Annotated in this window: 43 protein-coding genes and 3 pseudogenes (1 of these 46 running past the window's edge); 27 read left to right on the top strand and 19 right to left on the bottom strand. The window is 56.0% G+C overall.

The features are described from left to right. From mgtA to R6X40_RS25930, 3 genes are all read right to left on the bottom strand, one after another. Nucleotides 1-1,270 carry the 5' portion of a magnesium-translocating P-type ATPase gene (gene mgtA / locus R6X40_RS25940; protein ID WP_318417421.1) on the bottom strand. It extends 1,325 nt beyond the left edge of the window, so 1,270 of the gene's 2,595 nt are visible here — the first part of the coding sequence; it begins with the start codon at nucleotides 1,268-1,270; its stop codon lies off the left edge, out of view. Nucleotides 1,271-1,304: 34 nt separating this feature from the next. Beyond that, entirely contained in the window at nucleotides 1,305-3,671 is a 2,367-nt protein-coding gene (locus tag R6X40_RS25935) for a phosphoketolase family protein (protein ID WP_318417419.1), read from the bottom strand. A 114-nt stretch (nucleotides 3,672-3,785) separates the two neighbouring features. Next, complete coding sequence (locus R6X40_RS25930) at nucleotides 3,786-4,226, bottom strand: pyridoxamine 5'-phosphate oxidase family protein (protein ID WP_318417417.1); 441 nt, start codon at nucleotides 4,224-4,226, stop codon at nucleotides 3,786-3,788. Between the two features lie 734 nt (nucleotides 4,227-4,960). On the opposite strand from R6X40_RS25930, the gene R6X40_RS25925 reads away from it, so the two are divergent. From R6X40_RS25925 to R6X40_RS25900, 6 genes are all read left to right on the top strand, one after another. Continuing rightward, nucleotides 4,961-5,371 (top strand): DnaJ domain-containing protein, encoded by a 411-nt coding sequence (locus R6X40_RS25925; protein ID WP_318417415.1) that lies wholly within the window; start codon nucleotides 4,961-4,963, stop codon nucleotides 5,369-5,371. Next, complete coding sequence (locus tag R6X40_RS25920) at nucleotides 5,286-5,867, top strand: J domain-containing protein (protein WP_318417414.1); 582 nt, start codon at nucleotides 5,286-5,288, stop codon at nucleotides 5,865-5,867. Before R6X40_RS25925 ends, R6X40_RS25920 begins: the two co-directional genes overlap by 86 nt. Continuing rightward, on the top strand, nucleotides 5,864-6,148 hold the full coding sequence (locus R6X40_RS25915; protein WP_318417412.1) for a chaperone modulator CbpM: 285 nt from the start codon (nucleotides 5,864-5,866) through the stop codon (nucleotides 6,146-6,148). Before R6X40_RS25920 ends, R6X40_RS25915 begins: the two co-directional genes overlap by 4 nt. 644 nt (nucleotides 6,149-6,792) lie before the next feature. Next, nucleotides 6,793-7,440, top strand: coding sequence for a BON domain-containing protein (locus R6X40_RS25910; protein ID WP_318417410.1), 648 nt, complete (start codon nucleotides 6,793-6,795; stop codon nucleotides 7,438-7,440). A gap of 152 nt (nucleotides 7,441-7,592) precedes the next feature. After that, complete coding sequence (locus R6X40_RS25905; protein WP_318417408.1) at nucleotides 7,593-9,218, top strand: oleate hydratase; 1,626 nt, start codon at nucleotides 7,593-7,595, stop codon at nucleotides 9,216-9,218. A 70-nt stretch (nucleotides 9,219-9,288) separates the two neighbouring features. Beyond that, nucleotides 9,289-10,254, top strand: a complete 966-nt coding sequence (locus R6X40_RS25900; RefSeq protein WP_318417407.1) for an ABC transporter transmembrane domain-containing protein — start codon at nucleotides 9,289-9,291, stop codon at nucleotides 10,252-10,254. 12 nt (nucleotides 10,255-10,266) lie between these two features. Here the strand turns inward: R6X40_RS25900 and R6X40_RS25895 are convergent, their stop codons facing one another. Continuing rightward, on the bottom strand, nucleotides 10,267-10,635 hold the full coding sequence (locus R6X40_RS25895) for a response regulator (RefSeq protein ID WP_318417405.1): 369 nt from the start codon (nucleotides 10,633-10,635) through the stop codon (nucleotides 10,267-10,269). Nucleotides 10,636-11,467: 832 nt separating this feature from the next. Here R6X40_RS25895 and R6X40_RS25890 point away from each other — a divergent pair. Continuing rightward, complete coding sequence (locus R6X40_RS25890; protein ID WP_318417403.1) at nucleotides 11,468-15,883, top strand: chemotaxis protein CheB; 4,416 nt, start codon at nucleotides 11,468-11,470, stop codon at nucleotides 15,881-15,883. Nucleotides 15,884-15,982: 99 nt separating this feature from the next. Here the strand turns inward: R6X40_RS25890 and R6X40_RS25885 are convergent, their stop codons facing one another. The 3 genes from R6X40_RS25885 to adhP all read right to left on the bottom strand — a co-directional run bounded on the left by R6X40_RS25885 (nucleotide 15,983) and on the right by adhP (nucleotide 19,589). Continuing rightward, a complete protein-coding gene (locus R6X40_RS25885; RefSeq protein ID WP_318417401.1) occupies nucleotides 15,983-16,495 on the bottom strand; it encodes a nucleotide exchange factor GrpE in 513 nt (170 codons plus the stop codon). A gap of 32 nt (nucleotides 16,496-16,527) precedes the next feature. Next, the gene (gene dnaK / locus R6X40_RS25880; RefSeq protein ID WP_318417400.1) at nucleotides 16,528-18,417 is read right to left on the bottom strand and encodes a molecular chaperone DnaK; all 1,890 of its coding nucleotides are present in this window, start codon (nucleotides 18,415-18,417) and stop codon (nucleotides 16,528-16,530) included. Between the two features lie 137 nt (nucleotides 18,418-18,554). Continuing rightward, complete coding sequence (gene adhP / locus R6X40_RS25875) at nucleotides 18,555-19,589, bottom strand: alcohol dehydrogenase AdhP (RefSeq protein ID WP_318417398.1); 1,035 nt, start codon at nucleotides 19,587-19,589, stop codon at nucleotides 18,555-18,557. A 424-nt stretch (nucleotides 19,590-20,013) separates the two neighbouring features. On the opposite strand from adhP, the gene arcD reads away from it, so the two are divergent. The 5 genes from arcD (at nucleotide 20,014) to R6X40_RS25850 (ending at nucleotide 27,482) form a co-directional block, all read left to right on the top strand. Continuing rightward, nucleotides 20,014-21,480 carry an arginine-ornithine antiporter gene (gene arcD / locus R6X40_RS25870; RefSeq protein WP_318417396.1) on the top strand — a complete coding sequence of 489 codons (1,467 nt, stop codon included), beginning with the start codon at nucleotides 20,014-20,016 and terminating at the stop codon, nucleotides 21,478-21,480. A gap of 14 nt (nucleotides 21,481-21,494) precedes the next feature. Further along, nucleotides 21,495-22,718: an arginine deiminase gene (locus R6X40_RS25865; protein WP_318417394.1), complete on the top strand. Its 1,224-nt coding sequence runs from the start codon at nucleotides 21,495-21,497 to the stop codon at nucleotides 22,716-22,718. A gap of 18 nt (nucleotides 22,719-22,736) precedes the next feature. Then, complete coding sequence (gene argF / locus R6X40_RS25860) at nucleotides 22,737-23,738, top strand: ornithine carbamoyltransferase (RefSeq protein ID WP_318417393.1); 1,002 nt, start codon at nucleotides 22,737-22,739, stop codon at nucleotides 23,736-23,738. Between the two features lie 4 nt (nucleotides 23,739-23,742). Then, complete coding sequence (gene arcC / locus R6X40_RS25855) at nucleotides 23,743-24,678, top strand: carbamate kinase (protein ID WP_318417391.1); 936 nt, start codon at nucleotides 23,743-23,745, stop codon at nucleotides 24,676-24,678. Between the two features lie 86 nt (nucleotides 24,679-24,764). After that, nucleotides 24,765-27,482, top strand: coding sequence for a cation-translocating P-type ATPase (locus R6X40_RS25850; protein ID WP_318417389.1), 2,718 nt, complete (start codon nucleotides 24,765-24,767; stop codon nucleotides 27,480-27,482). Nucleotides 27,483-27,653: 171 nt separating this feature from the next. Here the strand turns inward: R6X40_RS25850 and R6X40_RS25845 are convergent, their stop codons facing one another. Then, nucleotides 27,654-28,760, bottom strand: a complete 1,107-nt coding sequence (locus R6X40_RS25845; RefSeq protein WP_318417387.1) for a PAS domain S-box protein — start codon at nucleotides 28,758-28,760, stop codon at nucleotides 27,654-27,656. Nucleotides 28,761-29,032: 272 nt separating this feature from the next. Next, nucleotides 29,033-29,854, bottom strand: coding sequence for a universal stress protein (locus tag R6X40_RS25840; protein ID WP_318417385.1), 822 nt, complete (start codon nucleotides 29,852-29,854; stop codon nucleotides 29,033-29,035). A 668-nt stretch (nucleotides 29,855-30,522) separates the two neighbouring features. On the opposite strand from R6X40_RS25840, the gene R6X40_RS25835 reads away from it, so the two are divergent. Together R6X40_RS25835 and R6X40_RS25830 are read left to right on the top strand one after the other, a co-directional pair. Continuing rightward, nucleotides 30,523-31,833, top strand: coding sequence for a diguanylate cyclase (locus R6X40_RS25835; protein WP_318417383.1), 1,311 nt, complete (start codon nucleotides 30,523-30,525; stop codon nucleotides 31,831-31,833). A 149-nt stretch (nucleotides 31,834-31,982) separates the two neighbouring features. Further along, nucleotides 31,983-32,318, top strand: a complete 336-nt coding sequence (locus tag R6X40_RS25830; RefSeq protein ID WP_318417381.1) for a cytochrome c — start codon at nucleotides 31,983-31,985, stop codon at nucleotides 32,316-32,318. A 100-nt stretch (nucleotides 32,319-32,418) separates the two neighbouring features. Here the strand turns inward: R6X40_RS25830 and R6X40_RS25825 are convergent, their stop codons facing one another. Continuing rightward, nucleotides 32,419-32,976: a GNAT family N-acetyltransferase gene (locus R6X40_RS25825; RefSeq protein ID WP_318417379.1), complete on the bottom strand. Its 558-nt coding sequence runs from the start codon at nucleotides 32,974-32,976 to the stop codon at nucleotides 32,419-32,421. Nucleotides 32,977-33,370: 394 nt separating this feature from the next. Then, on the bottom strand, nucleotides 33,371-33,775 hold the full coding sequence (locus R6X40_RS25820; protein ID WP_318417378.1) for an OsmC family protein: 405 nt from the start codon (nucleotides 33,773-33,775) through the stop codon (nucleotides 33,371-33,373). Between the two features lie 895 nt (nucleotides 33,776-34,670). Between R6X40_RS25820 and cydD the strand changes: the two genes are divergently transcribed. The 10 genes from cydD to R6X40_RS25770 all read left to right on the top strand — a co-directional run bounded on the left by cydD (nucleotide 34,671) and on the right by R6X40_RS25770 (nucleotide 44,723). Further along, nucleotides 34,671-36,452 carry a thiol reductant ABC exporter subunit CydD gene (gene cydD / locus R6X40_RS25815; RefSeq protein WP_412178467.1) on the top strand — a complete coding sequence of 594 codons (1,782 nt, stop codon included), beginning with the start codon at nucleotides 34,671-34,673 and terminating at the stop codon, nucleotides 36,450-36,452. Further along, nucleotides 36,449-38,140: an amino acid ABC transporter ATP-binding/permease protein gene (locus tag R6X40_RS25810; protein WP_318417374.1), complete on the top strand. Its 1,692-nt coding sequence runs from the start codon at nucleotides 36,449-36,451 to the stop codon at nucleotides 38,138-38,140. The genes cydD and R6X40_RS25810 overlap by 4 nt, the downstream gene beginning before the upstream one ends. Nucleotides 38,141-38,212: 72 nt before the next feature. Next, the gene (locus tag R6X40_RS25805) at nucleotides 38,213-39,787 is read left to right on the top strand and encodes a cytochrome ubiquinol oxidase subunit I (RefSeq protein WP_318417372.1); all 1,575 of its coding nucleotides are present in this window, start codon (nucleotides 38,213-38,215) and stop codon (nucleotides 39,785-39,787) included. Nucleotides 39,788-39,793: 6 nt separating this feature from the next. Further along, entirely contained in the window at nucleotides 39,794-40,951 is a 1,158-nt protein-coding gene (cydB, locus tag R6X40_RS25800; RefSeq protein WP_318417371.1) for a cytochrome d ubiquinol oxidase subunit II, read from the top strand. A 68-nt stretch (nucleotides 40,952-41,019) separates the two neighbouring features. Continuing rightward, nucleotides 41,020-41,139 (top strand): cytochrome bd-I oxidase subunit CydX, encoded by a 120-nt coding sequence (gene cydX, locus R6X40_RS25795; RefSeq protein ID WP_318417369.1) that lies wholly within the window; start codon nucleotides 41,020-41,022, stop codon nucleotides 41,137-41,139. A gap of 330 nt (nucleotides 41,140-41,469) precedes the next feature. Then, nucleotides 41,470-42,765, top strand: coding sequence for a bifunctional sulfur transferase/dioxygenase Blh (gene blh / locus R6X40_RS25790; RefSeq protein ID WP_318417367.1), 1,296 nt, complete (start codon nucleotides 41,470-41,472; stop codon nucleotides 42,763-42,765). Further along, on the top strand, nucleotides 42,759-43,109 hold the full coding sequence (gene bigR / locus R6X40_RS25785; protein ID WP_412178461.1) for a sulfite-sensing transcriptional repressor BigR: 351 nt from the start codon (nucleotides 42,759-42,761) through the stop codon (nucleotides 43,107-43,109). The genes blh and bigR overlap by 7 nt, the downstream gene beginning before the upstream one ends. Beyond that, a complete protein-coding gene (locus R6X40_RS25780) occupies nucleotides 43,106-43,516 on the top strand; it encodes a YeeE/YedE family protein (RefSeq protein WP_318417365.1) in 411 nt (136 codons plus the stop codon). The genes bigR and R6X40_RS25780 overlap by 4 nt, the downstream gene beginning before the upstream one ends. Next, nucleotides 43,513-43,944 carry a YeeE/YedE family protein gene (locus R6X40_RS25775; RefSeq protein ID WP_318417364.1) on the top strand — a complete coding sequence of 144 codons (432 nt, stop codon included), beginning with the start codon at nucleotides 43,513-43,515 and terminating at the stop codon, nucleotides 43,942-43,944. Before R6X40_RS25780 ends, R6X40_RS25775 begins: the two co-directional genes overlap by 4 nt. After that, on the top strand, nucleotides 43,941-44,723 hold the full coding sequence (locus tag R6X40_RS25770; protein WP_318417362.1) for a sulfite exporter TauE/SafE family protein: 783 nt from the start codon (nucleotides 43,941-43,943) through the stop codon (nucleotides 44,721-44,723). The genes R6X40_RS25775 and R6X40_RS25770 overlap by 4 nt, the downstream gene beginning before the upstream one ends. A gap of 45 nt (nucleotides 44,724-44,768) precedes the next feature. Here the strand turns inward: R6X40_RS25770 and R6X40_RS25765 are convergent, their stop codons facing one another. The 3 genes and pseudogenes from R6X40_RS25765 to R6X40_RS25755 all read right to left on the bottom strand — a co-directional run. Further along, complete coding sequence (locus tag R6X40_RS25765) at nucleotides 44,769-45,836, bottom strand: AI-2E family transporter (protein WP_318417643.1); 1,068 nt, start codon at nucleotides 45,834-45,836, stop codon at nucleotides 44,769-44,771. Between the two features lie 563 nt (nucleotides 45,837-46,399). Further along, nucleotides 46,400-47,983, bottom strand: a complete 1,584-nt coding sequence (locus R6X40_RS25760) for an EAL domain-containing protein (RefSeq protein WP_318417361.1) — start codon at nucleotides 47,981-47,983, stop codon at nucleotides 46,400-46,402. A 115-nt stretch (nucleotides 47,984-48,098) separates the two neighbouring features. Next, nucleotides 48,099-48,239: pseudogene (locus tag R6X40_RS25755) on the bottom strand (metal-sensing transcriptional repressor); the annotation flags it as partial. Between the two features lies 1 nt (nucleotide 48,240). On the opposite strand from R6X40_RS25755, the pseudogene R6X40_RS25750 reads away from it, so the two are divergent. After that, nucleotides 48,241-48,492, top strand: a pseudogene (locus R6X40_RS25750) (cytochrome c); the annotation flags it as partial. Between the two features lie 498 nt (nucleotides 48,493-48,990). On the opposite strand, the gene R6X40_RS25745 reads toward R6X40_RS25750, so the two are convergent. Further along, entirely contained in the window at nucleotides 48,991-50,022 is a 1,032-nt protein-coding gene (locus R6X40_RS25745) for an IS110 family transposase (RefSeq protein WP_318417359.1), read from the bottom strand. A 120-nt stretch (nucleotides 50,023-50,142) separates the two neighbouring features. Then, a complete protein-coding gene (locus tag R6X40_RS25740) occupies nucleotides 50,143-50,379 on the bottom strand; it encodes a hypothetical protein (protein WP_318417356.1) in 237 nt (78 codons plus the stop codon). Nucleotides 50,380-50,502: 123 nt separating this feature from the next. Between R6X40_RS25740 and R6X40_RS25735 the strand changes: the two genes are divergently transcribed. Beyond that, a complete protein-coding gene (locus R6X40_RS25735) occupies nucleotides 50,503-51,768 on the top strand; it encodes a DUF2254 domain-containing protein (RefSeq protein WP_318417354.1) in 1,266 nt (421 codons plus the stop codon). A gap of 48 nt (nucleotides 51,769-51,816) precedes the next feature. Here R6X40_RS25735 and R6X40_RS25730 read toward each other — a convergent pair whose 3' ends face one another. The 3 genes from R6X40_RS25730 to R6X40_RS25715 form a co-directional block, all read right to left on the bottom strand. Beyond that, nucleotides 51,817-53,094, bottom strand: coding sequence for a sodium:proton antiporter (locus R6X40_RS25730; protein ID WP_318417641.1), 1,278 nt, complete (start codon nucleotides 53,092-53,094; stop codon nucleotides 51,817-51,819). 268 nt (nucleotides 53,095-53,362) lie between these two features. Beyond that, nucleotides 53,363-55,261, bottom strand: a complete 1,899-nt coding sequence (locus R6X40_RS25720; protein WP_412178466.1) for a potassium transporter Kup — start codon at nucleotides 55,259-55,261, stop codon at nucleotides 53,363-53,365. Nucleotides 55,262-56,533: 1,272 nt separating this feature from the next. Beyond that, complete coding sequence (locus tag R6X40_RS25715; RefSeq protein WP_318417350.1) at nucleotides 56,534-56,758, bottom strand: hypothetical protein; 225 nt, start codon at nucleotides 56,756-56,758, stop codon at nucleotides 56,534-56,536. 265 nt (nucleotides 56,759-57,023) lie between these two features. On the opposite strand from R6X40_RS25715, the pseudogene R6X40_RS25710 reads away from it, so the two are divergent. Continuing rightward, nucleotides 57,024-57,417: pseudogene (locus tag R6X40_RS25710) on the top strand (transposase domain-containing protein); the annotation flags it as partial. Nucleotides 57,418-57,671: the final 254 nt, after the last annotated feature.

Here is a 57,671-nt window from a genome sequence, read left to right as displayed (position 1 = left end):
CAATTAGCAACCGGCCTTCGGGTCCATCGACGAGGACCGAACCGGAGCGCCGCGAGAAATCGAACGTATGGCGTCCGAGGAGTAACCATCCCGAAGCAGCTTCAGGCGTTCCCTCCATCAGCGCAGTGTCCAGCGACCCACGGTCACCACCCAGAAAAGCGCCGATGGCTGCAAGTCTTCCCGCGCGTGGATCGTCGCTGCCGCCGGGATCGAGGCTTTTGGCGAGCTTGATTTCAGCCGAGGTGAGCGTGCCGGTTTTGTCGGTACACAGAACCGACATCGCGCCCAGATCATGGATCGAGGCCAGTCGCTTGACGATAACCTTTCGCGACGCCATCCGCATGGCTCCGCGCGAAAGCGTCACTGTCGTGATCATGGGAAGCAGTTCGGGCGTGAGGCCCACCGCCAGTGCGACGGAAAACAGCAAGGAACCCAGAAGGGGTTCACCCAACAGAATCCTGGCGGTCAGGACAAGAACCACAAGCACGAGCGTCAGCCGCGCGACGACCAGCCCATATTGCCGCAGATCCCGCTGGAATGGAGACGGTGTTACATCCTGGGCAAGGCTCGCCGCAGCTTTTCCGAAGATGGTATTGGCTCCGGTTCCGACGACAAGTGCAATTGCCTCACCTGTTTGCGCAACGGAGCCTCTAAAGAGAGCGTTTGATGCCTCTCCCGCAGTGGTGCCGCTGACCGGCCCCAATCGCTTTTCGACAGGATACGGCTCCCCCGTCAGCGCAGCCTCGTTGGCGGTAAACGCTGCGGCTTCGATGATCAACCCGTCGCCGGGAATGATATCACCGGCACGCACCCGCACGATATCGCCAGGAACCACCTGTTCGACATCGACCTGTTCGAAAGCGCCGTTCCGTTTGACTTCCGCTTTCAGGGCGACCGATTTTCGAAGAACATCGGCAGCCTTTGCGGCGTGCCCCTCCTGAAAAGTGTCCAAACCGATCGAAACCGAAAGGATTGCGACGATGATCAGCCCGCCGATGATGTCTCCGGTCGCTATGGAGACTATGCCTGCTGCAAGAAGCATGAGGGAAAGCGGCTCCAGCAAACGCCGCAAGATATCCCGGAGTAGGCTGTCTGATTTGGCTTGAACGTCACTGTTTGCGCCGTATTGCGCCAGACGCCGCTTGGCCACAGCGGTCGTCAGGCCGTCCTTGTTGCATTGCAGGGACTGGAGAAGCTCAGGCTCAGGAAAGGTCCAAAATGGCAGTCGGGGAGATATTCCAGCAGCCGGCGCTACGACGGTTTCGACCATTGGTTTGTCCTTAGGATGGGGGCATTTCTGCCCGTCAAGCGCTCCAGCGCCAGTCGAGCACTTCCGGCATGTCCTCGCCATGCTCGCCGATATGGAGCTTGTGCCGTTCCATCGTCGCCCAGTACCGCGCTTGCTCATGCACGACCCGGTCGTGCAGGCGCGGAATGCGCTCGATCGCGTCGAGGGCGAGCTGATAGCGGTCGAGGTTGTTCAGCACCGTCATGTCGAACGGCGTGGTGGTGGTGCCCTCTTCCTTGTACCCCCGAACATGAATGTTGCGGTGATTGTTTCGCCGGTATGTCAGCTTGTGGATCAGCGCGGGATATCCGTGGAAGGCGAAGATGATCGGCTTGTCCGCCGTGAACAGCGCATCGAACTCGTGATCCTCGAGACCGTGCGGATGCTCCGTCTGCGGTTGCAGCACCATCAGATCCACCACGTTGACTACCCGGATGCGGATATCAGGGATGTAAGCGCGCAGCAGCGTCACGGCGGCCAGCGTTTCGAGGGTAGGCACATCGCCGGCGCAGGCCATGACAACGTCGGGCTCCTTGTCATCAGGGTTTCCCGCCCACTCCCAGATCCCCGCTCCCGTTGTACAGTGACGGACGGCGGCGTCGATATCCAGCCATTGCCATTCCGGTTGCTTGCCGGCAACGATTACATTGATATAGCCGCGACTACGCAGGCAATGGTCCGCGACGGTCAGCAGGCAATTCGCATCCGGCGGCAGATAGATGCGGGCGACACCGGCTTTCTTGTTGGCAATGTGATCGATGAAGCCCGGATCCTGGTGAGAAAATCCATTGTGGTCTTGCCGCCACACATGCGAGGTCAGCAGATAGTTCAGGGATGCGATCGGGCGACGCCACGGGATGTCCTTACAGACTTTCAACCACTTCGCGTGCTGGTTCACCATGGAATCGATGATGTGGATGAAAGCCTCGTAGCAGGAAAACAGCCCATGTCGGCCAGTCAGGAGATAACCTTCCAGCCATCCCTGGCAGAGATGTTCGCTGAGAACGTCCATGACGCGACCATCGGGACTGAGATCGATATCGACCTCCTCGATCGTTCCCATCCATTCCTTGCCCGCGATCTCGTAGACGGCGTCCAGCCGGTTGGATGCCGTTTCGTCAGGTCCGAAAATCCGGAAATTCTGCTTGGACAGGTTGAGCTTCATGATGTCGCGCAGGAAAGATCCAAGAACCCGCGTGGCTTCGGCCTCGACCGTTCCCGGCCCCGGCATCGCGACAGCATAGTCATGGAACGATGGCATCGACAAAGGCTGCATGAGTTCGCCACCATTGGCATGGGGGTTCGATCCCATGCGACGATGTCCGGTCGGGGCGAGCGACGACAGGTCCTCGAGGAGCTTCCCACGCTCGTCGAAGAGTTCTTCTGGACGGTAGCTTTTCATCCAGTCTTCGAGCTGTTTTAGATGTTCGGGCTTCTTGAAATTGGCAATCGGGACCTGATGCGCTCGCCACGTTCCCTCGACCGGATTGCCATCGACAAACTTCGGTCCCGTCCAACCCTTCGGCGTACGAAATACGATCATCGGCCAGCGCGGGCGCTCGATATTCATAGGGTCGGTTTGCTGGCGCGCAGCACTCTGGATTGCTTTGATCTTCTCAAGAGCCAGATCAAGCGTTGCCGCAAGGCTCTGGTGGACCAGATCCGGATCACTGCCCTCAACGAAGTGCGGTTCATATCCATAGCCTTCGAACAATGCCGTCAGTTCCGGCCGGCTGATGCGCGCCAAAATAGTGGGGTTCGCGATCTTGAAGCCGTTCAGATGAAGGATCGGGAGAACCGCGCCGTCGCGGGCCGGGTTGAGAAATTTGTTGGAGTGCCAGCTCGTGGCAAGCGCTCCGGTCTCTGCTTCGCCATCGCCGACGACGCAGCTGACGATCAGGTCCGGATTGTCGAAGGCCGCGCCATAGGCATGGGCTAACGAATAACCGAGTTCTCCGCCCTCATGGATGGAGCCGGGTGTTTCCGGTGAGACATGGCTAGGTATGCCATAGGGCCAGGAGAACTGCCGAAACAACCGGTGCAGGCCGTTCACACTCTGCTCGATTGCCGGGTAGCGTTCGGTATAGGAGCCTTCCAGATAGGTCTGCGCCACGACACCGGGACCGCCGTGACCAGGCCCCATGACGTATATCATGTTCAAATCATTCTCGACGATCAACCTGTTAAGGTGCACGTAGAGAAAATTGAGACCAGGCGTCGTGCCCCAATGCCCAAGCAGGCGGGACTTGACGTGATCCATCGTCAATGGGCGATCCAGCATCGGATTGTCTTTGAGATATATCTGCCCCACTGAGAGATAGTTCGCGGCGCGCCAGTAGGCATTCATCCGGCGAAGGAGGTCGGGGGATAGTGTTTCGGACATTCTTGGTCTCCGGGCGTAATGGCGCCTGTGAGACGCTTAAAAATGATCGGCGCGATTCTGTTTCGCTACACGGCGACAGACAAATAGGTCTGCAGCTTCAAAAGGCTGGGGCGTTCAGAAAGTTTGCCTGCCGCTGATCTGATCCACGACAATGCCGAAAAAGATGGGAGTAGCGACTGCTTGGGCGCTCTCGTCCGGCCGCAGATAGCCGGGTTCCCACCAAAGTTCTCGTTCCTGCAGCAGGTCCCACGCGTGAATGCGCTCGGTGTGGTGTTCCGGAGTATCCGGCAATTCCCGGAACTGGCCTTGCACAACCACACTCTTCCAAAGCCTATGATCGGAGCGTTCTTCCACTTGAATGCAGGCATGTGGGTTTGATCTCAGCCAGTCAATTTTTTGACCAGGCATCGAGAACGCATAAAGCTTCTCGATGCCGTAGGCGTAGTGGATAGGTACGATATAGGGAACGCCATCCCTGGAGCAGGCAAGATGCCCGACATGGCCCTTGGAAAGGCAATCCATGCATTCGTGGTCGGTCATTTCCCTGACGGGCATCGGTTGACTCCATGAAAGTGGTAGGAACAAAGGGGGGCAAGAGCTCTGCTCCTGGTTGTCGTCGGCAGGGCGCCTAGCGAAATATTTCTGAGCTCTGCATCTTAGCGCCCATAGTAAAACGTCCCGGCTGAGACGAGTAGGATCGGAAAATACCTATCGCGATCGCCACCGCTGTTCTGCTTGTACGTCGCATGGTCAAAAGCAAGCTCGGTGACAGCATACTCGCACCGGACTTTGAGTAGTTCCCGATCCTTTCGGGAAATCAGGCTGCGGCCTAGACCGTTCATCAACACCTATTTGCTGCCTACCCCGATGTGGCCTTATGCGGCAGCCAACTCAAGGAAACCCTTGATGAAGGTTTACGTCTAATCAGGTCCAAAAATGGCTCTTGAAGATCGGCCCATGCCGACGATTACAGATACGACGCACGCGATCGTTAAAGTCACAAGAACCACGATCTGCGGCACGAATCTGCGGCAATGCCAAGGTCGATATTTGAATGCCCTTGCAGTTACTGTCGACACAGAACACCGCGTCGGAGCAAGGCGCGTACCGTCGGATGTGGAGGGGAAGAGGGCGAGCCTGGTTGATAGCTGCCGAGCCTCTACAGTAAGACGCACAACTAAAATTCTGAGAAGCTGCGGCGTGCATGGACCCTGGCTCTTTATTTCAACGGGCGTCGGGCGGAGAGCGTTTAGCACGGCGTCCCGCGCTAACGCATCCCTGGAGACAGCATGAAAAATCCCTATGAAGTCCTGGGCGTAGCGCCCTCAGCCTCCGAAGACGAAATCCGCAAGGCATTTCGCGGATTGGCGAAGACCTGTCATCCGGATTTGAACCCGGGAAACAGACAGGCCGAAGAGCGTTTCAAAGAACTGTCACTCGCAAATGAAATCGTTTCCGATCCTGAAAAGCGCAAGCGGTTCGATGCCGGCGAAATTGACGCTTCGGGTGGCGAACGCCCCCGTCAGCAATATTACAAGAACTATGCCGGCGATCGTAGCAAAGCCGGCCATCCTTACGAGAACGCGTCAGGTTTTTCCGACTTTCCAGGAGCCGATGACATATTTGCCGATTTGTTCGGGCAGGGCACGCGTCAATCGCGTCGCACGTGGGAGCGATCTCAATTACAAGCTGACGATTGACTTTCTGGAGGCGGTGAACGGCGGAAAGAAACGCATTTCGCTACCTGACGGTGGCTCCCTCAATCTGACGATTCCGCCTGGCATGGAGGCCGGGAAGGTTTTGCGCCTGCGTGGCAAGGGCGCTCCAGCAGCGGGGACGGGGGTCACCGGCGATGCGCTTGTCGAGATCTCCGTGAGCACGCATCCCTATTTCGTCCGGCAGGGAAACGATATCCACATGACAATGCCGGTCACAATTTCAGAAGCTGCTTTAGGCGCGCGCATTAAAGTGCCGACGCCGTCCGGAAGCGTGTTGATGACGGTACCAAAGGGATCAAACGGCGGAACCGTGGTGCGTCTGAAGGGCAAGGGCGTTCCCAGTAAAGGCAACCCTGGGGATGAATTGATCTCTTTTCAGGTGATGCTGCCAACCACGGCCGATCCACAACTCGACTCCTTCCTTGCCGGCTGGACGCCAGGAACAGACTACAATCCGCGCAAGGACATGAACCTATGATCATCAACCGGCTGGAATTTATTCAACGCGTGCACATTGATCAAACGACGCTCGACGTGTGGCTTGGAGAGCAGTGGTTGCTCCCCAACAGAAGCTTGCCAGATTTGGAATTTTCGGAAATCGATCTAGCCCGGGCATCTTTCATTCTCGATCTGCAGCGAGACCTGGGCGTCAACGATGAAGGTGTCGGGATCATCCTTGATCTCGTCGATCAGATGCATGGGCTGCGTAAGGTTTTAAGCGCGGTTCTGCATTCCAGAGGTGAAAATGGTGCCTACTGAAGGATCTCATTGGCGTTCGTGACCTGGTATCTGCTCTGATTGCCACCTTTCGATGCATAGGTAAAATCCGACGCTTACGCCGCCAGCCCGCAAAGAATAGTGTGCTCTGACATGGAAATGGAAGCAGTTGCCAACGTAGCGCAAGCCGGCTTTCCCGGGTCGATCTGCCTGTTCCATGTCCGATAGAAGAGCACAATGGATACGCCTGGTACAGTGATTGCTGACTTTCCCGATCATGGCGCCGCAGAAACGGCCATCAAAAACTTAACGGTTGCTGCTACGAGACAAAGATTGATCCGCGTCTTCCGATGTTCATGTTGCCGCGATGGCATAAACGCCTCCTGAAAGCGGTTTACATCGGATGGCCACCTGATTGATAGAAACGGGTGACTGCGGCGCCGTTTGCCACGGCCATCATCGCCGACCTTAGCAGGTTCTTCGGCCAATCGTCTAAAGCGCACCATCTCCATCTGGGTACTTTCCGATGCTACCGGCCGGAGATTCTGGCTTCTATCGTTAGGAGGTCAACGGGACAGTATCGACGGCGCATGACGCCCCGCCTGCAGTGCCCTTGACCAGGGATGGTCAATCAACAACCGCGCAAGCAGTTCAGTGAATGCCATTTCTACATGTTGGAGAACACCATGCAGAACGACAATCAATTGCAGAAGGCCGTTACCGAGGAACTTTCCTGGGAGCCGAGCATCAAGGCTGCGCATATCGGCGTCACGGCGAAAAACGGTGTCGTTACGCTGAGCGGCCACGTCGATTCCTATATGGAAAAGCAAGCCGCAGAAAAGGCTGCCCGTCGCGTCAAGGGCGTAAAGGCGGTGGCCGAGGAGATCGAAGTGAAGCTCGCCTTCGATGCAAAGCGCACGGACGACGAAATCGCGGCGGCCGCGTTGAACCGTCTGGAATGGGACGTCGAAGTGCCCAATGACATTATTCGCATCAAGGTTGAAAAGGGCTGGGTCACATTGACCGGAGAAGTCGAATGGCACTTCCAACAGGTGGCTGCGGAACGCGATGTGCGTGCACTCCTAGGGGTCGTCGGTGTTTCCAACCAAACGAGCATCAAGCCGCGGGTCAACGAGAAGAACATCAGCGAAAACATCAGGCACGCGTTGCATCGGTCGTGGTTCGACGCCAAGACGATCAACGTGACGGCCAAGGGTGGCGAAGTTCACCTGACCGGTACTGCCGATTCTTGGTATGATCGCCAGCTCGCAGGATCCACCGCTTGGGCTGCTCCGGGCGCCACTGGCGTTCAGAATGACATCACCATCAACTAACAGAACAAATGCGGCCTCCCTCTAAGGGGGGCCGCACTCGCTTTCCCTCTCTTCCACTCCCCGCGCTCGTTCTGCTGCCTTCGCAGTTGTCTGATCTGCCGGGTGTGGGACCGTCGAGAGTTATCGCACGCGCCGGCACAAAGGAACTTCTCATGACCCAGTCCACCAACGTCCCGGCTTCAGATCCGTGCGCTGCTGCAATGCCCGGACACAGACCATCAAGGATGGCCTATCTGGTGGGCGGAGGCATTGCATCGCTTGCATCAGCAGTCTTTCTAATCCGTGATGGCGATCTGCTCGGCCATAATATCACAATTTTGGAAGAGCTCGACACGCTTGGCGGGAGCCTTGATGGTTCCGGTTCGCCCGACACGGGCTACGTCTTGCGCGGCGGGCGAATGCTTGAGAGCAAATATCTTTGCACATTCGATCTTTTCTCCTCGATCCCGGCGTTAGGCGGCGATGTGAGTGTCACAGAGGAAATCTTTGCCTGGAACAAGGCGATGAAGACCTCGTCCAAATCCCGGATTTTCAGGGATGGGCATCGGCTGACAGCGCCGGCGTTCGGCCTCAGTGAAAAACATATCCTCACGATCGAGCGCCTTGCGCTTGAGCCGGAGAGGCTGCTGGGGCGAAGCACGATTGCCGACGAGTTCGATGCGGATTTCTTCAAAACTGACTTCTGGTTCATGTGGTGCACGACTTTCGCCTTTCAGCCATGGCACAGTGCCGTGGAGTTCAAGCGCTATCTCGTTCGGTTTGCGCACATGGTGTCAGGCTTCCAACGCCTAGAAGGCATCATGCGCACACCGTTGAACCAGTATGATTCCATGGTCCGGCCACTGGTAAAGTGGCTTGAGCAGCGCGGTGTCAACTTTCAGGAGAAAACCCGGGTCACCGATTTGGATTTCGATGAGAAGAGCGTAAAACGCATTGTCTATGAATGCGACGGCGCGGCCGGAGAAATCGCGGTCCTGCCAAACGATCTCGTCATCGTCACAATGGGATCCATGACCGAAGGCTCCAGCCTTGGCGGCATGGACACAGCCCCGGTGCTGAACACCAAAGTTCATGGTGGGGCCTGGACGCTGTGGGAGAAGCTCGCGATCGATCGACCGGAATTCGGTCATCCCGGAGTGTTTTGCGATCACATCGAAGACTCGAAATGGGTTTCCTTCACAACGACACTGCAAGATCATGCGTTTCTCAATTTTGTTCGCGACCTCACGGGCAACGTTCCCGGAGAGGGTGGCCTGATCACCTTTTCGGATTCCGCCTGGCTCGCATCCATCGTCATCCCATCCCAGCCTCACTTCATCGGCCAGCCGAAGGATGTCAGCGTGTTCTGGGGCTATGGTCTTAAGGTAGACACGCCAGGCGATTTCGTGCGGAAACCAATGTCGGCTTGCACGGGACGCGAGATCATGGCCGAGATTATCGGGCATCTCCGGCTCAGCTCACACGGCGCCAGCCTGTTGAACGACGCAATCTGCATTCCGTGCATGATGCCGTTCATCACAAGTCAGTTCCTTCCGCGCGAAGCGCGAGACCGGCCGCAAATCATTCCAGGAGGATACACCAATCTCGCCTTCGCCGGGCAGTTCTGCGAACTCCCCGACGACGTCGTGTTCACAGTAGAATATTCCATCCGCTCTGCTCAAACCGCAGTCAACAGCATGCTTGGTCTGAAGCGCGAGGCACCGGCCGTCTACAAGGGCAAATTCGACCCGGCCGTCCTTTACGAGGCCTTCAAGGCGTTGCACGGGATTGCAGCGTAACCGGCAGCGTCCGTCCACCTGCGGCGGACATTTTCGCAACGGCAGAAATAGCTTTGGAGAAAGGCGCGGGATGTTCTTTTCATCCTCCATACCTAAGGTTAGCGGGAGCCTTCGCAAGCGCGGGCTATTCGGCTTTATTTGGAGCGTCAGCGGGTACCACCAGATCGGCGTCGCATTTCTTTCGCTTCTGCTTTTCGTTCTGGAAACAGCTCCTCTGGAGCTGCAACGACGCATCGTCAATATCGCGTCTCAAGGTGGCCCCTATCATGGGATAGCGGTCCTTGCACTCCTCTACGCTGTCACCAGCCTTAGCGCGGGTCTCGTGAAGCTTGTCTTGAACCTTTATCGCAGCTGGATCGGCGAATTCGCGACGAGTTGGCTCCGACTGCACATATTCGACGTAATCAAACGGTCAGGATCCAGTCCTCCGCGGGGTTTGAGGGAAGGCGTCCAGCTCTCGATAATCGTTGCGGAGGCGGAACCTATCGGAGGCTTTGTTGGCGACAGCATCTCCCAGCCGTTGCTACAGGCCGGAATCCTTGTTTCGGTTACCGGATATCTTTTGTACCTTCAGCCTACAATGACCCTGATCATTGCTTTAGTCTTCGTTCCGCAACTTGTTTTTGTTCCGCTCCTTCAGGGCGCGATCAATCGGCGCGTTGCCACGAAGACGGCAGTTATGCGCGACGTCAGCGAAGCGATCGTGGTTGCAGGCAGCGCCAGTGATGTGGATGGAAAACAGCACTCACGCATTGGGTCGATCTTTGCACTGAACATGGACATCTACAAAATCAAGTTCACGATGAATTTCCTCATGAACCTCTTCGTTCAGATGGGCCATATCGGTATTCTTGCCGTAGGCGCCTACTATGTAATCTCCGGAAAGACCGAAGTCGGAACGATTGTGGCCTTTGTTTCTGGGCTCGCCAAAATCAACGATCCATGGGGAGACCTGGTCGACTGGTATCGTGCCTTGAAGGTCACCGAGGTTAAATTCGATCTTGTTCGAACGGCAACGAGAGAAGAAATACCTTGACTGTGACGCTTCTCAGCCGTGAGCGGCCTTCGCGAGTAGGGCGGCTTCAATCGCCTTAGTCAAGGCGGAATCGAGGAATGGCTTCTGCAAAATGATGGCATCCGGGCCGACTTCCCCCTTCACCAGCCGGTCCCCAGTTGTGAAAATGTGAGGCACGAATCCGTCCTTCAAAATTCTGGCTACCGCAGCGATCCCGTTCCCCTCGATCAAATGTACGTCAACGATCATGAGGTCGGGCTTGAGCCGAGCAGCTGCCGCGACCGCCGCGGATTCAGTCGTTTCGATCGCGCTCACCTCATTGCCCATCTCTTCGAGGAGCTCTGCGAAATAAATGGAGATAAGGGGCTCGTCTTCCACGAGGATAATTCGAAGCTTCTTCATGACCTAAACGGCAGCTCGGAGGGGCGAAAGGGCCTGGATTTCATTAGGTGGCGCCGGTCGCGACGGCCTTACCAGAAGATATTCCAGAAATGACAGCTGCCGATCCATGCCGGTGGTGATGGTTGTAAACACGTCTGCCGTCACCGCATCGCCGATTGACGCCAGATGTCTGATGCCGTCACGTGTCGAATGTCCAAAAGCGGCAAGGCTGTGCGACAATGCCAGAGTGTGGTCGCTACCCCCGGCGATCATGATGTTGTAGTCAGGCAAGACGAGCGCGCTGCGACAAGCTTTGCCGAACCAGTGGTAGGACCTCTGAGGGCACCGCTTCGCACCGCAAGTGAATCGCAATAACCCAACACCAGGTCTGCTGCCAGACGCAATTGGCTTTGAATTCCCAGGTAAGAAGGCCCCCGTACATACCATTGCGCCTGCTTGAGGGGGGAATGAAGTTCGATTGCTGCGGCCAAGTGGTGATTGATGACGAAGGCTGACTGGGCGCGCGCGGTCTCCAGTAATGTGTTCTGCGTCGGATGCATGGTATAAACTCCTGGATATCGAAGGTGGTGTCGTGCGAAGCCGGGCTGGCATGCCAATCCTGCACGAATTGCAGCCTTTGTGCGGCGACTTCTGTTTGTAAAACCATAGTCCAATTCGCCTGTCCTTCGGCAGGTTCGGAATACACTCAGGTAGCTGTTGGGTTGAAATTTGCAGCGTTGACACTGATGGACAAAGGTGAGCACCTCTTAGCTCAGATCAAGTCAGAAGCCGACCGCAGCTCCTCTTGTTTCTAAGACGTCTTGCCTGTGATGGACGTAAAGAGATCAGAAAAATGACATCTGCCAATCCCACGAATGGCAGCGGATCCAGCGCCAAGTCCGGTTCCGTCGTCCTCAACAGCCAAATCCTTGCAGAACCGGCAAGCGTTTTTCCGATCGTCGCCATCGGCGCGTCTGCGGGAGGGCTTGAAGCCTGTCGCAAGCTGCTCAGTGGTGTTTCGTCCCCGAGCGGAATGGCCTTTATTTTCGTCCAGCATCTGGATCCAAACCATAAAAGCCTGATCGCTGAGCTGCTCAAAGACAATACGAAGATGAAGGTCATGGAAGCGCGCGATGATGTCGTCATCGAGCGTGACCACGTCTACGTCATAGCACCTGGCACCTATCTTGTGGTGGAGGATGGTCTCCTGCGCGTCGTAAAGGCAACACCGCCCCATGGAGCCCGGTTGCCATTTGACGCCCTGTTGAAGTCTCTCGCAGACTATGCCGGGGCATCCGCGATCTGCATCGTTCTGTCGGGAACAGGCGCAGATGGAAGCGCAGGGCTTGCCTCGATTAAACAAAGAGGTGGCTTAGTCATCGTTCAGCAGCCGGAAGAGGCGGCCTATGACGGTATGCCGCGAAGCGCTGTCATGACCAATCTTGCCGACAAGATCCTGACCTTGCAGGAAATGCCCCGAGCCATTGCTGATGTTGCCCAGAAGCTCACTGAGGCCCCGCAGCAGGCAAAATCGCCAGGGGCGACGAAATCTATGATAGTCCTCAGCGATATTATAGCGTTGCTGCGCTCCAAGACCGCACTTGACTTCACATCCTACAAGCAGGGCACGCTTCAACGGCGCGTCGAACGGCGCATGGGGATGAACGGCGTCCCATCAAACGACATGGATCAGTACATGGCGATCCTCGAGAAGGATCCAGACGAACGGGAAAACCTCGCCAAAGACCTGCTTATCAATGTCACAAACTTTTTTCGTGATAAACAGGTGTTCGATACGCTCAACGACACGATCATACCCGACCTCGTGAAGGCCCATAAAACAGACCAGCCGATTAGGGTCTGGATTGCCGGATGCAGCAGTGGTGAGGAAGCCTATTCTATTGCCATTCTGTTCCGGGAGGAGTTGGCCGATACCAATTCGAGTGTGAAGCTGCAGCTCTTTGCGTCCGACGTCGACGAGGATGCCGTCGCGACCGCACGTGAGGGACTGTATCCGGAAGCCATCAAGGCCGACATTTCCCCCGATCGGCTCTCCCGTTTCTTCATGAAGGAAGATAAGGGCTACAGAGTCGTACCGGAAATTCGTTCCAACGTGGTCTTCACCGTACAGGACGTTCTTGCCGATCCGCCTTTTTCCCGGATAGATCTGGTGTCCTGCCGAAATCTGTTGATCTATCTGGAACCCGATGCGCAGGCGAAGGCGATATCACTGTTCCATTTTGCGCTTCGCGAAGGGGGGATTCTGCTTCTGGGAAGTTCAGAGACCGCCGGAAAGGTGGAGGGCCGCTTCGAGACGATTTCGAAGTCGAACCGGATCTATCGCCACATCGGCCGTAGCCGCCCGGGGGATATGATGTTTTCGTTGAACTCCGCTGATACAGCCCGTGCGCCGCAGCGGTCCGGGACGCAAGCTGCGCCTGTCAAACCGTCGGCTTTGGCGGACATCTGCAGGCAAAAGGTTCTGGAGGTGTTTGCGCCGGCAGCAGTGCTGATCAATCAGAAGAACGAATGCCTCTATACCATGGGGCGCATTGGGCAGTATCTGGCGGTAGCACCTGGATATCCGACCAGCGACCTGCTGGCCATGACACCGCAGGCGCTCCACACCAAGCTGCGCTCGGCGATCCAGCGTTGCAGCCAGCAGAAGACCAGCATCACCGCATCCGGCGGCGAGATCGATAACGGCCATGGCACCGTCAAACGTTTCACCGTGCATGTCGAGCCGATAGATCATAATAACGAGAGCCTTTTTCTCATCTGCTTTATCGATGATCCGGACATCAAGAAGGGTAAGGAGGCCGGTATCACTGATGACGCTGATGTCGGAAGGATCGAGGAACTTGAGCTCGAACTCGAGTCCACGAGAACCGAACTCAATGGCGCGATCAGCAACCTCGAAACCTCCGGTCAGGAACAGAAGGCGATCAACGAAGAAGCGCTCTCATTTAACGAAGAATACCAATCGACCAACGAGGAGCTGTTGACCTCGAAGGAGGAACTGCAGTCCTTGAACGAAGAGCTGACGGCGTTGAACGGTCAGTTGCAGGAAACGCTGGAGCGGCAGCGCACCACATCGAACGACCTGCAGAATATCCTGTACAGCACCGCTGTTGCGACGCTGTTCCTCGATGCCGACCTGAACATCCGCTTTTTCACGCCTGCTACGAAGACGCTGTTCAATGTCATTCCAAGCGATATCGGCCGGCCGCTGGCCGATCTCAGTTCTCTTGCAATCGATACAACGCTTCTGACCGACGCGAAGTCGGTGCTTGTTGATCACGCGCCCCTCGAACATAAGATTGAAGCAAAGAGCGGCCTTTGGTACATGCGTCGTATCATGCCCTATCTCGACGAGGACCACGCCATTGAAGGCGTTGTCATAACCTTCGTGGATGTCACAGAGCAAAGACGGACATCGGAAGCGCTAAGGGTTGCCAAGAAGCAGGCGGATATTGCCAATGCAGCAAAATCCCGATTTCTCGCCGCAGCCAGCCATGATCTAAGGCAACCGTTGCAGACTTTGAGCCTGCTCCAGGGGCTTTTGGTCCGCAAGGTCAAGGATGAAAAAGCCCATGAGTTGCTCACCCGGTTCGAAGATACACTGGGTGCCATGTCAGGGATGCTCAATGCTCTCCTGGATATCAATCAGATCGAAGCCGGCATCGTGCGCGCGGAAGTCACGGACTTCAGAATTCAAACGCTCCTGACGTTGCTAAGAGACGAACTCACTCTCATCGCCCAGTCACAGAGTCTTGAATTCCGTGTTGTCGATTGCAGTCTGCTCGTACGTACGGATCCTCTCCTTCTCGAACAAATGATTCGCAACCTGATATCCAACGCCTTCAAGTACACCCGAACAGGAAGGGTTCTGGTCGGGTGCCGCCGGCGCGGCAAGTCGGTCAGCATTGAGATCTGGGATACCGGGATTGGTATTCCCGCTGCCGAGTTGAAATCGATCTTCGAGGAATATCACCAGATCGACAACGAGGCGCGCGAACGCGGCAAAGGGCTCGGCCTCGGGCTGTCGATCGTGCAAAGGCTGAGCGATCTTCTCGGCCACCGTATCGACGTAAAGTCGCGTCAGGCAAAGGGTTCTGTCTTCGCAATCGAGGTCGATTGCCTGCAAAGCACCGGTAAGATGAGTGACAAAAAAACACCTTCAAAATCCATCCTACTTCCCGATCAAACGGCGCGAGCAGGAAAAATCCTGATCGTCGAAGACGATACCGAGATCAGATCGTTGCTGGAGCAATTGTTGAGTGATGAAGGTCACACAGTTTTATCCGTGCCGGACGGTCCCTCCGCACTCAGCCTTATCACCTCGACCCGTCAAACGCCGGACGTGATCTTGACCGACTATAACCTTCCGGGGGGGATGAACGGTGTCGAAATCGTCACGGAACTCCGGAAAATCCGCAAGAGCGAGATACCCGTCATTGTATTGACGGGAGATATATCGACAAAGACCTTAGCGCACATTACCAGCAACAGCGTTATCCAGCTTAACAAACCGATCACGCCGAAAGAAGTCACGGCGTCGATAACGCGGCTGCTTGCGTTGCAAATCTCTCGCGAAAAACCGGTCCTTGCCGATATTGATGGCAAAAAAGGCAAAGCCCAGAGGCACGATAAAGCGGTCGTCTACGTCGTCGATGACGACGATGACTTGCGTCGATCGCTGTGCGAGCTGATCGAGGATCATGGCATCTCTGCCCAGCCCTATGAGAGCAGCGAAGCATTCCTGGCGCATTCGCATCCCGAACAGGGCGGCTGCCTCCTCGTGGATGCCTATCTTCCAGGGATGAACGGGGTAGCACTGCTCCAAAACGTCAAGCAATCCGGCCGTCAGCTTGGCGCCATCATGATCACCGGCAATAGCGATGTACAAATGGCCGTCGATGCGATGAAGGCCGGAGCGTCCGATTTCGTTGAAAAGCCGATTAACCATATGGACCTACTCGAGATCATTGACCGTGCAATTGACCAATCAAGCGATACGACGAAGCGGAACACTTGGGTCGCAAAGGCGGTCAAGCAGATCGCCTCACTGACTGTTCGCCAAAAAGAGATCATGGAACTCGTGCTTGCAGGACACCCCAGCAAGAACATTGCCGCAGATCTTGATATCAGCCAGAGAACCGTGGAGAACCATCGCGCCTCCATCATGACCAAGACCGGGTCAAAATCGCTGCCGGCACTCGCTCGTCTCGCCCTTGCCGCATCGGAAGCCATTCAAACGGCGAGCTGATTAGGATGCGGGACTTAGGTGTAGACACACTGCGATCGATACGGCGCAGTGTGTTGGATCTCAATTCTTGCGTATTGGCAGATGAGGATTACGGGCTAATCATGACTTGCTGACAGACACTTTCGCCGGGCGCAGTAACCGGTCATGGATCATGTAGCCGTCCTCAAGGACCCCGGCGATGTGGCCGGACGCAAGGTCCGTATCGTGGATCTCCGTGATGGCTTCATGCAGGTGCGGATCGAAACGGGAGCCGAGCGCATCGATACGATGAACTCCACCTTTCTCCAGTACCTCCCGGAGCATCCGCTCCGTCGCCCTGACGCCGGCGATAAGAACCGATTGATCAGTGTTCTGTGCATTTTCATCCACTTCCTTAAGCATCCTTGCAAGACTGTCTTCGACCATCAGCAAACGAACAGCGAAGGTTGAAATGGCAAAACGCTTATCGTCTTCGGCGGTACGTTGCAGTCGCTTGCGCAGGTTGTCGGAATCCGCCAGAGCGCGCTGTAGCCGGTCAATCAACTGAGCCTGATCGGCTTGGAGCGCCTCGGCCGCAGACGGGGCCGAACCATTGGTGTTGGATTTCTCCAAGCTGTCGTCTTGAAGGGGCATCGATCTTTCTCCCAATTGTACGGTCAAGGCCGTTACGACGCTTTCTGATCGCGCTTTGCGACATCTTCGAATTCCGCATCGACAATGTTGTCATCGTCGGATGCGGATGGCTGGCCCGTGGCCGGATCGCTCGCGCTCTCGCCAATTTTCTGCAAGATCGCGCTCATGGTTGTCGTGGCGGAACGCATGGCATCGACCTGATCCCCTGCGGACGCCGACTTGAGGATGGAGAGAGCCTGTTCGGCCTCCAATTTCACTGAAGCCGGCATTTGGACCGCTGCATCAGCCAGGGTCTTTTCCGCCGTATAGATCGTCGAGTCCGCCTGGTTGCGGGCTTCAACAAGCTCCTTACGAAGCCTGTCTTCGGCGCCGTGCACTTCTGCTTCCGATACCATCCGCTCGATCTCGCCCTTGCTCAAGCCTCCGGACGCCTGGATACGGATCTTCTGTTCCTTGCCGCTCGCCTTGTCCTTTGCCGCAACATTGACGATGCCATTGGCATCGATATCGAAACTCACCTCGATTTGCGGCGTGTTGCGGGCTGCAGGCGGAATGCCGACCAGATCGAACTGCCCAAGCGGCTTGTTGTCGGCCGCCATTTCGCGTTCGCCCTGGAAAACGCTTATGGTAACGGCCGTCTGGTTGTCCTGCGCGGTCGAAAATGTCTGGCTCTTTTTCGTCGGAATGGTGACATTCCGCTCGATCAGTTTGGTCATGACCCCGCCCAGGGTCTCGATGCCGAGAGACAGTGGCGTTACGTCAAGGAGAAGAACATCCTTCACGTCACCGAGAAGCACGCCCGCCTGGATCGCAGCACCGACCGCTACTACCTCGTCGGGATTGACGCCTTTATGCGGCTCCCGCCCGAACAGCGTGTGAACCGTCTCTTGCACTTTCGGCATGCGTATCTGACCGCCGACGAGTACGACTTCGTTGATGTCAGCGGATTTCAAACCCGCATCCGCCAGCGCCGCCCTGCACGGTCCAATCGTCCGAGTCACGAGTTCGTCGACCAGTTCTTCGAGCTTCGCACGTGTCAGCTTTATCGCCAGATGCTTCGGGCCGGTCTTATCGGCGGTGATGAATGGCAGATTCACTTCCGTCTGGATGGCGCTCGACAGCTCAATCTTGGCCTTTTCGGCTGCGTCTTTCAGGCGCTGAAGTGCAAGACGATCCTTGCGCAGATCGATGCCCTGATCCTTCAAAAATTCGCTGGCAAGATAGTCCATGATCCGGTTGTCGAAGTCTTCGCCGCCCAGAAATGTGTCACCATTGGTCGATTTGACCTGGAAGACACCTTCGCCGATGTCGAGTATCGAGACGTCGAACGTGCCACCGCCAAGGTCGTAAACCGCCACCTTGCCGGCCCCATTTTTCTCGAGCCCATAGGCGAGCGCTGCTGCGGTCGGCTCGTTGATGATGCGCAGGACTTCCAGACCGGCGATCTGACCAGCATCTTTCGTGGCCTGGCGCTGCGCGTCGTTGAAATAGGCCGGGACCGTAATGACGGCTTGAGCGACCGGCTCACCCAGATAGGATTCCGCCGTTTCCTTCATTTTCTTCAAGATGAAGGAGCTGATCTGGCTCGGGCTGTATTTCTTGCCGTTGACCTGAACCCAAGCATCGCCGTTGTCGGCGCTCACGATAGTGTAGGGCACCATCGTCTTATCTTTCTGCGTGATCGGATCGTCGTAACGGCGACCAATGAGACGTTTGATCGCGAAAATCGTGTTTTCGGGATTTGTAATGCTCTGCCGCTTGGCGGGCTGGCCTACCAGGATCTCGCCATTGTCTGTGAACGCGACCATGGATGGCGTTGTGCGCGCACCTTCCGCGTTCTCAATGACTTTCGCTATCTTGCCTTCCATGACCGCGACGCAGGAATTTGTGGTGCCAAGATCGATGCCGATTGCCTTTGCCATGATGGCTCCTTGTTTTAACCCAGATCAGACCGACAAATTCAAGCAGGTGCTTGATGTCGTCGTGGTGAAATGGCGTTGAGAACTGATATTTGGTCAGATTTTCCCGTACGCTGTCGGTGATCGCGACGGCCGGTGAATCAGCCAGCGGCGAAGTCGAGCACAACACGAGACGGTACTTCCCCGCGCGCCAGCCTGCCGAGAACGTCATTGATTGCGGATAACGGTTGCAGCTCGATATCGGCTTTGACCTTTCCGTCTGCGGCAAAGGCGAGAGCTTCTGCCATGTCCAATCGCGTGCCCACGAAGGACCCTCGAACGGTGATACAATTGGCCACTACATCGAAGAGCGGAACCGGAAATTCGCCAGGCGGTAGGCCGACCAGAACGCAGGTGCCGCGTTTTCGTGTCATTGCAACACCTTGCTTGAAGGCGGGAAGGGAAGGGGCCGTTATCAAAACACCGTGCGCACCACCGCCGGTTTCTTGGCTGATCATGGCCGCCGGATCGGCATCCTTGGCGTTGACAGTAAGATCAGCGCCCAGGCCCCGCGCGTGTTCGAGCTTGCCATCATCGATATCGACCGCACAGACTTGAAGGCCCATGATCTTGGCATACTGAATAGCAAGATGCCCGAGACCACCAACGCCCGATATCGCAATCCACTCCCCGGGCTTGGCGCCGGTTTCCTTGATACCCTTATAGGTCGTGATCCCGGCACAGATGATAGGTGCTGCGTCCCGCGCGGACAGACCCTTGGGAATGTGAGCGACATAGTCGGGATCTGCGAGAATATACTCGGCAAAGCCGCCATTCTTGGTATAGCCACCGAATTCCGCTTCGCCACAGACGGTCTCCCATGCGGCCAGGCAATGTTCGCAATGACCGCAGGCCGAATAGAGCCACGGCACGCCGACGCGATCACCTTCTTTCACATTCGTCACGCCTGAACCGATCGCAACGACAATGCCGATGCCCTCATGGCCCGGTATGAACGGAGGGGTCGGTTTGACCGGCCAGTCACCTTGGGCTGCATGCAGATCAGTATGGCAGACGCCGCAGGCTTCGGTCTTGACGAGGATCTGCCCCGCCCCGACGCTGGGGATGTCATACTCGCGAAGCACCAAGGGTTGCCCGAACGCGACGACGACCGCGGCTTGCATTTTCTCTGCCATAGACTGAATTCCTGACTTTTTGGGTTGGCTTCGTCTGGTCGCGATAAGCACCGATAGGCGGTTCAAGTGGAGCTGAGTTAGCAGCCGCTCAGCGTTCACATTTTTGGAAGCTGTTGGCGGCGATAGGCTCGCAACTGATCTGATGCCGATCTTAGTCACTCGCAATGCATCGGCGGAAGGATCGGAAAGTACCTATCGGGTTAATTAAGGCTTCCCCGAAACGCTTAGCCCTCAAACGGGGAGCCGGGTCTGCGTAGTTTCCGAGGCTACCGCAACGGGACTGTCGGCCAATATCCTCAAGACTCCAAACAGAAGTCTAGGGTTGCTCTGAAGTTTCGGAGAGCCTTTCAGCAGCGGGTGGTGCCTACATGACAAAAACAACCGAACGTCCGGCAAGCCTGCCAGCAACAGATAGCACTCGGCCATGACGGTGGCCTCGAATGACGATGTGGTCAGCATCGCCCAACCCGCAACGTCTCGGAAACTTGGTCTCGGTGCGCTCACTGCGATCGTCATTGGATCGATGGTCGGGTCGGGCGTTTTCAGCCTGCCGCAAAATATGGCGGCTGGAGCCGGGCCCCTTGCTATCATCATCGGCTGGGCAATCACCGGCGTAGGTATTCTGGCGCTAGCACTCGTCTACAAAGGACTGGCCGTTCGTAAACCCGATCTCAACGCTGGTCCCTATGCTTATGCCAAAGCCGGTTTTGGCCCTTTCATCGGGTTTAACAGCGCATGGGGCTATTGGGTCTCTGCGTGGTTAGGCAACGTTTCTTACGCCGTTGTTATGTTCAGCGCTCTGTCGTATTTCGCGCCCTCGTTTGGTGATGGCAATACCTGGCAGGCGATCGTAGGCGCCTCAATCGTCCTTTGGTCAATTCACGCGCTTTTGCTTTCGGGAGTTCGAGAAGCCGCCTTCGTCAACACAATAGCGACTGTCGCCAAAATCGCGCCCATCATCCTTTTTGTCGGTATCGCCGTCGTCGCGTTCAAGATCGATATTTTCACGATCGATTTTTCGGCAAGCAAGAACATCGAGATCGGCTCCATAACCAGTCAGGTCAAAAGCACGATGCTCGTGACGCTGTGGGTATTTATCGGCATCGAAGGCGCAAGTGTGGTGTCCGCAGATGCCAAACGCCGCAAGGATATTGGCAGGGCCACCATGCTGGGTTTCGCCGTCTGCCTAGCCATCTATGCCCTTGTCTCTTTGCTATCGCTCGGGATCCTCTCCCAACCGGAACTCGCGTCTCTGAAAAATCCTTCAATGGCGGGGGTTCTCGAACACCTCGTTGGAGCATGGGGGGCAATCATCATCAATGTCGCCTTGGTCATCTCCGTACTGGGAGCTTTCCTCAGCTGGACGCTGCTGGCCGCCGAAGTGCCGCATGTCGCAGCGCTCGACGGGACCATGCCCCGCTTCTTCGGTCGTGAGAATGCCAACGGTGCACCTGCTACGTCGCTTTGGATTACCAATGGGCTCGTACAGGTTTTCCTCATCCTGACATTCTACGCGAGCAGCACCTATCAGGCGCTTTTCTCAATCGCCTCCGTTGCGATCCTGGTTCCTTACGTCTTTTCAGGCGCCTACGCGCTCAAACTGGCGTCCACCGGTGAAGCCTATGGGCCAAACGAGAGCCGCATACGCGACATCCTCGCAGGTGCTGTCGCGACGATCTACGGCATCTGGCTCGTCTATGCAGCCGGTCCCACCTACTTGTTCATGGCCGCCTTACTCTATGCTCCTGGCATCATCTTCTTCGTCATAGCAAGACGCGAAAGCGACCAGAAGAGCTTCTCGGTCGTTGAGGGCCTTTTGGCCAGTGCCCTGCTCCTTGTCGGCGCCGTTGCTGGATATCTGATCTGGCGCGGCACGATCACTCCTTTTTGAAAAGAGAATTTCCCATGTCAAAACTAGGCGCATTTTCAGAGGTCGGACCGTTGCGTGAGGTCTTGATCCACCGTCCTGATCTCAGCCTCCAACGTCTTACACCGGAAAACTGCAGGGACCTTCTTTTCGACGATGTCCTCTGGGTCAAGAGGGCACGCCAAGAGCACGACATATTTGCAGACGCCTTGCGCGAAAGAAACGTAATCGTCCGCGATTTTGGCACGATGCTTGCCGAGACCCTGGCAAACCCTGAGGCAAAGTCGTGGCTCCTCGACCGCCGCGTTTCGGCACAGACCGTTGGCGAGGACATGGAGGGTGAGCTGCGCGGATGGCTTGATGAGATGCTTCCTGCGGAACTCGGTCGCTTTCTGATCGGTGGTATCGCCCGTGCGGAGCTTCCCTTCAAGCCGACCGGTCTCGCAGGCCGTACCCTGGAGCCACGCGATTTCGTTATACCACCCTTGCCCAACCAGCTCTTTACGCGTGACAGTTCATGCTGGGTCTACGGTGGCGTCACAGTCAATCCGATGTATTGGCCGGCGCGCCGGCCCGAAGCAGTAAATCTGGCGGCTGTCTACGAGTTTCACCCGCGTTTCGCGGTGGAGAAATTTGAGACCTGGTGGGGTGATGCAGACGCCATTCCCGGAATCTCAACGCTTGAAGGCGGGGACGTTATGCCGCTTGCTGATGGGCTTGTTCTTGTCGGCATGGGTGAGCGAACGACGCCACAGGCGGTTGCGACCTTGGCGCGGCGCCTTTTTGCCAAGGGTGCTGCAACACGGGTGATCGCAGCCTTGATGCCCCGCGATCGGTCATTCATGCATCTCGACACGGTCTTCACATTCTGTGACCGCGATTTGGTGACGGTCTATCCCCCGATTGTCGACCGGATAAAAGCGTTTTCGCTGCGACCGGGCGACGGTCCGACGGGAGTTGAAATTACAGCAGAGAACGAACCTTTCCTTCATGTGGTCCAAAACGCGCTTGGCCTCACCCATCTCCGGGTAATTGCGACCGGGGGAGATGGCTATGAGGCGGAACGCGAGCAGTGGGACGATGGCAATAACCTCCTTGCAATCGAGCCTGGCGTGGTGATCGGCTACGACCGAAATGTCTACACCAACACGCTCCTGCGGCGTGCGGGTATCGAGGTGATCACCATCGATGGATCCGAACTCGGTCGCGGTCGCGGCGGCAGCCACTGCATGTCATGCCCTATCGCGCGCGATCCCCTTTGAAATTTGAAAGGCTGACCAATGCCCATTAATCTTCGCGGTCGCAGCGTCCTGACGCTCGATGATTTATCTCCGAATGAAATCCGCTTCCTGCTCCAACTGGCAGCGGAATTAAAAGCAGCTAAACAGGCTGGGACCGAACAGCCCCGTTTATCCCGGCGCAACATTGCCTTGATATTCGAGAAAGACTCCACACGAACAAGGACGGGTTTCGAAGTGGCCGCTTACGATCAGGGAGCGCATGTGACCTATCTTGGCCCGTCCGGCAGCCACATCGGGCATAAGGAATCCATGAAGGACACTGCGCGCGTCCTCGGCCGGATGTATGATGCCATCGAGTACAGGGGCTTCGGGCAGACCATCGCCGAGGTTCTGGCAAAGAATGCGGGCGTGCCGGTCTATAATGGTTTGACGAATGAAACCCATCCGACACAAACGCTTGCCGACTTCATGACGATGCGTGAATTTACCCACAAGCACCTGTCGGATATGTCCGTGGCATTCCTCGGCGATGGACGGGATAATGTCGGTCTTTCGCTTGCCATAGGCGCAGCAAAAGTCGGCATGGAGCTGCGTATTGCTGCTCCTCGCAAATTCTGGCCTGATGACGGGTTTATAAAGCACTTTCAAGATCTAGCTAAAGACACCGGTGCCCTATTGGTGGTGACGGAGGATACAAACGAGGCAGTCAAGGGCGTCGATTTCATCTACACCGACGTCTGGCTATCTATGGGCGAAGACGAGACAGCATGGCCCGCGAGGACGAAAGCCTTGCTGCCCTACCGAGTCACCTCTGAGATGATGTCTGCAACTGGCAATCCCCATACGAAGTTCATGCATTGTCTGCCGGCCTTCCACAACGCTGAAACAGAAGTCGGTGCACGGATAAAAAAGGAACTTGGACTCGATTGCATGGAAGTGACGGACGACGTTTTCGAGTCCAATGCATCGATCGTTTTTGACCAGGCGGAAAACCGCATGCACACGATAAAAGCGTTGCTTGTCGCCACGATCGCAGGGTGAACGGATGCTTATTGTCGTCGCCCTTGGAGGCAATGCCCTGTTGAAACGCGGCGAGCCGATGACCGTGGAAATGCAAAGAACCAACATTCGTGGTGCGGCCCGCTCGCTGGCGACGTTGATCGGCGCCGGCCATACTGTAGTGGTGACGCACGGCAACGGCCCTCAGATCGGACTGCTTGCCCTGCAGGCTGCGGCGGGACCGAAGGACGGCCTGTATCCGTTGGATATTCTCGGCGCGGAAACTGACGGGATGATCGGCTACATGATCGAGCAGGAGCTGCGAAATGCTCTGCCGAAACCGGCCCTTCTCGCAACACTTCTGACCCAGATCAGGGTCGACGAAAATGATCCTGCTTTCCAGAGTCCCACCAAGCCGATCGGGCCAGTCTACGACGAGATTACGGCCGAGCAGATCCGGCAGGAGCAAGGCTGGACGTTTGCTATCGACGGCTCGAGATGGAGGCGGGTTGTCGCGTCGCCGGAGCCCCGTGAGATTCTGGAATTGGCTGTTATCGCCATGTTGGTTAATTGTGGTGTAATCGTGATCTGCGCCGGAGGCGGTGGCGTTCCCGTCGTTAGTCGCGGCGATGGTGATCTCGCAGGGATTGAAGCGGTAATCGACAAAGATCGCGCCAGCGCGCTTCTGGCAGAGCGTCTGAATGCCGACATGCTCCTGCTGCTGACAGACGTCGATGCGGTTTACATTGATTTCGGACAGCCATTCGCAAAGGCCGTTGCGAACGTAAGCATTTCGGCTTTGGCAGGCCAATCCTTTGCCGCAGGCTCCATGGGTCCAAAAATAGAGGCGGCGACAAAGTTCGTCAACATGCCTGGAAAAATGGCTGCCATTGGCCGTCTGGAGGACGCACTGGCGATCGTGAATGGCAAAGCCGGGACACGGATCGTAGCCGGCGAAGGCGGAATTCAGTTTCGCAACTAGATCGCGGCAGGTTCGGGAGAGGGGAAGAACCGGTCCGGCGGCGAGAAACACGGGCGCCACAGCGCCATGAAGAGGCATATCAGCCGATGATTCCCAATTCGACGATCGGCACGGAGGCCGAAAACTGGTACGAAAAATCGTCAAACGAGGTTTTGGACGTTTTCGACTCGTCATCCAGCGGGCTTTCCTCTGCGGAGGCCGCCGCCCGCCTTGTTGCGGATGGGCCGAACCAGATCAAGCAAGCCAAGCGTCCAGGCGTCGCTCGCATTCTTCTCTCACAGTTTCGCAGTCTCATTATCTGGATCCTGATCGTGGCCGGGGCAGTTTCCGGGATCATGGGCGAGATGGCAAATGCGATCGCCATCCTCGTGATCGTGGTGCTGAATGCCTTTATGGGTTTTTATCAGGAACTGAGCGCCGAACGATCGGTCGATGCGCTCAGGCTTCTCACAGCCCCTGAGGTTAAGCTGCGGAGAGACGGCCGCGTCCTATCGTTCCCGGCGGTGCAAGTCGTGAAGGGGGACATTCTGATGCTGGAAGCCGGCGACCTTGTCGCAGCCGATTCCCGCATTCTCCAGGCAGCGTCTCTCTCTATCATGGAGGCCACGCTCACCGGGGAATCGGAGACCGTCGAAAAGCAGGCCGCAGCGTTTTTGCCGGGTAAAATCCCGATCGGCGATCAATCCAATATGGTGTTCATGGGCACCAGCGTCGCTGCGGGCACGGGAGAGGCCGTTGTCGTTGCGACGGCAATGGACACGCAGCTAGGGCGTATCGCCAGTTTGCTCGACCAAGCCCAAAGTGAAAAAAGGACGCCACTCCAACAGAAGCTAGATGCTTTCGGGCGGCTGCTCATCTGGATCGCTCTGGGTATCGTAGCAGTGCTGTTCGGCCTCGGGTACTTGCGGGGAACGCCCTTGGGCGAACTCTCGCTGACCGCCATCGGTCTGGCGGTGGCAGCCGTGCCGGAGGGCTTACCGGCTATTGTAACGGTTGCGCTATCCGTCGGGGTCCTCCAGATGGCGCGGCGGCGCGTTCTCGTGCGCAAACTCGCTACCGTGGAAACGCTGGGATCCACCACCGTGATTTGCACAGACAAAACCGGAACGTTGACTGTCGGGCAAATGACGGTGCGGGCGCTCTATGTCGCCGGGATCAGCTACGACGTTACGGGTGAAGGTTACGGTCCGGATGGACAGATCCTGTTCGCTGACAAGATTGCTGCGGGTGATCATTTGCCGCGACTGCTGGCACTTGCAAGCGTTCAGATCGGCTGCAACAACGCCCACCTTTTCGAAGAGGAGGGGATCTGGCGCGTAATCGGGGACCCCACCGAAGGCGCCTTGCTGGTATCCGGCGGCAAGGCGGGCGCTAACCGGGTACATATGGATGAAGAAAGCCCGGTCATCATCGAGTTGCCGTTCGATTCGGACCGAAAGAGAAGCTCAGTGGTCCGCAAGATGCCGAATGGGCGTCTGGGAGCCTATGTCAATGGTGCACCTGGACCACTACTGGCCAGGTGCTCTCACATTTACACCCAGCGAGGGGTCGTGCCTCTTTTGAGTGAGGATCGGCGTGCAATTTTATCGGTCATATCCGGAATGGCAAAACGTTCACTACGCGTCCTCGGCTCTGCTCAGCGAGACTTCGATCTGGTCCTGAATACCGACATCTGCGCAGACGAGGTGGAATGCAATCTCACGTTCGTCGGCCTTGCCGGCATGTTTGATCCGCCCCGTTCCGAAGCAAAAGGTGCTATCGCCAACTGCCACGCTGCCGGTATTCGGGTTGTCATGATCACCGGAGATCATCCCGAAACTGCATCTGCGATCGCGACCGACCTTGGAATAGCATCTGGCGCTCTGGCCACCACGGGTACGGACCTGGAGGCAACGAGCGAGAGCGACTTACGGGAGCGGGCGCCGCTCATCAGCGTTTATGCCAGGGTCACAGCCGAGCATAAGCTTCGCATCGTGCGCGCTCTGCAAGCGAATGGCGATGTCGTCGCCATGACCGGAGATGGCGTGAACGATGCGCCGGCGATCAAGGGCGCAGACATCGGCATCGCCATGGGGCAGACCGGAACGCAGGTAACGAAACAGTCCGCCGACCTCATCGTGACGGATGACAACTTCGCCACTATCGTCGAGGCCGTAGAACAGGGGCGGGGGATCTACGACAGTATCCGAAAAACGCTGCAATATCTGCTGGCCGGCAGCACTGCAGAGCTCCTGCTGATGACTGTCTGTGTCATCATCGGATTGCCCGCCCCGCTTTTGCCGATCCACCTTTTGTGGATCAATCTGGTCACCGACGGATTACCGGCACTCTGTCTCGCAACAGACAGGATCGATCCATCAGTCATGAATCGTCCGCCCCGGCGCCGAAGCGAAAGCATGACTGACCGAAGATTTCTCTCGACCATGCTGCTAACGGGCCTCTTGACTGCGAGTGTCGCTTTCGGTGTCTATTTTTACACCCTCACAACAAAAGATGCCGAGACGGCCCGGACTTACGCGTTCACTGTCATGGTGTTTTCGGAGATCCTGCGCGCGTTTGGAGCGCGCAGCGAAACCGAGTCCGTCTGGAGGATATCCTTGCTGACCAATCGGAGCCTATTGGCAGTCGTGGTCGGTACGTTCGCCGTTCAGATCTGGAGCCAGCACAATGCCGTGCTCGGTGGTCTCCTGAAAACCTCGCCAATAGCCTTCCCGGATTTCTTAGTTTTGTTCATGTTTGCGGCAATTCCACTGTTTGTTCTTGAACTGTTCAAGTTGGTTCGCCCTGTCTCCGTCCAAAATTAGAACTTCGTGCATTCCACAATTAGCGAAAACTTCGACCTTTGAACCCCGGTCAGAAACGTCGAGCGGCCGACCGGACTTCTGCGACAGTTAAGGCATGATCGAAACACTTGGGCAGCAACGCACCGTTGCGATGGCTCCAACCGTCGCAGGGGCGTGGCCGTTCGCGCAAGATCAGTCAGAACGAGCAAGCATACCCAGTGGGGCATTCATACTCCACGACATGCCCGCCGGGCTGACTATAAGGTCCGCAGTCCCACCGCAGGCTGCAGGAACAATGGAATTGAGCATGACGGACCCGAAGCCGCGACGCTCCGATGGAGTAAAAGGAGGCCCATTGCGCTCAGACCAATGAAATTTGAAGACTCCTTCTTTTTCATCCACGGACCAGTGGATAGAGATTTCACCAGTCGGTACTGAAAGCGCGCCATGCTTGACTGCGTTGGTCGCGAGTTCGTGGATCGCCAACCCAAGATACTCCGCCGGGGCCGCTTGCAGCCGAATGTCCGGACCGGCAATATCGATTTGAGGGATATCCTGCTTTACCACGAATGAGATTTGCGATCGGACAAGGTCGCTGATTGGAGCGGCTCGCCAATTTTCCTTCTCGAATACCTGGTACGAGGTAGAAAGAGAATGCAGGCGACGCTCCAAGGCCGCCTGAAATTCAGGAACCGTCGTGGTATACTTGGAAATCTGCCGAGAGATTGCCCCGATAATCGCAAACATATTCCTGGCACGATGGGTCACTTCCTTGACGAAAAGCTCCGCAATTTCTGCCCGTTCGCGAGGGGCGGCATCAAGGACTGAGAGAATGACAGCCGTCTCGGATTCGCCCAGTGAAATTGGGTTCAATGCGATGTCAACAGATACCTCTGTGCCGTCCTTTTTGCGTGCGGTCAGCCGCCGCCCCTCGGCCATAGGGCGTGCCGTCGGATGTGTCATGAAATCTTTTCGGAACGTTTCGTGACGGGTGCGGGCTCCGGAAGGCACAAGAATTTCTATTGGCTCGCCAACCAATTCGTCCTTCAGATATCCGAATAGTTTTACGGTCGCGTTGTTCATATGCCTTATCTTGCCGGCCTGATCGACCATCAGCACAGCTATTGGCACATGCTCGAACAAAGCACTGGAAACCACCGGGGTCGGCTCCAAATATGCCTTGGGCTTATGGGCGACCTCATCATCCACGCCAGGATTGGAAAAATTCCCTTTGTCCCACTTGGAGGTGCATGAAGTTAGTCTGTCCCTTTCAGGTCGAAGTAAGTCGCTTTCGCTCATGAGCGCTGGTCTCCCCGTGTATAGACGCTTTTGCACGTCGTTATGTTTCTGCCCACTGCCCCTAGGCGTTCGTCCAGCTGAGTTGTTTCTGCGGTAGGCATTGCCCAGAGAAATATCTTCGAGTTCAGGGTTCGCGATTGAGAAGGTAAGTGCTTAAAGCGGCAAATCGAGGCGCATCAGAAGCGGTGCGATTTGCCGATCTCTTTTTTTCGTGGCGGCAAGCTCGGCTACCCTTGAGGAGGTTCTTAACTCCAGGCAATACCTTTGCACCATCAGTGCGATAAAAGCACAGGCATATCCAAGTTTCCCAACAGTGATCGGGTTACACCGCCTAAGATGAATTCCCGAAATCTGGACTGACCAAATCCCCCGGCCACAAGCAGGTTCGCGCCATTTTCCTTTGCCACTGCCTGTAACGTAATGGCCGGCGATAACCCAGCGGACTGCGCGGAGATGATGTCGACTGGGAGCCCGGAGTTACGAAGTACGGTCGCATACTGATCGCGATTATTCGTATCAATCGTCTTGTCGTTATTCACTGAAATCAGAATAACCTTGGAACTCCCGCCCAGAAATGCTCTGGCTCCAGTCAAGGCTCTCGCCAGCGTCTGGCTCCCGTCCCATGCGATCGCAATCGTGGCAAAACGATCAGGGCACATATCGGTTGGGAATAATAACAGTGGTCTGCCGCTTTCAAACAGGACACATTCAATAATTGGCCTTCCTATTTCGGAGGCCTCGAGGATATTCAGATCATAGACCCGCGATAATTCCGCAATCCGGCTTCCAACGAAAGTTTCTGCGCACTCGAACGAGCCGATACTGATAGCCACACCGGCTTCTTCTGCATAATCGTGCAGTGTCGTTTTTAGGACGGTTCCGGCATTCCGACTAGACCACTCTGCTTCTTCTTTCAGTTTTTCGATATCAAGCATTGTTGGAAAGGGTGGAGATAAGTATGGCGCCTTGACCTGATGAACATTGACGTTGAGGTGCGCGCTTTCGTTACTTGCGACTTCAACTGCATTTTGCAACAGGGTAAATGATGTCGCATCTGGATATGTCATCAATGGAAGGTGGAATTGAAGTTTCAAGGCGTATCTCCTCGTGGCCAGCTCGCACTAACAGACTTCCGTGATGCCCCAACCGCCGCAGCGCCAGACATTGGCGTGTTCCTAGCGGGCGTCATAAGCCAGTCTCACACATTTGAAGATATGAAGCAGTTGGGCGACCAAGTAGGCGCAGTGAAACTGCATTAAATAATCCACGTTAAAGCCTATCTATGCGACCAATGCGGCCGACCGAGGTGGGGTGCGCACCAGATTTGTGCGTGATGAGACCTCAACATATTCCGTGCCGCGGCAATCGGTAGCTTCGGAAACTACTTAACCTCGTCAACCACGAAATGACGGTGTGGACGGCCGTGTTCTTCAGTTATCTTGGCGCGAAATTACAATGAGTACTTTCCGAGTCTGCAAGCCGGATTTTGGACAGACTATAAATGGTGCCGTCGCTTCTCCGGGACGCTTGTAGTCTCATGGCACAGCCCATGAGCTGTGGCGTCGCTCAACGCTGCGGGTACACGACGACCGCGATGATTATCTTGATCGATTCCGTTCTCATCGGCGTGATATCGACAGCCGCCCGTAGGGAATGAAGACTTTGCGGTACAGTCCTAAACCAAGCCATCCATCGGCAAGCCAAGGGCGAACCTATTCCATTATCCAAGCGTTCCCCATGAGAAAAAGGTGTGAAGGACACGATGGAAAAACACAGTCTAACGAGCGAAAACGCCGAGACACGGCTCGCTCTATTCGATTTCGCGTTCCAGCATGCTCCCATTGGGATAGCTTTGGTCGATACGGACGGCTTTATAATTCGTGGCAACGAAACCTTCGCGCGGCTTGTCGGCATGCCGATCAGCGAAGTGGCAGGGAAACCTTTTAAGAACTTCACTCACCCTGACGATATCAAAGCCGACCTGGCGTTGTTTCGAGAAGCGCTCGAAGGCAAGCGGGACAGCTATACCATTGAGAAGCGCTATATCCGCCCGGCAGGTGACATCGTCCATGTCAGGATACACGTCGGGGCGATGCGCGGTACCGGTGGACGCGTCGCAAAATTTATCACGCAGATTGAAGACATCACCTTTGCCAAGAAAACCGAGCGCATCCTTGCTGAGAAGGCTGCCCAGCTCGAACTGGCGCTAGAGACGGTGCGCGGCGGTTTTTGGCAAATGGACCTCCCCGAAAAGAAATTCGAAACCTCCGATCGTCTGGCTCGTTTCATCAATGGTCCAAAGGCCGCGACGCTTGATCTCGCGCATTACACCGAAAAAATCAATGCACAGGACGGTGCGGCAGCCGACTTGACGTCGCTGATCTCCGGGGCCACAGACCAGAATGTCTCGGAGTACAGGCTTTCCACGGTCAACGGAGAGCGCTGGATGCGATGCGATCGGCGGCTGCTTCGTGATGCCGACGGAAGGCCTCTCAAGATCGTAGGGATGGCTGTTGATTTCACCGACGAGCATAAACAAATCGAAAGCTTGGAGCTTCACTCTTACACTGACGCCCTCACGGGTTTGCTTAACCGGCGCGGACTGGCGAAACGGTTCAAGTCAATGTCCTCGTCGGATGGATACACATTGCTCGCCATTGACCTTGACGGCTTCAAGGAGGTCAACGACATCTATGGTCATCCGACTGGAGATGCCGTGCTTGTGGAAACCGCGCGCCGGCTGCCGGCTACCGTCAGGGACAGCGACCTCGTGTGCCGGATCGGTGGTGACGAGTTTGTCATTGTCGTTGCGGGAGACAGGGTTGACGGAGTGGCAATCGCTGAGAGGGTGGTGACCGCAATGAGATCTCCCGTTGTAATCCAAGGCCTTTCTCTGGGCGTGCGGGCAAGTGTCGGCGGCGTCTGGACGGCGGTCAAGGGCGACATCGGAGAGCTTATCTCGAAAGCTGACCAGCTGCTCTATAGGGTAAAGGCATCAGGGAAAGACGGCGTGCAATTCGAAAGTGACTTGGTGCCTTCTGGTTCCTTAAAAGTTGAGAACCAGGTGCCGTAAGGAGTGTTCACGACCATTGGATGGTTACAACTCGGCTCTCTGCCATTTATAGGGCAGGACCACGGTCACCAATAACGATTTCTGCAAACAATCAGGCAACCCAGTACCAGTCGCTCAGGTGCTTGTGAAAATCTCAGGAGAAGCAGCGAATGGCAGTTCAAGCAATCAACGTCGTGAGGTTCTCTGTGACGATCCTGGTCGCTTTGAGTGGAGAAGCGGTAAAGGCGGCTTCGAACGCCGTTGAGGTCGGCCACAAAATCGTGACAACAAAATGCGCATCCTGTCACGCCGTCGGCAGCACGGGGACCAGTCCTCTGAATGCTGCCCCCCGGTTTCGCGATCTTCATCTTCGCTATGATGTGGAGGTTCTGAGCGAGGCCTTGGTCGAGGGCATCATGACGGCCCATCCGGCGATGCCCCAGTTTGTGTTCAGCGCCGGTGATGCGGGAGCAATCATTGCTTATCTTAAGTCACTTGATCAATAGCAACACCACCGGATTTACGACCCAGATTCTAGCACTCCGAATAATCCCATTCCTCAATTTCGAACGAAGCGTTTGCTCTGATTGATCACCGCAACAGGTGCTAAACTTGCCGGCCGTCGAGCGGGGCGACGTCGGATGTCAGCTGTGGTTTGATATCTCGGCGTAGCACGACGACAGTTGGGTCATCTTCGGCGTCGCAGACATTAAACTCCATATCACGCTCCAGCTCGATCGCCGCGTGGTTCTCACGGCTTTCGAGGGATTCGATGCTCTTGAAATTGTGCCGCTCTGCATAGCGGCAGATATGCGCGAGCATTTCCCAGCTTATCCCCTGATGCTTGTAGTCATTGCGGATCGTGAGCGCGACTTCTCCGCGCTGAGTATCTTCGCCAGCCGCCAGCATGGCCACTGCCAGCAGCGTTTCATTCGGTGCGAACGCAAGGAAATTTACCACCCGAGGATCATCGACGCCCGTCATTGCGATGAGCCGTTCGTGAGATACGGTCTTCATGCCGGACAGAAATCGAAATCGAATATCCTCAGGCGTCACGTGTGTGAAAAACTCGGCAACGATCGCTTCGTCTTGCGGCGCAGCGTGGCGGACATGGAAGCGAAAACCAGTGCGTGTGGTCAGGTCGTCATCGGTATCGTCGAGCATTTCATGTCTCCTTCGAGCCGGCGCAAAGTTCGCCAAATAGCGGCGTTGGTTGGATCAACCGTTGTGTCCCCTCATTGAGGGTTATAGCGATCCGATCTTGCTGCACTTTGATCTAGTGCAACAACTGCTTAACGGAAGACCCGTCGGCAACGATTTCCTTCCTAAAGGGGCATTGTCCACGAATGAGCCCCGTCGAATTGATAGACGTCTGCATCTCGCGTATTTTTTATCGCGGTTACGAGCCCACAATGTGCGACGTTGCCTGAAGTCACATCCTCAGGCGAACCGGTGGCCTGTTGTATTCACATTCTAAAAATCTTGGTGGTATCAACCAGTGGCGGAGAACCGACACCAATCGGAGGACTGCTCCCAGGGTCTGAGGCGCGAGGCGACTTCACGTCTTTCGGCGGATAGTCCCTTGAAGGTGTGTGGCGTCGGCTATGGTGTTGGAAATCGTCCCATATTTGCGGGCATTCTTGTGCAGCAAATCGAGCCGCCGGTCGGTCTCAGTGGTATCGACGATTAACTCGTAGGTGATGGAAACCATTTTCGGTGGGTTGTCCTGCCGAATACCTTGAAGCGTGACCTCGACGCCGAGCAGATGAAAATTGAGCATCGGTGTAACTCGCTCAATGCCCTTAATCATGCAGGCGGCAACCGATGCAAGAAGCAGTTCGGCCGGATTGAAGGCATCGGGCCTGCCGGCCATGTCGGTATCGAGGACAATCTGCGCCTCCTTTGTCGTGGCTTCCGCCGCGTGACTGTCGATGCGGCGCGCCGCCACCCTGTATTCGAGCATAGAGTTCTCCCTCAAAATTGCTAATCGACATCGCCAGGAGGTATCCAGAGCCTATATCGCTCTGCTTTTACGTCAACGGACCGAAAGCACGCCCATATGCCTGCCTGCACACGCTCACTGCACGATAAAACGAAATGGGACCAGCGACGGGAAATACCTATCCCTGTTCAGATCAACGGCTCATCGGTATTGGCCGACTCCAGGCAACCTGACCTTTCCGGTCAGAATCGTCGGAGTCTTCTCCGATTTTATTGTTCGCTGTGGTAAATTTGAAAAGTGTGGAGAAAGGGCCTCAGCCATCGAGGACATTTGAGCAACCATTAGCGCTCCACGTGACCGAATGTCTGATGCGGGACCTCCGTTACGAAGCCCCATCGACCCAGGTCGACATGACAATGCCGAGCTTGTTTCTCACCAAGAATTTCGAGACGCATCGCGTGAGAAACGTCCGTGACGACGGCGTCATAACGTGGCTTGCGTTATTACAACGTTAGCAGCAGGCCGTGGCAATCGGGCGACCACCATCGGGTGTAAGTATTTTCCGACCCTAATGTTCGTCAACTCGGGCTGCTAAAAAGCCCTACGCACAAGCGCTTACAATCGAATGAGATAAGATGACAAACCGAAGAGTGAACCAGATTGTCATCGATCCTGCCGTATCGACGTTCGGCGTTTGCGCCGCCCAAACTGCTTCAAAGAACCTGGATCACGTGCAAGCGCGGGGTAGCCGTTTGACAAATTATCTAGGTGGCATGGATCGGCTGGAAACAGTACAATTTGGCAGTCTTGTTCCGCCTGCTCGGCGCACGCTATGACGACCCGGCCCAGTTTCGAAAGAAAGTCCTATGGTGGGGATCGCGACAGCCCGCCCAGCGACCGGGCAGTGGCTTTGGCGATGGCAACTATTCCAAGTCCCCTCCATTTGCAGCGGCGCGGCCCGGACGTTCCTCTGCATTCTTCCGAAAGCCTACGGGCTGTCGTCCCAGTAGCCTCAGAGACCAATGCGGCATACCACACAACGATGAAATCTGAGCGGCGGCATGCGGCAGCTATAACATTACCAGCTTTTTTGCAGATCTTGGCAGCTTTGCTTTGGCTCCCGCAAGCCGGGTTGTTGGCCTATGCGGTCGGAAAAATTGCCGAAGGCGCGGAAATTCGCGATCTGGTCGTAATCTCCGGATTGATCTTCCTAGTAGGTCTTGCGAGAACCATTATCGAGGCAAGCGGTCATCGTATTGCCTTCAAAGCCGCGCGCACATTCCTGTCGCGCTGCCGGCGAGAGGCAACCGCAGCACTCGCTACAAGTTCGCCGATAGATAGCAGCCGTGCGACGTCTGGATTGGTGGCTTGCGTGATCGGAGAGCAAGCAGAAGCAATCGTTCCCTATCTCGCACGCTACAAACCGACGCGGGCGAAGTCGGCCGTGGTGCCCTTGACGATACTCGCTTGTATTTTGCCGCTTTCCTGGCTTGCGGCGCTCATCTTGCTTTTCGCAGGCCCAATCATCCCCGTGTTCATGGCGCTGATCGGATGGCGTGCCAAGGCTGCGAGCGAGGCGCAGCTGTCGCAAGCCGGCAGCATGAACGGATTTTTGCTCGACCGCCTGCGTGGCCTGCGCAGCATTCGCACACTCGGCGCCGTCGATTTGACCGCGAAGCGGCTGCGTGCAGATGCAGACTCCCTTAGCGCGCGTACGATGGCGGTTCTCAGAATCGCCTTTCTTTCCTCCGCCGTGCTCGAGCTGTTTGCCGCCATCGGAGTGGCCATGACCGCGGTCTATATCGGCTTTCATCTGCTCGGGGCGCTCGAATTCGGTGCTTGGGGGGCTAAGCTTTCGTTGAGCCAGGGCCTGTTTATCCTCTTGCTGGCGCCGGCCTTCTTCGATCCCTTGCGCGAACTCTCGGCCGTCTGGCACGACAAGGCTGCCGGGGACGCAGCGATCGAGGCGCTCGACCGGCTGGCTAACAGCGGCGTGCCACTGGCAACACAGACCGGTAGCGTCAGCCTCGGCTCTGAGAATGCAGGACCACTTGCTGTACACGTTGAACAGCTCGGATTTTCCCATATCGGCAGCAGCGATCCCGTCTTTACAGCGCTTGATCTGTCGATCGCGCCCGGGGAGCATGTCGCGATTATAGGGTCGAGCGGTTCCGGCAAGTCCACTCTGCTGGCACTACTGGCTGGGCTTTGCGCGCCAGCCAGTGGCGCCGTCCGCATTGCCGATACTGCGGGCAAACCACTCTGTCTCGAGGCGGTGCGCACGCGCACCGGTTGGATCGGACAGACACCGCATATTTTTGCAGGTTCGCTGTCGGCGAATGTTTCGCTGAAGCGCACCGGGGTCGGCGTTGATGAGATTAGCACAGCGCTCAATATTGCCAGCCTGAGCGGCGTGGCGACAGCACAAGGACATCGTCCTATCGGCGATGGCGGTAGCGGCATCTCCGGTGGCGAAGCGCTACGTCTGGCGGTGGCCCGCGCGGCGGTCAACACACAGGCCGGTCTCATTCTTGCCGACGAGCCGACAGCCCATCTCGATCACGGTACCGCCGCTGAAGTCACCGAAAGCTTACTAGCGCTGGCTGCGGGCAAAACCCTGATCATCGCCACTCATGATCCGGTGCTGGCGACCCGGATGGACCGGATTATTCGACTGGACGCGGAGGAGCAATCATGACCCTGCGTCTCTCTCCGCTGTGCCCGGTGATCTCGCTTTTTCTGGCGGAAAAGCAACGGATGCTGCTGGTCGGCACACTGTTCGCTGGCGTGACGGTACTGTCCGGCGTTGGCTTGCTTGGGCTGTCCGGTTGGTTCATCACCGCCACCGCGATGGCCGGGCTTGTTCCGGGAGCTGCCCTTATGTTCGACGTTTTCGCACCGTCCGCCGCCATTCGCTTTCTGGCAATGGCCCGCACCGGTGCCCGTTATGGCGAGAGGCTGACGACACACGACGCCACTTTCGCAGTGCTCTCGGCGCTGCGAGAGAAGCTGTTTCGTGGCTGGGCAGAGCCGGGGGCGGCGCAGGCGCTGCTGCGCCACCCAGCAAAACTGCTGTTCCGGCTGACGTCCGATATTGATGCGCTGGATTCGCTATACTTGCGAGTTCTGGTTCCCGGCGGCGTCGCCATTCTGGCCGCGCTTTGTGCCGGTATCGCGCTCGGTGTGATACAGCCGCTGCTCGGGTTTTCCGTCTTTCTGTTCCTCGTCGTCGGCGGCTTGGGTATTCCAACGCTCGCTGCGATGGCTGCACAAGCGCCTGGCAGACGTCGCGCTCACGCGCTGGAAGCGATGCGCGCCCGCAGTGTTGATCTGGTCGCCGGCCAAACCGAGCTACTGATGGCCGGACGCTTAATAGCACAGGTAAACGCCGTCGTAGACGCCGACTCACGAATGGCCGAGGCGGATGATGCCCTTAATCGTGTAGAGACAGGTGTATCCGTTGCGTTTGGAACCGCAACAGCGGTGCTGTTGGCAGCGGTCTTGCTTTCCGTCACGTTGCTGGCCGAACGCGACATCATCAGCGCGCCGGTGGCGGCACTCGGCTTACTGATCGCGTTTGCTGCAATGGAGCCCTTTGCAGCTTTGCGGCGTGGTGCCATGGAACTCGGCCGCATGTCGCTCGCCGCACGGCGAATTGCCCCGCTACTGTCGGCCGGGAACGTTATTGTTAAGCGGGGCGCACCGCAGTCAGGCTTGGCTTTAAGGATCGATCACGTGAGCATCTATCATCAAGGCTCGCCGGTCAGCGCCATCACCGATGTTTCAATTACGGTCGCGCGTGGAGAACGGGTTGCATTAATTGGGCCAAGCGGAGCTGGGAAATCGACACTGCTCAATCTGATCTCAGGGGAAATGGAGCCGGTGTTAGGCAGCATAGAGAACCTTGAAACGAGCCTTTTGACACAGCGAACGGAACTGTTCCAGGATAGTCTACGTGACAACCTTCGGCTGGCCGATCCCCAGGCTAACGACATACGGCTGATGGCGGCGCTGGCTGCGGCCGGTCTTACCGACCATACCGCCTCTTTGCCGCAGCGTCTTGACACAAGGCTCGGCGAAGGCGGTTCCGGGCTCTCTGGAGGCCAGTCACGCCGGCTGACGCTGGCGCGCTTTCTGCTCCGCGATCAATCTCTATGGCTGCTCGACGAGCCAACCGAAGGCTTGGACGGAGATACCGCCCGCGACGTTCTCTGCCGGATCGTAGCACGCGCCGGCAAGCGCACGATCATCATCGCCACACATATCCGGCGAGAGGCGATGCTTGCCGATCGCCTTATTGTCCTGAAGGGAGGCGTGATCAGCGCCGACCTGAAACGGGGAGAGATTGGTTTCGAGACAGCTTTGTTGCGGCTTCGGCCTGACTGAAACAGTCTTCGCTGACCATCATCGGCCCTGCCACCGGGCAGTGCCAACCGACGCAAGTCCGAGGGAAACATCATGGAACTCGATATTGTCGCGCTCTCGCGGCTACAATTTGCAATCACCGCGCTTTATCATTTTCTCTTCATTCCGCTGACGCTGGGTCTCGCAATCCTGCTGGCGATTATGGAGACCGTTTATGTCATGACTGGCCGGGTCATCTGGCGCCAGATGACGAAATTCTGGGGCGGGCTTTTTGGCATTAACTTCGCGATCGGGGTTGCCACCGGCATTGTCATGGAATTCCAGTTCGGCATGAACTGGAGCTATTACAGCCATTACGTCGGCGACATATTCGGCGCGCCGTTGGCGATTGAAGCGATGATGGCATTCTTTCTCGAAGCGACCTTCGTGGGCTTGTTCTTTTTTGGCTGGGACAAGCTGTCCAAGGTCGGCCATCTGGTTGCCACCTGGTGCGTGGCGCTGGGCTCCAATCTGTCGGCGCTCTGGATCCTGGTCGCCAATGGTTGGATGCAAAATCCCGTCGGATCCGCCTTCAACCCTCAGACCATGCGTATGGAAGTCACCAACTTTGCAGAGGTCATCTTCAATCCCGTTGCCCAGGCCAAGTTTGTGCATACTGTTTCCGCAGGTTATGTGACGGCTTCCGTATTCGTTCTCGGCGTTTCCGCCTGGTACTTGCTGAAGGGCCGGCACGTCGCGCTTGCTAAGCGCTCGATGACAGTTGCGGCATCGTTTGGCCTAGCGTCAGCTCTGTCGGTTGTCGTGCTCGGCGATGAAAGCGGCTATCTTTCAACCGAACACCAAAAGATGAAGCTCGCCGCCATCGAGGCGATGTGGGAAACCGAACCGGCGCCCGCCGCTTTCACCGTATTCGGATTCCCGGATCAGGCTTCGCGCGAAACCCATTATGCTGTGCATATACCCTGGATCATGGGCCTGATCGGCACCCGGTCTCTCGATACTGAAATTCCCGGTATCAACGAGCTGGTCGAGCACGCCAAGACCCGCATCAAGTCCGGCATCGTCGCCTATGACGCACTCCAGCAGATCCGCGCTGCCGGCACCACCGACGTCGCTCCGGCGGTCAAAACCGCCTTCGAGGACAATGGGGCGGATCTCGGTTACGCCCTGTTATTGAAGCGCTATGTCGATGATCCGCGCCAGGCTACTGACGCGCAGATTGCGCTTGCCGCAGAAGATACGGTGCCCCACGTGCCGACATTGTTCTGGTCGTTCCGGATCATGGTCGCTCTCGGAATGTTCTTCATCCTGCTGATGGCGACGTTCGTAGTTCTTTCGGCCCGGCGGACGCTCGACCACTATCCGCTTTTGCTGAGGATCGCAGTGTTCGCCATTCCTTTGCCGTGGATCGCTGGCGAACTCGGATGGGTGGTGGCCGAATTCGGCCGCCAGCCGTGGATCATCGAAGGCGTTTTGCCGACGGCAGCGGCGGTATCCGATCTTGGCGCTGCCACCGTACTTCTAACCATCATCGGCTTCGTCGCGCTCTACACGGTCCTGATCGTCATTGAGATGGGACTGATGATCCGCGGGGTCCAAAAAGGTCCCCAGCCGGATCACGAACCAGAAGCCATGCTCATTTCAACAGACGTCGTTCCTGCGGAGTAAGTCGCTATGATACTTTCTCAATTGATCGATTACGAAACCCTCCGCATGATCTGGTGGGGCCTCCTCGGCGTGCTGCTGGTCGGTTTTGCCATCACTGGAGGTTTCGACCTGGGCACTGGCGCCCTATTGCCCTTCGTGGCCAAAACTGATCTCGAACGCCGTGTGGTCATCAACACCAGCGGTCCGGTCTGGGAAGGAAACCAGGTCTGGCTTGTGCTGGCCGGCGGCGCGATTTTTGCGGCGTGGCCACCTCTTTATGCGGTCTCGTTCTCGGGCTTCTATCTGGCGATGTTCGCGATCCTGTTTGCGCTCATTCTGAGACCTGTCGGGTTCAAATACCGCTCCAAGCGAGACGGTGCCGGTTGGAGAAGAGGCTGGGACTGGGCACTTTTCGTCGGTGGCTTCGTGCCGGCGTTGATTTTCGGCGTCGCCGTCGGCAATGTGCTTCAGGGTGTCTCCTTTCATTTCGATAACGACCTGCGCATCTTTTACGACGGCACGACACTGTTCGAACTGTTGAACCCATATGCCCTGCTCTGCGGCGTGCTCTCCGTCTCCATGCTGGTGATGCACGGCGCCGGATGGCTGCAGTTGAAGACCGACGGCGAAATCGCCGCCCGGGCCCGCTGGTTCGGCGCTATTGCCGCACTTTTGACCATCGTACTGTTTGCTACGGGCGGCATTTCACTATGGCTGTTTATCGACGGTTACGGTTTCACCAGCGCGATCGTCACAGACGGCCCATCTAATCCGCTGGCCAAGACGGTAGAACGCGGACCCGGAATCTGGTTCAATAACTACGGTCTTTATCCCTGGATGATGATCGCACCCGCGTTCGGTTTCGTCGGAGCGATCGGTGCTTTTGTCGGCCTTCGGGCGAAATGGGAAAGAACGACGATGCTGTGGAGCGCGCTGTCGATTACCGGCATCATTTCTTCAGTCGGCCTGTCGATGTTCCCCTTCATTCTGCCGTCTTCGGTCCACCCCAACTCGAGCCTAACGGTCTGGGATTCCTCCTCGAGTCATCTGACTTTATTCATCATGCTGGTGGTTACAGTGATCTTCATCCCGATCATCCTCGCTTATACTACCTGGGTCTACCATATCCTGTGGGGCAAGGTGGACGCCGTGGCAATCCGTGACGAGACCGGACATTCTTATTGAGGATCGATATCTGTCGGAGCCCGCACCTAAACTCGCTGATGCTTCACGCAAATCGGAAGGATAAACAAATGTGGTACTTCGCTTGGCTCTTGGGCCTACCGCTTGCAGCCGCTTTCGCCGTTCTCAACGCCATGTGGTACGAGTTGGTGGAAGACGACACTACTCGGGCTGCGCCAGAGACGATCTGAAAACGAAAGCGGCACTCTCCTGTCAACGTAGCTTTTGCCTACAGGCTCAGTGCCAGTGTGAGGCATCGACCGGAAGATAAATTCGGGTTTAAGATAAGAGCCGCGAAAAAGCACCAACCGCTATAGCAGGCAGGTCGCCTTCAATACGCTATTGCTACCTGCGTCGTGATAATCCCTTGGTGGAGACCATTTTCGGGATTCATTCCGAGGTCAGCCACCGCAGATTACAGAATGGATCCCGGCGGCAAATTGTCGGCACCTTAGAACTTGAAACCCTCTCATTATATATTATATCTAAATCTATAATGATGATATCTGAGGACGTCCGCCATGACAATAACGAAGATCAACGACAAACTTTCAGTAATGCCGCAACCCGAAACCACTGACTTCCACTTCCTGGCAAAGCAGGGCTTCGCAACGTTGATCAATGCCCGCCCGGAAGGTGAGGAACAGTCGCAACCCGGAACGGCAGCCGAGGAAGAGGCTGCACAGCGCGCCGATCTGATTTACGCATTCGTGCCTGTCACAGTTGCGACGATCACCGAAGCGGATGTTCGGGCATTCCAGCGCGCCATGGATGAATCGACCGGGCCGGTTATCGCTCACTGCAAATCCGGCACCCGCGCATTGCTACTCTACGTCATGGGCGAGGTTCTCGACGGGCGGATGAGGCGTGAGGATCTAAACGCGTTCGGCTTGCAGCACGCCATCGACATGTCGGCCGCCACCAACTGGCTGAGCACGCATTACGCTCGCCGGCCGGTCGTGAAGGGCTTCTTCGACGAGCGCACCTGGAGCATTCAGTACGTGGTGTCCGATCCGGAAACGGGCAAGTGCGCCATTATCGACCCAGTTCGCGATTTCGACGAAAAAGCCGGTTCGACGGCGACCAAAAACGCTGACATCATCCTCGGCTATATCAGGGAGAACAAGCTGACGGTCGAGTGGATCCTCGACACTCATCCCCATGCCGACCATTTTTCAGCGGCCCAATATCTGAAAGAGAAAACCGGTGCATCAACCGCCATCGGTGAAAAGGTCGTTGATGTCCAAATACTTTGGAAGGGTATCTACAATTGGCCGGACTTTGAGACAAACGGATCGCAATGGGACAAGCTTTTCGCACACGGAGACTCATTCAAGATTGGTTCTATTGATGCAAAGGTTATGTTCTCGCCCGGCCATACGCTGGCGTCAATCACCTACCTGATTGGGGATGCCGCATTCGTGCACGACTCGCTGTTTATGCCTGACAGTGGCACGGCACGGGCCGATTTTCCGGGTGGCGACGCGCGCATGTTATGGAGATCCATCCAGGACATTCTGTCACTCCCCGATGAGACGCGGACCTTCACCGGGCATGACTACCAGCCTGCCGGACGTGCGCCTCGGTGGGAGAGCAACGTAGGCGAGCAGAAGCAGAACAACATCCACATCGCCGGGATGTCAGAGGAGAAGTTCCTCAAACTGCGCCACGCCCGGGACAAGACACTCCCCATGCCGAAGCTGATCCTGCATGCCCTGCAGGTCAACGTTCGTGGCGGACGGCTGCCCGAGCCCGAGGCGAACGGTAAGCGCTATCTCAAATTCCCACTCGATGCTCTTGGAGGGGCCACATGGTGATGACCTCGGATCGAAGCATATCAATACCACCATCGATGTCACCGCAGGATATGGCATCTCGCGCAGCCCAGGTGGCAGATCTCCTCAAGACGCTCGCCCATCCCGCCCGTCTGATGCTTGTGTGCACACTTGTGGAGCGTGAGCATTCCGTGAGCGAACTGGAAGAGAAGATTGATCTTCGCCAGCCTCATCTGTCCCAGCAACTGACCGTTTTGCGGAAGGCAGATATCGTCACAACCCGCCGTGAGGGAAAACAGATTTTCTATCGCTTGACCGAGGAGAAGGCCGCCCAGCTTGTTGGCGCTCTCTACACGATTTTTTGCAAGGAGGAGGGCGAACAATGACCCCGTATGTTGCATCACTCATCGGTGGAACACTAATTGGCCTTTCGGCTGTCATGCTTCTGCTTCTCAACGGTCGTATCGCAGGGATTAGTGGAATAATCGGGCGTCTCATCCAAGGGGTGGGGGTCGCAACGAACGTCGCTTTCGTTCTTGGGCTTATTCTCGGTCCGGCCGCATACCTTTCTGTCGTAGGGAGTTGGCCGGAAGTCGAGATTTCCGCAGGCTGGCCTCTGATCATCATAGCTGGTCTGCTTGTCGGCTTCGGATCGCGGATGGGGTCGGGTTGCACAAGTGGTCACGGCGTTCTCGGGCTCGCCCGTCTTTCACCCCGTTCGATGGTTGCCGTTGCAACATTCCTCACGACGGGTGTGATCGCTGTAACATTGTTGAAAGGAATGGGACAATGAAGCGCAACCTCCTTCAGATCGCTGCTTCCCTGGCCTCCGGAACAGTGTTCGGCTTTGGCCTCGCGCTTTCAGGGATGCTGAACCCGGCGCGTGTCCAAGGGTTCCTTGATATCTTCGGTGTCTGGGACCCCAGTCTCGCGTTCGTCCTTGGCGGCGCCGTTCTTGTTGCGTCCGTCGGGGTGCGCATCATGTACCGTATGAAACGTCCTGTGCTGGATGATAGCTTCCATATACCCTCAAGCAGCAAAATCGACACGCCGCTCATTATGGGTTCAGCGCTATTCGGCATCGGCTGGGGCCTTGGCGGCTTTTGTCCCGGCCCGGCGATCGCGTCCTTGTCGGTTGGTCTCTCAGAATCGTTCGTCTTTGTGATTGCGATGTTGGCCGGCATGACGCTGCATGACCGCGTCCGGAGGAGCGGTTCGTGACCTATTCGATCATTTCCGCAGTCGGTTCTGGCAGCATCGTTGGTTTCATGCTTGGCCTTCTCGGGGGAGGTGGATCGATCCTCGCCACGCCACTGCTGCTCTATGTCGTCGGCGTTGCCGAGCCGCATGTTGCTATTGGAACAGGAGCACTTGCTGTCTCTGTCAATGCATTCGCGAACTTCGGTATCCATGCAGCCAAGGGTCATATCTGGTGGCGCTGCGCGATCGTCTTCTCGGTCCTTGGTGTGATCGGCGCACTCCTTGGATCGATGCTCGGCAAGTCAATGGACGGAGATAAGCTGCTCTTCTTGTTCGGTATTGCCATGGTGCTGGTGGGTGGATTGATGCTGCGGCCCAAAAAAACATTCATAGCAACGCCACGTCCGGTTGACGGCAAAATGTGTCTGATGACAGCAGGCGTTGCGTTGGCATCTGGCGCTGCGTCAGGCTTCTTCGGGATCGGCGGTGGTTTCCTGATTGTCCCGGGCCTTATCCTTGCCACGGGCATGCCCATGATCAGTGCAGTCGGATCCTCACTTCTGTCGGTGGGCGCGTTTGGGTTGGCGACGGCTATCAACTATGCAGCTTCGGGTCTTGTGGACTGGGTACTTGCGGCAGAATTCGTAGGGGGCGGAATAATTGGCGGCGTGTTCGGCATGATGCTGTCCACGCGACTGAGTGTTTACAGGGGCTTGCTGAACCGCCTGTTTGCTGGGTTGATCTTTGTCGTCGCCTCGTATGTCCTCTATCGGAGCGCGATCGGAATTACAGATCCTTAAGTATAATGCGGTAGAATTATTCGATATCCCATTGTTACTACTCAATCAGGGCTTGTGCGTCGGTTCCGATGCCTTGTCGTGCTGCTGCTGCGTGAAAAGCGACCATGCGGAGATAAAGAGGGCTGCAATAAGAGGGCCAATCACGAACCCACTGATCCCGAACAGCGAGATGCCTCCGACCGTCGAAATGAGCACTACGTAATCCGGCAGTCGCGTACCTTGGCCGACGAGCGGCGGACGCAGGAGGTTGTCGATCAGCCCGATTACGAGCACGCCAACGGCGACCATGATCAGCCCTTTTACCCAAAAGCCCACTAAAAATAGCCAGATCGCTGCCGGACCCCATACGAGCGCCGCCCCAACTGCGGGCAACATGGAAAGGAAGGTCATGATAACGCCCCACAACAGTGCTGCTTCTATGCCAAGAGCCCAGAATGCGATCCCGCCGATCGTACCCTGCACCAAGGCGATGATGATGTTCCCCTTTACGGTGGCGCGCACCACAGCCGCAAATTTGTCCAGGAACTGCCGTGTATAATCGTCGCTGAGCGGGATGGTGTGTCGGATCGTCCGACCGATTGTTGCACCATCCCTGAAGAGAAAGAACAGCAGATAAAGCATCACGCCTAGGCTGATAAGAAAATGAAGCGTGTTTTGTCCAAAGCTTAGGACGCCCCCGGCGATCGATTGGCCGGCTTCCATGACGCCGGCGGACACCCTCGCACGCAGTTCGGCAAAGCCGCCAAGCTTTAGCGAGTTCAACCAATTGTCGATAAATGAGGGCAGTGCCTCCTGCAAGCGCGCTAGATAGGCATTGAGGTCGACTTCGTTGTTGCTAATCCGTTGATAGAGGCTCGTTCCTTCTTGAATGAGCGACCCGAGGATGAGCAGGGCCGGCATTATGACGAGACAAATGCACAACAAGACGGTCAGCAAGGCGGCGATGCCGCTGCGCCCCCGCAAGAATCTTTCAAGTCGTTTGTAGATTGGAAAGAAGATGATCGCCAAAATAACGGCCCAGAGTATAGCGGTGTAGTAGGGCAGGAGAAGCCAGATGAACGCAATCGTCACCAAGGCCAGAAGTACGTAAAAGCTCGTTCTTTGAATGGACATGACTGCCTTGTTAACTGTGCGAGTCTCTTTCACGCGGTGAACGACTCCATTGTCATCAAGTATCGGGCGCATGGTCATCGTGGCAACCCCATCGCACGGGTAAACGGTTGCTACTCGATGAGGTTGATGAGCGAATTTGACACTGCGCCCGGCAAGCTGCGGCCTTCAGCGGCAAAGCGAACACCGCCCGAACGGTGATCATAACACGGCGAGGGACGGAGTATTGAAGCAAGATCGTCATGACGCACGCACTCGCACTGGCGTATCTCCGAGTGAAAAGCACTTTCTTTGGGATTGACGCGGGCAACACATCCGTAATTGGCGTTTCGGTTCTCAATCGAGCTGACGAATGTCTTTCTGATGGGATGTGAAAAACTTGACCTCGAGCAGGCACACAGCTCAGCGCGTTTCCAGAGTATCAAAGCACAAACCGGTATTTCGCCGGAAAGGCGCTATGTCGTTGCTGAACATGGAAATGGAGACGACTAGCATAATAATGGGAGCGGACGCACAAGCATGCTGATGAAAATTCAGTCGAAAGGGACCGGAGCGCTGCTGCAATGTCAGCGAAATAACTTCAGGACCTCTGCCCCGGCAACGTCCTGGGTTAAGCTTGCCATTCCCACCACCTTCGCCTCTAGGAACTTTTGGTCGCTGATATCGCTGATGACACCGTACCATCGCTCCAATTGGCCCCTCGAATTGAAAAAGGGATTCGCCCGGCTCAACACCCAACGCCACTCGCCGTCATTCCATTTTATCCGGAACTCGGTTGAAAACGGCTGTTGTGTCGGGAGCCATGCAAGCCACTCCTGCCTTACCCTCGCCATATCTTGTTCATGCATGCGCCCATACCAGTCGGAAATTCTGTCAGCCATCGTGGTTGCCTCGCCAAGTCCGAGCGCCGGACTCATGTAGTCCACTTCGCCTGATGGCTTCGCAGCCCATGCCACGTTAGGGCTAAGCTCAACGCTACGACGGAAGTGTTCCTCGTCGGCCTTCAGTGCCACTTCTGCCGCTTTGCGTTGCGTAATGTCGATAGCAGTGATTGATAATCCAATGGTATCGCCCACATCATCGCAAACGTGTTGGCACGAGACAAGATAGGAATGATGCGATGCTCTGTCGCTAAATTCGTGAGATCGAATTGTCTGCCCGTCTATGATGCGCTGAAGCAGGCGTGTCAGAGCTATCTTATGACGCGCGGGTAATCTCTCCGTTATAGAATGGCCAACGATCTCGGCGGCCGGCAGGCCGAGTATTTGCGTAAGTCGGTCGTTAACGCTGACGTATCTGAGATCGAGACCTGCGAATCCGAGGGCGATCGGCGCATCTTTGTACAACGCTTCCAATTGATGGAATCGCTGCAGGGGCGAAACGCCTGTCAATTTCTTCGGCATGCCTCCAGAGCTGAACGGAAACGATTTCACGATTTCCTGTGCGGGCGCTGGTTTGCCAAATAGCCAGCCTTGGGCGATGTCACATCCAAGGCGTCTGAGGATGGTGGCTTGACGCTCGGTTTCCACACCCTCTGCGACAATCGTCATTCCTAAACTCTGGCCGAGCCCGATGACGGATGCCACGATCTTACGACTGCCAGAGTCTGTTTCCATAGCCCGGACGAAACTGGCATCGATCTTGAGCGTCTCAAACGGAAATGCATGGAGTCTGGTGAGGCTAGCAAATCCTGTCCCAAAATCGTCCAGTGCGACGCCTATTCCCACGGATTTGAATCGTTGGACGGTCGTCAGGGCGACACCATCATCGCCGATCAAAGCACTCTCGGTCATCTCGATGTGCACGCGTTGCATCGGAAATCCAGTCGGCTCTATTATCGCGATCACGAAATCGAAAAGATCAGGATCGCGAAACTGGATCGGGGAGAGATTGAATGCAAGGATCGGTTTACCCGGGAATTGAAGAGCCTCAGTGCATCCCTTACTAAGAATTTGCCGGGTAAGCGGTCCGATCAGGCCGTGCTGTTCGGCAGCCGGTATGAAATGGGCGGGTCCTATCCCGGGTACCATAGGATCGACCCATCGCGCTAGTACCTCGAAACCGACGACCGCCCCGCTCGATAGATCAACAAGCGGCTGAAACGCGGGTTCGAAACGGCTTTGGCGCAGAGCATCTTTCAACTTAGCCAAGGGAACAACTTTTGTCAGGGTTCGCTCCCTCAGGGTGGATTTCAGGTACTGTTACAATAGACCGGCTTAATTTAGAGAGCGATGTCTTGATTTTTTGTTTAAAAAGAGACCACGAGAGGCGCTCCGAGCGGTCTACGCCGAGCGGCCCGACCGCGTCTTCCAGGTAGTGATCGAGATGATTCTGGATCAGGGTGCGCTTGGCATTGTTGATGGCCTTTTCGACCGCATGAAGCTGCCGGGCCAAGTCGACACAGGGCCAACAGTTCGACAAGTTGGCAAACGATCTTGGCATCTACGCGTCCGCGCTGTCTGTTGCAGCGGGCCGAAATCCCGACACGCTCGGCCCCGGAGCGCGGATGCAAACGGGAGACGCTATAGGAGGCCGACCGCTCGCAAGCAAGGTCGATGCAGCGAGAAATGCAGCATCAATGCCCGCAGAATATGCTTTCCACATGATGCTTCAAACTTGCGCCTCGTGCCACGAGAAGTTCCGAAACGAGGCCAAGTAGCAGTAGTGCGACCGCTGCCGCCACCCTCCAAATAATGAGATCTGACGGCGCCGAGCAAAGTTCCATAAATATGCCTATCGAACTAAGTCAATCCAAGTGACTGATATTTTTGGCTATTTTTGTTACAATAGCAAAACAACCGTCAGCGGTCGGAGGTTCGTTTCCGTTGTCTAATCGCAACGCCTGAGTCAAGGTGCTTTTGGCAGTCGGCATTGTTGCCGTGTTGCAGAACGTAACACGGCTTAAATTGATCAGTTGGTTCAGGCCTCAGCGACGATGTTTTCTTCAGAGCTATCCAGTGCCGGGAGCAGCGTTGTCTCCGCGGTCGACACATGGTCGCCGCATAGTGGGTTTTCGCAGGGTCTTCCTATGTTCAAGGCGCAGTCTCAAGCGAGCTGCGACGGAAATAACGGAATGACCCAACCCACGTCCGCGTCACGGACGCTCAGTGCCTCAAATCGGATTTTGAGCGCTGAGGTGAGAAGGCTGTTTCTTCGCTTAGGCGGTAGCGCCAGCCAATGCGTTGAACACTTTTCCTGCTTTGAGCATGCTATGCATGATGACAGCGAGTTTTCGGGCGACTGCCACTGCGGCGCGCTTGAAGCCCAATCGCTCACGCAGCTTAAGCCCCCAGCTCCGAAGACTGCTCTCGTTCCTGGCACTGGTTCTTGTGAGGAGCACCGTCGCTGCTTCATAAAGCAGCCCGCGCAAATGGTTGTCGCCTCGTCGCGAGATATGTCCATCATAATCGACATCACCTGACTGATACCGCCGTGTTGTCAACCCGAGCCAGGCGCCAACCGAGCGCGACGTTTTGAAGTTTTCTGGATCTTCGATCGCTGCGACATACGAGACGGCCGTGACGGCGCCGACCCCCGGAACCGTCATCAAAAGCCTAGTGGCTTGGCTTTGCCGCGCCGCTGCGAGCAACTGGTGATCAAGATCGGCTGCGCGCTTGCGTATGTCGCGCCACGCTTCCAGCAGAGGCAATATGATTTTTGCCAGGCCGTCATTTCCGTCCAGGAATTGCCTCACGTTCCCATCAAATATCCGCCCCCTCCCTTTCGGGACAATGAGACCAAATGTCCTCATCAGGCCGCGGATCTGGTTGCCAAGCTGGGTTGAGATGCTCAGGAGCCGATTGCGAGCTGCCACCAGCGTGCGTGTCAGCATGCTATCGAAAGCCTTTACCCGGACCGCTTTGTAGAAGCCGGCTTCGGCCAAATGGGCCAAGCCATCCGCGTCATTGGCGTCGGTCTTGTTGAGCGTCTCGTCCAAGACCTTTTGCGCGTGCCGCGCTTCGATGCAGATTGCTGGAACCCCTTCGGCCGTTAGCGCATGGTAGAACCATGTCGACAACGGTCCTGTCTCGAATACAACGCGCTTGGCGTGCGGGGCGTGTTTGTGGATCATCTGTGCCAAAAGCTTTGGATCGGAAGGACACTTGCCCCGCCATATTCGCTTCCCGTCCTTTCGGATCGAGATCGCGGTCTCTTTTAATGAAACGTCCAGTCCGATATATTCGACCATGGTTGCCTCCATTTGATATTTGGGCCCGGTGCCAATCGTGAGCCCGTATTTCCATCTTATCGGGGGCAACCACCCTTACCAGACATCATTTATATTTGGCCTGGGGCCATCGCGCCGCGATTACCCCATGTTCAAGGCGTGACCAACGTCAGCTACAGAAATTTCCCCCACTGACCAACGACGAGCTCGCTCTGCCACTTTCGAGAGCGATAGGTCGGCATGGGAAAAGCCGCCGCTGAACTGAGCCCGGGCATTGTTGACCAGTATGTTGATGGCGGGCTCGGTTTGGAGGCGGTTTGCAACCGATTGCATTTGTCTAGCATCCGTCAGGTCGGCGGTGATGACTTCGAAGGTCACGCCATGGGCCTTTCAAAGCTCCAAGGCTAACGTGTTCACATTGGCAATTCTGCGGCGACTGATGCAATATCGTTCCTTCTACCAGCCCTTTACGTGAACTGGTTGCATCGGAGAATGAACGTAATGACTTCGCGTTGGATATGGCTTTTCTCCCAGATGGCACGCCGGATCTGGTTCCGAGCATCTTTGTTTTCGGTTTTGGCGATTGCTACTGCTTTGGTGGCAATTCTCATTAGGCCCTATATCCCAAGCGACCTCCCCACGAAAATCGGTGCTGATGCCGTCGACAATATTTTGGGTATCATCGCCTCCAGCATGCTGACGGTGACAACCTTTTCGCTCAGCACCATGGTTTCAGCCTACTCTGCGGCGACAAGCAATGTGACGCCCCGAGCGACGAAACTGGTCATGGAAGACAGCACCACACAAAATGTGCTGGCGACTTTCGTGGGTTCGTTTCTTTTCAGCCTCGTTGGCATCATAGCGTTGAGTACCGGAGCTTACGGAGAAAGCGGCCGGGTTGTTCTTTTCGTGGTGACGATCGCAGTCATAGTTCTCATCGTCGTGACATTGTTGCGATGGATTGATCATCTTTCACGCCTTGGCCGCGTTACGGAAACGACCGAGCGCGTGGAAAACGTCACCGTCACCGCAATGCGCTCACGCCGCGAGAGACCCTATCTTGGTTGTCAGGCGTTGATGAACGTTGCATCCGATGTTCCCGCGACCGCCCGTCCAATCTTCATGGCCAGAATTGGGTATGTGCAACATCTCGATACTGGTGCGCTATCCGGGATCGCCAAGTCAGACAATGGCCGTGTCTTCGTCGGTGCCATACCAGGTCAACTTATCGATCCCACGGAACCCGTCGCGTGGTTTGATGGATTACAAGGGAAAGATCAGGAAGAGAGAATTCGGAGTTGTTTCTCTATCGGTGATACACGCTCGTTCGATCAGGACCCGCGCTTTGGTTCATCTGTCCTGGCAGAAATCGCATCGCGTGCACTGTCGCCTGCAGTCAATGACCCGGGAACGGCCATTGATGTCATCACACGGGCGATGCGGGTCCTTGCTGTCTGGTTGGAACCCGTCGATCCGGAAGTCGAAAACGAAATCCTCTACCCGAACGTCTACGTGCCGCCGCTAGACTTTGCAGACCTGTTCGACGATCTCTTCACACCTATCGCGCGGGATGGCGCAGGTATCGTTGAGGTTGGTGTGCGGCTGCAGAAGACATTCGAAACGCTGGCCAAATTTGACGATGGTCGATATCGGGAGAACGCGATGCGGCACTCCATCGAGGCTTTACGCCGCTCTGAGCTCGCCCTCGTATTCGAGGGTGACAAGGAGCGCATCAAGAAATCTGCGGATGCTGTAGGCTCAAACTGAACGAGAAGCCCGCGTTCCCTCCGGTGAGCGATATGCCACTGCTCAGTCCTATGGATCAGCGACCTTTGATTTCTCGTCTCTCAAGACAGTCTTCCTTGCGACCAGTCCCAGTGTCGATCCCTGCACGATAATGCTGAACAGAACAACGGCGTAAGTGGCTGCAAGAATTGCTGGTTTGGCTTCACTGTCCGGTATGGAAAGTGCCAACGCCACCGATATGCCGCCACGAATTCCTGCCCATGTTAAAAAGGGGATGTTCTTCTTCGACATCAGGCTGTCTGACCATGGAACCAAGGTGGGGAGCCATATGGCAATCGATCTGGCAAGGATGACGATCGGGATAGCCACCGCCGCACACATCAACGCAGTAACATCGAACCGCAGGACAATGACTTCCAGACCGATCAATAAAAACAGTACCGAGTTCAGGATTTCGTCGATCAGTGTCCAGAGGCCAAAGACATAGGTTTGCGTTCTATCTGTCATGGCTTTGCGCGGGCCATGGTAGCCGATCAACAAACCTGCGCAAACAACAGCGAGCGGCCCGCTGACGTGAAGTCTCTGAGCAATTGCATAGGTTGCGGTGACAAGCGCCAACGTTATCAGAACTTCGACGGCGTAGTCGTCTATCAGCCGCATCGCCCAGTATGCGATCACCCCTGTTATGATACCCAGAACAATTCCGCCGCCTGCTTCGACGAGCAACAGTTCGAAAATGGCGGATACGGTGGTCTGTTCGCCAGTATTGCCGGAGGCAAACAAGAGCATGATCGTGAACAGAACGATACCGATCCCGTCATTGAAAAGGGATTCGCCCTGCATCTCAACCTCGAGGCTTGATGGCACCTTAACGTTCTTCAGCGTACTGAGCACCGCAACGGGATCAGTCGGGCTGATGAGCGCGTCAAACACCATTGACCACGCAAGTGATATTGGCTGACCGAAAAGCCCGGCAACGAACCAAAATCCGCTACCCACAATGATCGTTGACATGATCGTACCGAACGTCGCAAGAATTCCGACGGGCAGTGCACGCTCCCGAAGTTTACCAAGATCGACGTGAAGCGATCCGGCAAACAGCAGGAAGGCCAACATTCCATCCATGACAACGGCGCTGAAATCGATCTGAAGTAGCGCGCTTGTCAGGGCATCGAAGAGATGCCGTTCAGGGACCGTAGCATCGATCGCCACGAGTATCAGTGAAGCAGCAACGCTCATGACCAGCAGACCAATAGTGTGCGGCATGGGCAAAAATTTGTGGTTGATCCATCCCAGGATGGCCGACAAGCTCAGGAGAACGGCTGATAATTCGAATATGGAGAGCAGTGTCGCGGTCCTTCTGAACAGGCCGAACTGAACGGTTCCAGCGCCATGGACTATCAGTTTCAACAAAATACTACTGAAGCCATATTGAAGGAACGTTGACCCGCAAAGCAATGGCTCTGGCGCCGGGCGGAGATCAACTCTGAGCTCGAACGCCAAACGATGCGGGATTCAACGATTGGCTCTCCTCAACCCATTGGTGAACGAGGCGCTTATGTTGCCGATACGGTCGGTCAGGTGAGCAAACCCTAGTGGGGACTGGACGGCTTTGTTATATTGTGTTCTGTATTCCTAATTCGACCACGCGGCCTGTCGGTAGCTTGAAGTATTCGGTCGCGTTGCTGGCATTGTCTGCCAGTGCGATAAACACGCGATCCTGCCAAAATGGCATGCCACCTTTGGCCGACGGTATGAGCGTCCGTCGTGAAAGGAAGAACGATGTCGACATGATATCGAACTTCCAGCCAAGTTTACGGGCGAGAATTAGTGCTTTCGGGATATTCGGCGTTTCCATATAGCCGAACGTAATGATCGCGCGGCTGAACTGAGGATTAAAGCTCTCGAAGAAAATCTTCTCGTCATCACTTACGAAAGGCGATGACGAGGTAACGACGCTCAAAATGACATTTTGCTCATGCAAAACCTTGTAATGCTTCAGGCTATGAAGAAGAGCTGTGGGTGCGCCCTCCACTTCGCTAGTCAAAAAGACAGCTGTTCCGGGCACAGTCGGCAGTTCTTTTTTAGCAAGGCTGCTCATCAGGCTGTCGAGTGAGATCTCGTCCGCCTTTGTCCTTTTCGCCAGCAGACGGCGCCCGGACACCCAGGTCTGCATCAGAAATGCGATGAACAGAGCGACCACCACTGGCACCCACCCACCCTGTCCGAATTTGGCGACATTGGCAACGAAGAAGCCCGTGTCGATAACAATCAAAGGGGTCAAGATAAAAAGTGTCAGAACAAGCCCCCACTCCCAAACTCGCCTCATGACGACGAATAGCAGGATAGCTGTGATGAGCATTTCCCCGGTGACGGCAATTCCGTAGGCAGCGGATAGGGCGCTGGATGTTTTGAAATTTACGACAAGCACAATCACCGATATCAGGAGCAGCATATTGATTTGAGGCAGATAAATCTGCCCCGCCTGCGTCTCGGATGTATGGCGCACATGAAAACGCGGCAAAAGGTTAAGGTGCATCGCCTGGCGAATGAGCGAGTAAGCTCCAGAGATGACGGCCTGGCTGGCGATCACCGTGGCGGCGGTTGCGAGAAGAAGCATTGGCAAACGTGCCCATTCCGGCTGCATTTCGAAGAAAGGGTGCTCGACGCTTTCCGGGTGCGCATAAATGAATGCCCCCTGACCAAAGTAGTTGAGGAGCAGGCAAGGGAACACGAGGACAAACCAGGCAACGACAATCGGTTTGCGTCCGAAGTGGCCGAGATCGACATACAAAGCCTCCGCTCCCGTCACCGCGAGAAAGACAGACCCCAAGATGATGATCGAAATGTCGATATGCGATGCGAGGAAGGCCGCACCGTAGTAGGGGTTCAATGCTGCCAGGATACCAGGTACTTCCACGATATGAAAAAGCCCCGATGCGCCGAGTGCCAGGAACCATATTGCGGTGATCGGACCAAAGACGGTTGCCACGCCGCCGGTACCGAAACGCTGGACCATGAACAGTGCCACGATGATCGCCAGTGTGATGGGGACAACCCAGTCGGAGAGGGTGGGTGCGACGATCTTTAACCCTTCGACCGCTGAAAGCACTGAAATAGCCGGTGTGATGATGGCGTCGCCAAGAAACAGTGATGCGCCGGCGATACCAAGCACCAGAACCCAAACGGGTCGACCGACCAGAGACTGACGCGCAAGGGTCATTAAAGAAAGCGTGCCGCCTTCGCCCTTGTTGTCAGCTCGCAGCACAAACCCGATGTATTTCACTGCAACAACGATCGTTAATGCCCAGACGATAAGCGACAGCAATCCCATCACCTCGATGCCGACGACGGCATCTGGAACCTGGCCCGACGCATGCAGGGCTTCCCGAAACGCATAGAGGGGGCTGGTGCCGATATCGCCGTAAACAACACCAAGTGCACCCAGAACGAGCAGAGGAAATGATCCGGACCCGGCATGCGAAGCCTCAACCTCCGGATCGTCTGTACGCATTTGAATCGAGGTCAAAGACAAATTCCGGATACAATCGGTCGCGTGCAGTTTGCGAGCGCTCGGCATTAAACGAGGGAAAGCGAACCAATATGATTGGCCCCAGAAACCTATTCAGGACGATAAAACAACCTCGTCCTGTACATGGCAGTTAGCGATGCTGCGAGCGAGCTCAAGAGCGATTGCTCGCACTTCAAGTGTTGGGGCGATGCCGTCAAGGACCAAGGAAGAGCCATGCTGCCTTACTGTTATCGATGAATCGTCCAGATCAGAAGAGTATGCTAAAGCAGATGCGACGGAAGCAACGGCCGCAGACATACGCGCTCCGGTTCCGTAAGCTGAGGCAAAAAAACTCGTGAACACGGACTTTTCCTTTCGTCATTGACGATGGAGATGCGATTCTGTTCATCTCGCGTTCATGTTCGCATTTAGGTGAATATATGTCACCCCCCTTCCAGGTCGGGCTCTCAACGTTCCAAGGCGTTCATATCTGGGTGGACCGATGTCGATCTAAGAACTCGTGCGGCATGCCAAACGAGTGAATGGAACAGAATATGACGGTGAGGCTTTGTAACGACGAAATGGGGTTGTCCGATGGAGAGACTAGGTGTTCAGTCTCGGCACGCCTCGTGCAGCGGTCTCTGAAGCGATCACGGCCGATGCTGCCCGTTGAAGTGAGGGCAGCTATACCTTCGCGGGAGATGCCACACTAAACGTAAAGCGGATTCCCCAGCGTTCAGATTTAAAATGGATCTTAGATGAAAAAGGCAAGATATTGGTCACACGGGATAAAATGGAGTTAATCGCGCAAGCAAAATCTACGTATTTTTTGTCCGCAAGCGATAGAGTTTGGCGGCGTCATTGGACGCTTCGATCACATCGGTGTTCTGAAACAATGCAGGAGAAGATCGCAGTGTCCTCAGTCAGGGAGCTCAGTACGAACTGCAGGTCCATCCGTGACGATTGAATTGTGTGTGGTTATCTGGCTTGCGATAGCACTGTCGATTTCAGTTGTTCAAGGTTTCAGCGAAGGATCCGCCAGTCAAAGCTACCAGAAATCGTGGCAGCTGCTCTTGGCATTCTTTTGGCCACTTCTAGTGGCAGGGTTTATTTTAGGACTTCTTCTGTGGCTTCCGGGTACGCTATTGTACCTCTATAAAAGGTCAAGACGGCGCTAATCGCACTCGCCCTTGTTCAAGGTTCCCTTTACGGATGCCGGAAACTTTAAAATCATTTGGTTACTTTGGCTACAACCAGCTGTTCTGGTGAAACCAATCATATATCAAACAAAAAATCCTGCACCGGCGGATTGTCTTGCTCGACGGAAGGGGAATCTTCGGTAGTTTTATGGCCAAGGAGTAGATCTATTTCGTTCTTATCCGCGCCAAACTGACTTATGATCCGGATCGCCTCCTGAGGGCTGAGACCATATTGCTTTTCGAGATCGTGCGGTTTGTAAACGCTGTACGTTTCATCAATCACGCTGGCGGCATTCATCATTGGTCTCCATTGAAAGAAAAGTCTCGTCACGCAGAATTGTTCCTCGCACGGAATGTTCAAGCCGATGCAATTGAAAGTCTGCCTCCGCCAAGGGCCGTGTGCCCGATTTCGATGGTGGCTTTAAGGCCATGGTTTCTATCATGTTTTACAATCATTTAACCCATTGAGATTCTCGCTGCCTACGATCTTGGCCGTCATCAGGATTGGGCGAACGAAGAGGAGACCCGGATCGTTGAGGTTAGCCTGCAGGGGTTTCGCCAGGGTTTTGCGAAGGCACCACGCTACGCAGATTGCCAGATTGAGCGCCACGCTTGCGGCGTCGCAGCGCGTGCCGCCTCGGCCGAGGCCGGTCTTGCGCAGGTGCGCGCCGCCATAATGACCCCCGAGGCGATGACCAGACCTTTCATGCCGGAGATCGCCAAACTGCGGCGTGAGCAGTATGCCCAGTGTCCGGAACGCGCGCCCGGCCGATAGACCAGGAAGAACTGCAGCTCGGAGAACTCGAAGCCGACGCCACCGAGGACGAGATCGCGGCGAAACACGTAGCAGCGAAGATCGCGAATGTCTCCACCTTCGAACGTCGTCGTCCAGTCCGCAAACCGTTTCCGGAACGCTTGCCACGCCAACGGCTGGTCGTTGACGCTCCTTCGAGCTGCACCTGATGCGGCTCACTCCGGATCGTGAACATGGGCGCGCGAGACATTGCGTTGGCGGGAATCGACCGCCGGTCGAGATCACGTTGCAATGTTGGCTGATGGCGCACGAGCCAGGGATGTGACTGCGGCGATTTGTAAGCGTACGGCGAAGTCATTTTTTACTGAAGTGGGCGCGTAGATTAGGCTTGGCGGATGACCACCTGCGGGATTTTTGCCAGCGCCCACCGCCACGGCAGCAGCTCTTCAAGGCGATCGTT

The sequence above is a fragment of the Rhizobium sp. PL01 genome (genome assembly GCF_033447125.1).
Classification (GTDB): domain Bacteria; phylum Pseudomonadota; class Alphaproteobacteria; order Rhizobiales; family Rhizobiaceae; genus Pararhizobium.
The sequence above is the reverse complement of the archived record's forward strand: the minus strand, read 5'-3'. Positions and strand labels throughout refer to the sequence as shown.

Excerpts from the sequence above, each read along its gene's own strand:
- bigR (WP_412178461.1), top strand. The coding sequence starts at position 42,759 with ATGGTGATGACCTCGGATCGAAGCATATCAATACCACCATCGATGTCA.
- R6X40_RS25720 (WP_412178466.1), bottom strand. The coding sequence starts at position 55,261 with ATGCGTACAGACGATCCGGAGGTTGAGGCTTCGCATGCCGGGTCCGGA.
- R6X40_RS25925 (WP_318417415.1), top strand. The coding sequence starts at position 4,961 with ATGAAAAATCCCTATGAAGTCCTGGGCGTAGCGCCCTCAGCCTCCGAA.
- cydD (WP_412178467.1), top strand. The coding sequence starts at position 34,671 with ATGGCAACTATTCCAAGTCCCCTCCATTTGCAGCGGCGCGGCCCGGAC.
- R6X40_RS25900 (WP_318417407.1), top strand. The coding sequence starts at position 9,289 with ATGTTCTTTTCATCCTCCATACCTAAGGTTAGCGGGAGCCTTCGCAAG.
- R6X40_RS25865 (WP_318417394.1), top strand. The coding sequence starts at position 21,495 with ATGTCAAAACTAGGCGCATTTTCAGAGGTCGGACCGTTGCGTGAGGTC.
- adhP (WP_318417398.1), bottom strand. The coding sequence starts at position 19,589 with ATGGCAGAGAAAATGCAAGCCGCGGTCGTCGTCGCGTTCGGGCAACCC.
- argF (WP_318417393.1), top strand. The coding sequence starts at position 22,737 with ATGCCCATTAATCTTCGCGGTCGCAGCGTCCTGACGCTCGATGATTTA.
- R6X40_RS25805 (WP_318417372.1), top strand. The coding sequence starts at position 38,213 with ATGGAACTCGATATTGTCGCGCTCTCGCGGCTACAATTTGCAATCACC.
- R6X40_RS25820 (WP_318417378.1), bottom strand. The coding sequence starts at position 33,775 with ATGCTCGAATACAGGGTGGCGGCGCGCCGCATCGACAGTCACGCGGCG.
- R6X40_RS25915 (WP_318417412.1), top strand. The coding sequence starts at position 5,864 with ATGATCATCAACCGGCTGGAATTTATTCAACGCGTGCACATTGATCAA.
- R6X40_RS25715 (WP_318417350.1), bottom strand. The coding sequence starts at position 56,758 with ATGATGAATGCCGCCAGCGTGATTGATGAAACGTACAGCGTTTACAAA.
- R6X40_RS25885 (WP_318417401.1), bottom strand. The coding sequence starts at position 16,495 with ATGCCCCTTCAAGACGACAGCTTGGAGAAATCCAACACCAATGGTTCG.
- R6X40_RS25895 (WP_318417405.1), bottom strand. The coding sequence starts at position 10,635 with ATGAAGAAGCTTCGAATTATCCTCGTGGAAGACGAGCCCCTTATCTCC.
- cydX (WP_318417369.1), top strand. The coding sequence starts at position 41,020 with ATGTGGTACTTCGCTTGGCTCTTGGGCCTACCGCTTGCAGCCGCTTTC.
- R6X40_RS25735 (WP_318417354.1), top strand. The coding sequence starts at position 50,503 with ATGACTTCGCGTTGGATATGGCTTTTCTCCCAGATGGCACGCCGGATC.
- dnaK (WP_318417400.1), bottom strand. The coding sequence starts at position 18,417 with ATGGCAAAGGCAATCGGCATCGATCTTGGCACCACAAATTCCTGCGTC.
- R6X40_RS25850 (WP_318417389.1), top strand. The coding sequence starts at position 24,765 with ATGATTCCCAATTCGACGATCGGCACGGAGGCCGAAAACTGGTACGAA.
- R6X40_RS25825 (WP_318417379.1), bottom strand. The coding sequence starts at position 32,976 with ATGCTCGACGATACCGATGACGACCTGACCACACGCACTGGTTTTCGC.
- R6X40_RS25935 (WP_318417419.1), bottom strand. The coding sequence starts at position 3,671 with ATGTCCGAAACACTATCCCCCGACCTCCTTCGCCGGATGAATGCCTAC.
- R6X40_RS25905 (WP_318417408.1), top strand. The coding sequence starts at position 7,593 with ATGACCCAGTCCACCAACGTCCCGGCTTCAGATCCGTGCGCTGCTGCA.
- R6X40_RS25835 (WP_318417383.1), top strand. The coding sequence starts at position 30,523 with ATGGAAAAACACAGTCTAACGAGCGAAAACGCCGAGACACGGCTCGCT.
- R6X40_RS25910 (WP_318417410.1), top strand. The coding sequence starts at position 6,793 with ATGCAGAACGACAATCAATTGCAGAAGGCCGTTACCGAGGAACTTTCC.
- R6X40_RS25810 (WP_318417374.1), top strand. The coding sequence starts at position 36,449 with ATGACCCTGCGTCTCTCTCCGCTGTGCCCGGTGATCTCGCTTTTTCTG.
- R6X40_RS25890 (WP_318417403.1), top strand. The coding sequence starts at position 11,468 with ATGACATCTGCCAATCCCACGAATGGCAGCGGATCCAGCGCCAAGTCC.
- R6X40_RS25765 (WP_318417643.1), bottom strand. The coding sequence starts at position 45,836 with ATGTCCATTCAAAGAACGAGCTTTTACGTACTTCTGGCCTTGGTGACG.
- R6X40_RS25830 (WP_318417381.1), top strand. The coding sequence starts at position 31,983 with ATGGCAGTTCAAGCAATCAACGTCGTGAGGTTCTCTGTGACGATCCTG.
- cydB (WP_318417371.1), top strand. The coding sequence starts at position 39,794 with ATGATACTTTCTCAATTGATCGATTACGAAACCCTCCGCATGATCTGG.
- arcC (WP_318417391.1), top strand. The coding sequence starts at position 23,743 with ATGCTTATTGTCGTCGCCCTTGGAGGCAATGCCCTGTTGAAACGCGGC.
- R6X40_RS25780 (WP_318417365.1), top strand. The coding sequence starts at position 43,106 with ATGACCCCGTATGTTGCATCACTCATCGGTGGAACACTAATTGGCCTT.
- arcD (WP_318417396.1), top strand. The coding sequence starts at position 20,014 with ATGACGGTGGCCTCGAATGACGATGTGGTCAGCATCGCCCAACCCGCA.
- R6X40_RS25845 (WP_318417387.1), bottom strand. The coding sequence starts at position 28,760 with ATGAGCGAAAGCGACTTACTTCGACCTGAAAGGGACAGACTAACTTCA.
- R6X40_RS25775 (WP_318417364.1), top strand. The coding sequence starts at position 43,513 with ATGAAGCGCAACCTCCTTCAGATCGCTGCTTCCCTGGCCTCCGGAACA.
- blh (WP_318417367.1), top strand. The coding sequence starts at position 41,470 with ATGACAATAACGAAGATCAACGACAAACTTTCAGTAATGCCGCAACCC.
- R6X40_RS25930 (WP_318417417.1), bottom strand. The coding sequence starts at position 4,226 with ATGCCCGTCAGGGAAATGACCGACCACGAATGCATGGATTGCCTTTCC.
- R6X40_RS25920 (WP_318417414.1), top strand. The coding sequence starts at position 5,286 with ATGACATATTTGCCGATTTGTTCGGGCAGGGCACGCGTCAATCGCGTC.
- R6X40_RS25745 (WP_318417359.1), bottom strand. The coding sequence starts at position 50,022 with ATGGTCGAATATATCGGACTGGACGTTTCATTAAAAGAGACCGCGATC.